At 60.1% G+C, this 57671-nt stretch carries 47 protein-coding genes (2 of these 47 running past the window's edge); 28 read left to right on the forward strand and 19 right to left on the reverse strand.

The window, feature by feature from the left end; all coding sequences use genetic code 11:
• From pstA to AB4O16_RS15940, 4 genes are all read right to left on the reverse strand, one after another.
• Positions 1 to 309, reverse strand: the 5' end (the start) of a protein-coding gene (pstA, locus tag AB4O16_RS15925; protein ID WP_160388641.1) for a phosphate ABC transporter permease PstA. Its footprint begins 1362 nt before the window's first position; 309 of the gene's 1671 nt are visible here — the first part of the coding sequence; the start codon lies at positions 307 to 309; the stop codon falls past the left edge of the window.
• Between the two features lie 15 nt (positions 310 to 324).
• On the reverse strand, positions 325 to 2358 hold the full coding sequence (locus AB4O16_RS15930) for an ABC transporter permease subunit (RefSeq protein ID WP_178120700.1): 2034 nt from the start codon (positions 2356 to 2358) through the stop codon (positions 325 to 327).
• Between the two features lie 467 nt (positions 2359 to 2825).
• Positions 2826 to 3827 carry a phosphate ABC transporter substrate-binding protein PstS gene (locus tag AB4O16_RS15935; protein ID WP_056726832.1) on the reverse strand — a complete coding sequence of 334 codons (1002 nt, stop codon included), beginning with the start codon at positions 3825 to 3827 and terminating at the stop codon, positions 2826 to 2828.
• Between the two features lie 199 nt (positions 3828 to 4026).
• Positions 4027 to 5325: an MFS transporter gene (locus AB4O16_RS15940; protein WP_460155296.1), complete on the reverse strand. Its 1299-nt coding sequence runs from the start codon at positions 5323 to 5325 to the stop codon at positions 4027 to 4029.
• 363 nt (positions 5326 to 5688) lie between these two features.
• Between AB4O16_RS15940 and AB4O16_RS15945 the strand changes: the two genes are divergently transcribed.
• Together AB4O16_RS15945 and AB4O16_RS15950 are read left to right on the forward strand one after the other, a co-directional pair.
• Positions 5689 to 6093 carry an acyl-CoA thioesterase gene (locus tag AB4O16_RS15945; RefSeq protein ID WP_007942704.1) on the forward strand — a complete coding sequence of 135 codons (405 nt, stop codon included), beginning with the start codon at positions 5689 to 5691 and terminating at the stop codon, positions 6091 to 6093.
• Between the two features lie 69 nt (positions 6094 to 6162).
• Positions 6163 to 7062, forward strand: a complete 900-nt coding sequence (locus tag AB4O16_RS15950) for a D-hexose-6-phosphate mutarotase (RefSeq protein WP_460155297.1) — start codon at positions 6163 to 6165, stop codon at positions 7060 to 7062.
• Positions 7063 to 7200: 138 nt separating this feature from the next.
• On the opposite strand, the gene AB4O16_RS15955 is transcribed toward AB4O16_RS15950, so the two are convergent.
• The 4 genes from AB4O16_RS15955 to purE form a co-directional block, all read right to left on the reverse strand.
• Positions 7201 to 7737, reverse strand: coding sequence for a DUF3299 domain-containing protein (locus tag AB4O16_RS15955; protein WP_160388637.1), 537 nt, complete (start codon positions 7735 to 7737; stop codon positions 7201 to 7203).
• Between the two features lie 87 nt (positions 7738 to 7824).
• A complete protein-coding gene (locus AB4O16_RS15960) occupies positions 7825 to 8070 on the reverse strand; it encodes a GlsB/YeaQ/YmgE family stress response membrane protein (RefSeq protein WP_090177848.1) in 246 nt (81 codons plus the stop codon).
• A gap of 107 nt (positions 8071 to 8177) precedes the next feature.
• A complete protein-coding gene (locus tag AB4O16_RS15965) occupies positions 8178 to 9260 on the reverse strand; it encodes a 5-(carboxyamino)imidazole ribonucleotide synthase (RefSeq protein ID WP_160388636.1) in 1083 nt (360 codons plus the stop codon).
• 11 nt (positions 9261 to 9271) lie between these two features.
• Entirely contained in the window at positions 9272 to 9763 is a 492-nt protein-coding gene (gene purE / locus AB4O16_RS15970) for a 5-(carboxyamino)imidazole ribonucleotide mutase (RefSeq protein WP_160388635.1), read from the reverse strand.
• Between the two features lie 406 nt (positions 9764 to 10169).
• Here purE and AB4O16_RS15975 point away from each other — a divergent pair, with 406 nt between their 5' ends.
• On the forward strand, positions 10170 to 10760 hold the full coding sequence (locus AB4O16_RS15975; protein WP_160388634.1) for a reprolysin-like metallopeptidase: 591 nt from the start codon (positions 10170 to 10172) through the stop codon (positions 10758 to 10760).
• Positions 10761 to 10840: 80 nt separating this feature from the next.
• On the opposite strand, the gene AB4O16_RS15980 is transcribed toward AB4O16_RS15975, so the two are convergent.
• The gene (locus AB4O16_RS15980; RefSeq protein ID WP_150716587.1) at positions 10841 to 11752 is read right to left on the reverse strand and encodes a LysR substrate-binding domain-containing protein; all 912 of its coding nucleotides are present in this window, start codon (positions 11750 to 11752) and stop codon (positions 10841 to 10843) included.
• Positions 11753 to 11932: 180 nt separating this feature from the next.
• Here AB4O16_RS15980 and aspA point away from each other — a divergent pair, with 180 nt between their 5' ends.
• The 8 genes from aspA (at position 11933) to AB4O16_RS16020 (ending at position 29250) form a co-directional block, all read left to right on the forward strand.
• On the forward strand, positions 11933 to 13357 hold the full coding sequence (aspA, locus tag AB4O16_RS15985) for an aspartate ammonia-lyase (protein ID WP_008045549.1): 1425 nt from the start codon (positions 11933 to 11935) through the stop codon (positions 13355 to 13357).
• A 476-nt stretch (positions 13358 to 13833) separates the two neighbouring features.
• Positions 13834 to 15285 carry an alanine/glycine:cation symporter family protein gene (locus AB4O16_RS15990; RefSeq protein WP_160388633.1) on the forward strand — a complete coding sequence of 484 codons (1452 nt, stop codon included), beginning with the start codon at positions 13834 to 13836 and terminating at the stop codon, positions 15283 to 15285.
• 100 nt (positions 15286 to 15385) lie between these two features.
• Positions 15386 to 16390, forward strand: coding sequence for an asparaginase (locus AB4O16_RS15995; RefSeq protein ID WP_460155298.1), 1005 nt, complete (start codon positions 15386 to 15388; stop codon positions 16388 to 16390).
• 162 nt (positions 16391 to 16552) lie between these two features.
• Positions 16553 to 17551: an AraC family transcriptional regulator gene (locus AB4O16_RS16000; protein ID WP_160388631.1), complete on the forward strand. Its 999-nt coding sequence runs from the start codon at positions 16553 to 16555 to the stop codon at positions 17549 to 17551.
• Positions 17552 to 17791: 240 nt separating this feature from the next.
• On the forward strand, positions 17792 to 18820 hold the full coding sequence (locus AB4O16_RS16005) for a histone deacetylase family protein (protein WP_160388630.1): 1029 nt from the start codon (positions 17792 to 17794) through the stop codon (positions 18818 to 18820).
• Positions 18821 to 18835: 15 nt separating this feature from the next.
• On the forward strand, positions 18836 to 19936 hold the full coding sequence (locus AB4O16_RS16010) for a polyamine ABC transporter substrate-binding protein (RefSeq protein WP_160388629.1): 1101 nt from the start codon (positions 18836 to 18838) through the stop codon (positions 19934 to 19936).
• A gap of 157 nt (positions 19937 to 20093) precedes the next feature.
• On the forward strand, positions 20094 to 24698 hold the full coding sequence (locus AB4O16_RS16015) for a dermonecrotic toxin domain-containing protein (RefSeq protein ID WP_460155299.1): 4605 nt from the start codon (positions 20094 to 20096) through the stop codon (positions 24696 to 24698).
• A gap of 22 nt (positions 24699 to 24720) precedes the next feature.
• Positions 24721 to 29250 carry a hypothetical protein gene (locus tag AB4O16_RS16020; protein WP_160388627.1) on the forward strand — a complete coding sequence of 1510 codons (4530 nt, stop codon included), beginning with the start codon at positions 24721 to 24723 and terminating at the stop codon, positions 29248 to 29250.
• Positions 29251 to 29283: 33 nt separating this feature from the next.
• On the opposite strand, the gene pdxR is transcribed toward AB4O16_RS16020, so the two are convergent.
• Positions 29284 to 30837 carry a MocR-like pyridoxine biosynthesis transcription factor PdxR gene (gene pdxR / locus AB4O16_RS16025; RefSeq protein ID WP_160388626.1) on the reverse strand — a complete coding sequence of 518 codons (1554 nt, stop codon included), beginning with the start codon at positions 30835 to 30837 and terminating at the stop codon, positions 29284 to 29286.
• Positions 30838 to 30929: 92 nt separating this feature from the next.
• Here pdxR and AB4O16_RS16030 point away from each other — a divergent pair, with 92 nt between their 5' ends.
• From AB4O16_RS16030 to AB4O16_RS16040, 3 genes are read left to right on the forward strand one after another with little or no spacing between them, the layout of a single operon-like run.
• On the forward strand, positions 30930 to 31553 hold the full coding sequence (locus AB4O16_RS16030) for an FMN-binding negative transcriptional regulator (protein WP_460155300.1): 624 nt from the start codon (positions 30930 to 30932) through the stop codon (positions 31551 to 31553).
• A gap of 10 nt (positions 31554 to 31563) precedes the next feature.
• Positions 31564 to 32010 (forward strand): N-acetyltransferase family protein, encoded by a 447-nt coding sequence (locus AB4O16_RS16035; protein ID WP_460155301.1) that lies wholly within the window; start codon positions 31564 to 31566, stop codon positions 32008 to 32010.
• 16 nt (positions 32011 to 32026) lie between these two features.
• Positions 32027 to 32707 (forward strand): GNAT family N-acetyltransferase, encoded by a 681-nt coding sequence (locus AB4O16_RS16040; protein ID WP_460155302.1) that lies wholly within the window; start codon positions 32027 to 32029, stop codon positions 32705 to 32707.
• A gap of 326 nt (positions 32708 to 33033) precedes the next feature.
• On the opposite strand, the gene oadA is transcribed toward AB4O16_RS16040, so the two are convergent.
• Both oadA and AB4O16_RS16050 read right to left on the reverse strand, forming a co-directional pair.
• Complete coding sequence (gene oadA / locus AB4O16_RS16045) at positions 33034 to 34842, reverse strand: sodium-extruding oxaloacetate decarboxylase subunit alpha (protein WP_160388622.1); 1809 nt, start codon at positions 34840 to 34842, stop codon at positions 33034 to 33036.
• An 11-nt stretch (positions 34843 to 34853) separates the two neighbouring features.
• Positions 34854 to 36269, reverse strand: coding sequence for an acetyl-CoA carboxylase biotin carboxylase subunit (locus tag AB4O16_RS16050; protein ID WP_046038868.1), 1416 nt, complete (start codon positions 36267 to 36269; stop codon positions 34854 to 34856).
• 190 nt (positions 36270 to 36459) lie between these two features.
• Here AB4O16_RS16050 and AB4O16_RS16055 point away from each other — a divergent pair, with 190 nt between their 5' ends.
• On the forward strand, positions 36460 to 37422 hold the full coding sequence (locus tag AB4O16_RS16055) for a LysR family transcriptional regulator (protein WP_160388621.1): 963 nt from the start codon (positions 36460 to 36462) through the stop codon (positions 37420 to 37422).
• Here AB4O16_RS16055 and AB4O16_RS16060 read toward each other — a convergent pair.
• The 3 genes from AB4O16_RS16060 to AB4O16_RS16070 all read right to left on the reverse strand — a co-directional run bounded on the left by AB4O16_RS16060 (position 37364) and on the right by AB4O16_RS16070 (position 41729).
• Positions 37364 to 37573: a PA3496 family putative envelope integrity protein gene (locus AB4O16_RS16060; protein WP_150716603.1), complete on the reverse strand. Its 210-nt coding sequence runs from the start codon at positions 37571 to 37573 to the stop codon at positions 37364 to 37366. The two genes, AB4O16_RS16055 and AB4O16_RS16060, sit on opposite strands and share 59 nt — an antisense overlap.
• Positions 37574 to 37792: 219 nt before the next feature.
• The gene (hexR, locus tag AB4O16_RS16065) at positions 37793 to 38659 is read right to left on the reverse strand and encodes a transcriptional regulator HexR (protein WP_007954250.1); all 867 of its coding nucleotides are present in this window, start codon (positions 38657 to 38659) and stop codon (positions 37793 to 37795) included.
• A gap of 199 nt (positions 38660 to 38858) precedes the next feature.
• Positions 38859 to 41729, reverse strand: a complete 2871-nt coding sequence (locus AB4O16_RS16070; protein ID WP_160388620.1) for an EAL domain-containing protein — start codon at positions 41727 to 41729, stop codon at positions 38859 to 38861.
• A gap of 256 nt (positions 41730 to 41985) precedes the next feature.
• Between AB4O16_RS16070 and uvrD the strand changes: the two genes are divergently transcribed.
• The 4 genes from uvrD (at position 41986) to AB4O16_RS16090 (ending at position 46361) form a co-directional block, all read left to right on the forward strand.
• Entirely contained in the window at positions 41986 to 44169 is a 2184-nt protein-coding gene (uvrD, locus tag AB4O16_RS16075) for a DNA helicase II (protein ID WP_160388619.1), read from the forward strand.
• A 147-nt stretch (positions 44170 to 44316) separates the two neighbouring features.
• Complete coding sequence (locus AB4O16_RS16080) at positions 44317 to 44757, forward strand: EamA family transporter (protein WP_160388618.1); 441 nt, start codon at positions 44317 to 44319, stop codon at positions 44755 to 44757.
• Positions 44758 to 44936: 179 nt separating this feature from the next.
• Positions 44937 to 45815: a Tim44 domain-containing protein gene (locus AB4O16_RS16085; protein WP_150716607.1), complete on the forward strand. Its 879-nt coding sequence runs from the start codon at positions 44937 to 44939 to the stop codon at positions 45813 to 45815.
• A 138-nt stretch (positions 45816 to 45953) separates the two neighbouring features.
• Entirely contained in the window at positions 45954 to 46361 is a 408-nt protein-coding gene (locus AB4O16_RS16090; RefSeq protein ID WP_077430996.1) for an SMI1/KNR4 family protein, read from the forward strand.
• Positions 46362 to 46383: 22 nt separating this feature from the next.
• Here AB4O16_RS16090 and AB4O16_RS16095 read toward each other — a convergent pair whose 3' ends face one another.
• Positions 46384 to 48147, reverse strand: coding sequence for a cation:proton antiporter (locus AB4O16_RS16095; protein ID WP_160388617.1), 1764 nt, complete (start codon positions 48145 to 48147; stop codon positions 46384 to 46386).
• Positions 48148 to 48432: 285 nt separating this feature from the next.
• On the opposite strand from AB4O16_RS16095, the gene AB4O16_RS16100 reads away from it, so the two are divergent.
• The gene (locus tag AB4O16_RS16100) at positions 48433 to 48915 is read left to right on the forward strand and encodes an acyl-CoA thioesterase (protein WP_160388616.1); all 483 of its coding nucleotides are present in this window, start codon (positions 48433 to 48435) and stop codon (positions 48913 to 48915) included.
• Between the two features lie 113 nt (positions 48916 to 49028).
• Here the strand turns inward: AB4O16_RS16100 and pdxY are convergent, their stop codons facing one another.
• Positions 49029 to 49901, reverse strand: a complete 873-nt coding sequence (gene pdxY, locus AB4O16_RS16105) for a pyridoxal kinase PdxY (protein ID WP_160388615.1) — start codon at positions 49899 to 49901, stop codon at positions 49029 to 49031.
• Positions 49902 to 50020: 119 nt separating this feature from the next.
• On the opposite strand from pdxY, the gene AB4O16_RS16110 reads away from it, so the two are divergent.
• Positions 50021 to 50434 (forward strand): DUF3301 domain-containing protein, encoded by a 414-nt coding sequence (locus AB4O16_RS16110; protein WP_160388614.1) that lies wholly within the window; start codon positions 50021 to 50023, stop codon positions 50432 to 50434.
• A gap of 4 nt (positions 50435 to 50438) precedes the next feature.
• On the opposite strand, the gene AB4O16_RS16115 is transcribed toward AB4O16_RS16110, so the two are convergent.
• Positions 50439 to 51410: a CobW family GTP-binding protein gene (locus AB4O16_RS16115; protein WP_160388613.1), complete on the reverse strand. Its 972-nt coding sequence runs from the start codon at positions 51408 to 51410 to the stop codon at positions 50439 to 50441.
• Between the two features lie 27 nt (positions 51411 to 51437).
• On the opposite strand from AB4O16_RS16115, the gene AB4O16_RS16120 reads away from it, so the two are divergent.
• Positions 51438 to 51794 carry an NADH:ubiquinone oxidoreductase gene (locus AB4O16_RS16120; protein ID WP_460155303.1) on the forward strand — a complete coding sequence of 119 codons (357 nt, stop codon included), beginning with the start codon at positions 51438 to 51440 and terminating at the stop codon, positions 51792 to 51794.
• 15 nt (positions 51795 to 51809) lie between these two features.
• Here the strand turns inward: AB4O16_RS16120 and zigA are convergent, their stop codons facing one another.
• Positions 51810 to 53015: a zinc metallochaperone GTPase ZigA gene (gene zigA / locus AB4O16_RS16125; RefSeq protein WP_160388611.1), complete on the reverse strand. Its 1206-nt coding sequence runs from the start codon at positions 53013 to 53015 to the stop codon at positions 51810 to 51812.
• 241 nt (positions 53016 to 53256) lie between these two features.
• Here zigA and folE2 point away from each other — a divergent pair, with 241 nt between their 5' ends.
• The 6 genes from folE2 to AB4O16_RS16155 all read left to right on the forward strand — a co-directional run.
• Complete coding sequence (gene folE2, locus AB4O16_RS16130) at positions 53257 to 54153, forward strand: GTP cyclohydrolase FolE2 (RefSeq protein ID WP_160388610.1); 897 nt, start codon at positions 53257 to 53259, stop codon at positions 54151 to 54153.
• Positions 54150 to 54818, forward strand: a complete 669-nt coding sequence (locus AB4O16_RS16135; protein ID WP_160388609.1) for a metal ABC transporter ATP-binding protein — start codon at positions 54150 to 54152, stop codon at positions 54816 to 54818. Before folE2 ends, AB4O16_RS16135 begins: the two co-directional genes overlap by 4 nt.
• Complete coding sequence (locus tag AB4O16_RS16140; RefSeq protein ID WP_160388608.1) at positions 54818 to 55684, forward strand: metal ABC transporter permease; 867 nt, start codon at positions 54818 to 54820, stop codon at positions 55682 to 55684. Before AB4O16_RS16135 ends, AB4O16_RS16140 begins: the two co-directional genes overlap by 1 nt.
• 11 nt (positions 55685 to 55695) lie before the next feature.
• Positions 55696 to 56571, forward strand: a complete 876-nt coding sequence (locus AB4O16_RS16145) for a metal ABC transporter substrate-binding protein (RefSeq protein WP_160388607.1) — start codon at positions 55696 to 55698, stop codon at positions 56569 to 56571.
• Positions 56568 to 57128: a gamma carbonic anhydrase family protein gene (locus AB4O16_RS16150; RefSeq protein WP_160388606.1), complete on the forward strand. Its 561-nt coding sequence runs from the start codon at positions 56568 to 56570 to the stop codon at positions 57126 to 57128. The genes AB4O16_RS16145 and AB4O16_RS16150 overlap by 4 nt, the downstream gene beginning before the upstream one ends.
• A gap of 81 nt (positions 57129 to 57209) precedes the next feature.
• A protein-coding gene (locus AB4O16_RS16155; RefSeq protein ID WP_160388674.1) for a His/Gly/Thr/Pro-type tRNA ligase C-terminal domain-containing protein crosses the window boundary here: on the forward strand, positions 57210 to 57671 show its 5' portion. 426 nt of this gene lie beyond the right edge of the window; 462 of the gene's 888 nt are visible here — the first part of the coding sequence; the start codon lies at positions 57210 to 57212; the stop codon falls past the right edge of the window.

Raw genomic sequence — 57671 nt, forward strand, 5'->3', positions numbered from 1 at the left:
GACCTTGATCAGCTCGCGGGTCATGAACTCCGGGCCCTGCTCAGGCACCGGCAAGCCGGCACTCTTCAAGCGGGCACGGGGGACTTCTTCCTTCTGTACCACTTCGCCGATGACCAGGTGATTGGCCTGGCCCGGCACGTCGTAGCTGGCGTGGATCAGATCCGCCGGCCAGAAGTGACCCAGGCCGCGCACGGCAATCACTGCCAGCAGGCCAATGGTCATGATGACCGCGATGGACACCGCGCCACCGCTGATCCAGACGCCGGGGGCGCCGCTCTTGAACCATCCTTTCAGGGAGTTCTGTTTCACAGACTTCTACCTTTCTTAAAGCGACGAGTATTTCTTGCGCAGACGCTGACGGATCAGTTCCGCGAGGGTGTTCATGACGAAGGTAAACAGCAGAAGCACCAACGCCGAAAGGAACAGCACGCGGTAGTGGCTGCCGCCGACTTCCGACTCCGGCATTTCCACCGCGACGTTGGCGGCCAGGGTGCGCAGGCCTTCGAACAGGTTCATTTCCATGACCGGGGTGTTACCGGTGGCCATCAACACGATCATGGTTTCACCGACCGCACGCCCCATGCCGATCATCAGCGCCGAGAAGATGCCCGGGCTCGCGGTGAGGATCACCACGCGGGTCATGGTCTGCCACGGCGTGGCACCGAGGGCCAGGGAACCCAGGGTCAGGCCGCGAGGCACGCTGAACACGGCGTCTTCGGCGATGGAGTAGATGTTCGGGATGACCGCGAAACCCATGGCCAGACCGACCACCAGTGCGTTGCGCTGGTCGTAGGTGATGCCCAGGTCGTGGGAGATCCACATGCGCATGTCGCCGCCGAAGAACCAGTTCTCCATGAACGGACTCATGTACAGCGACAGCCAGCCCACGAACAGGATCACCGGAATCAGCAGCGCACTTTCCCAGCCATCCGGCACTCGCAGGCGGATCGATTCAGGCAGGCGACTGAAGGCGAAACCCGCCACCAGAATGCCGATCGGCAGCAGCATCAACAGGCTGAAGATGCCCGGCAAATGCCCTTCCACATACGGTGCGAGGAACAGACCGGCGAAGAAACCGAGGATTACCGTCGGCATCGCTTCCATCAGCTCGATCACTGGCTTGACCTTGCGGCGCATGCCCGGGGCCATGAAGTACGCGGTGTAGATCGCCGCCGCAACGGCCAGTGGAGCGGCCAGCAGCATGGCGTAGAACGCGGCTTTCAGGGTACCGAAGGTCAGAGGCGACAGGCTCAGTTTGGGTTCGAAGTCGGTGTTGGCGGCGGTCGATTGCCAGACGTATTTAGGCTCGTCGTAGTTCTCGTACCAGACCTTGCTCCACAGGGCGCTCCACGATACTTCCGGGTGCGGGTTGTCGAGCAGCAGCGGGTGCAGCTTGCCGCCAGCTTCGACGATCACGCGGTTGGCACGAGGCGACAGACCGAAAACGCCCTGGCCTTCAGCGACCGGTTCCACCAGCAGGGTGCGGTGAGCGGTGCTGTGGAACACGCCAAGCTTGCCGGAAGCGTCCAGGGCCACGAAGCCCTTGCGGCGTTCTTCGGCGGTGATTTCAACGATCGGCGTGGTGCCCATCTGGAAGGTGCGGATCTGCTTCAGGCGCTGTTCGCCATCGGGGTCTCGGGCCATGAACCACTGGGCCAGGCCACCTTTGGAGTCCCCGATAATCAACGAAATGCCGCCCACCAGCTGGGTGCTGGCGGTGACTTGTGCTTCACCGTCTTCAAGCAGTTTGTAGCGACCGTTGAGGCTCTTGTCGCGCAGGCTGAACACGTCCGCCTGGGCACGCCCGTTGACCACATACAGCCACTGCTGACGCGGGTCGACGAAGATGTTCTTCACCGGCTCGGTCATTTGCGGCAGGTCGATGCGCTTCTGCTCGTTGGTGACTTCGCCGGTCATCATGTTCTCTTCGCTGGTCAGCGACAGAACATTGAGTTGCGAACCGGTGGAGCCGACCAACATCAGGGTCGAATCGGTGGCGTTGAGGCTGACGTGTTCCAGCGCGCCGCCGGATTCGTTCAGCGCGATCGGGGTTTCGCCGTAAGGGTATTCAATGGCTGGTGAGATGGTTTTCTTGCCATCCGGGTAGCTGACCTTATAGGTGTGACGGAACACCAGTGCCTGGCCGTTGGACAGGCCCACGGCCACCAACGGATGACCTGGCTGGTCTTCACCGATGGAAGTGACGGTGGTACCGGCCGGAACAGGCAAATCGACGCGCTTGAGTTCGGCGCCACTGTCGATATCGAAAAACAATGCCTGGCCCTTGTCGGAAACCCGCATCGCCACCTGGTTCTGCTCTTCGAGCGAGATCATCAGCGGCTTGCCGGCGTCCTGCATCCAGGCTGGGGTGATCGCATCTTTCGCAGTCAGGCTGGCACCCTGGAACAAGGGCGCAACCACGTAGGCGAGGAAGAAGAAGATCAGTGTGATGGCTGCCAGCACCGCCAGGCCGCCGATGAGGACGTACCAGCGGGTGAAGCGATCCTTGAGCGCGCGGATGCGACGCTTGCGTTGTAGCTCAGGCGTATTGAAATCAATTCGCTTGGGGGGATTAGTAGTCATTGTGGAATTGGCCAGATCATTCATTCGCACACCCTAGCGATCCTGTATGACAGAAAGATGACAGTGCAGTGACGCAACAAATCCGCCGCCAGCGGTCGCTGGCAGTGGATAGAGAATTTGGGGGTGTAGGAGCCGGCTTGCTGGCGAAAAATGGTACATCCGACACATTTTCTGCGGATGGATGACCATCGCCAGCAAGCCGGCTCCTACACAGGACCGGGGTGAGCCCCGGGCCTAGGGTTTTACTTTTTTGCGACTTCAGCGCCGCCTTCCGCCAGACCCAGGTCAGCCAGTGCTTTTGCAGCTACTTTGGCCGGCAGTGGGATGTAACCGTCTTTCACTACAACTTCCTGACCCTGTTTCGACAGAACCAGTTTCACGAACTCGGCTTCCAGCGGGGCCAGAGGCTTGTTCGGGGCTTTATTCACGTAAACGTAGAGGAAGCGCGACAGCGGATACTTGCCGTTCAGGGCGTTTTCTTCGGTGTCTTCGATGAAGTCCTGGCTGCCTTTCTTGGCCAGGGCCACGGTCTTCACGCTAGCGGTCTTGTAGCCGATGCCCGAGTAACCGATGCCGTTCAGCGAGGAGCTGATCGACTGCACGACCGAAGCCGAACCCGGTTGTTCGTTCACGTTTGGCTTGTAGTCGCCTTTGCACAGGGCTTCTTCCTTGAAGTAGCCGTAGGTGCCGGATACCGAGTTACGACCGAACAGTTGCACCGGCTTGTTGGCCAGGTCACCGGTCACGCCCAGGTCACCCCAGGTTTTCACGTCAGCTTTGGCGCCGCACAGACGAGTGGACGAGAAGATCGCGTCGACCTGTTCCATGGTCAGGTGCTGGATCGGGTTGTCCTTGTGAACGAACACAGCCAGGGCGTCCACTGCAACCGGGATGGCGGTTGGCTTGTAGCCGTACTTCTGCTCGAAGGCAGCCAGTTCGGTGTCCTTCATCTTGCGGCTCATCGGGCCCAGGTTGGAGGTGCCTTCAGTCAGCGCAGGTGGCGCGGTAGCGGAGCCAGCGGCCTGAATCTGGATGTTTACGTTCGGGTATTCTTTCTTGTAGTTCTCGGCCCAGAGGGTCATGAGGTTGGCCAGGGTGTCGGAACCAACGCTGGACAGGTTGCCCGACACACCAGTGGTCTTGGTGTAGCTCGGGATAGCAGGGTCAACAGCGGCAACCGCGTTGGCAGTCGCAACGCCAGCAGCGACAAAAGTCATTGCCGCCATCAAACGCTTCAGTTTCATGCCTTACTCCTAGCAGATAGGGTGTGTTAAGTCGGGGCCAAGTATCAGCAGGCCGTGTGAACACTCTATGGCTGAAATATGACAATTGGATGAAAGGCCAGTATTTGGCTGTTGCGGGATAATTCGCGCTGCCCTCATCGCCAGCAAGCCGGCTCCTACGGACTTCTGTAGGAGCCGGCTTGCTGGCGATGAGGCCCAACTAGCGGCCCTTCTTCCAGAGCCAGGCACCCACCAGAATCCCGACCCCGCACAGCACCGCCACATAATAAGACGGCCCCATCGCGCTCTCCTTGAGCAACAAGCTGACGATCATCGGCGTCAGACCACCGAAAATCGCATAGGCGACGTTGTACGAGAACGACAAACCGCTGAAGCGCACCACCGGCGGGAACGCCTTGACCATCACATACGGCACCGCGCCGATGGTGCCGACCAGCAGACCGGTCAGGGCATACATCGGAAACAGCCAGTCGGGATGATCGGCCAGGCTGTGATAGAAGGTCCAGGAACTGGCCAGCAGCGCAGTACAACCAAAGACGAAGACTCGCCCCGCACCGAAGCGGTCGGCCAGCGCGCCGGCGATGATGCAGCCAAAGCTCAGGAACACGATCGCCAGGCTGTTCGCCTGCAGGGACGTGGTTGGCGAGAAGTGATAGACCGTCTGCAACACGGTCGGGGTCATCAGGATGAGTACCACGATGGCGGCCGACAGCAGCCAGGTCAGCAGCATCGAAATGGCGATGGCACCACGATGGTCACGCAGCACCGCGCGCAACGGCACTTCCTCGGCCAGAGCCTTGCGCTGTTGTAGCTCGGCGAACACGGGGGTTTCGTGCAGCCAGCGGCGCAGGTACACCGAGAACAGGCCGAACACGCCACCGAGCAGGAACGGGATCCGCCAGGCGTAATCCGCCACTTCCACCGGGGTATAGACGCTGTTGATCGCCGTGGCGACCAGCGAACCGAGGAGGATGCCCGCCGTCAGGCCGCTGGTCAGGGTGCCACAGGCGTAGCCGACATGACGCTGCGGCACGTGCTCGGAAACGAAGACCCACGCCCCCGGCACTTCACCGCCAATGGCCGCGCCCTGGATCACGCGCATCAACAGCAACAGGATCGGCGCCCACATGCCGATCTGCGCATAGGTCGGCAGCAGGCCCATGATGAGGGTCGGCACCGCCATCATGAAGATGCTCAGGGTGAACATCTTCTTGCGTCCCAGCAGGTCGCCGAAGTGCGCCATCACGATGCCGCCCAGCGGCCGTGCAAGGTAGCCGGCGGCGAAGATGCCGAAGGTCTGCATCAGGCGCAGCCACTCGGGCATGTCCGCCGGGAAGAACAGCTTGCCCACCACCGTGGCGAAGAACACGAAGATGATGAAGTCGTAGAACTCCAGCGCGCCGCCCAGGGCAGACAGCGATAGAGTCTTGTAGTCGTTGCGGGTCAGCGGACGTGCGGGTTGGTCTGGCTGCGCGATGCTCGAGGGCGCTGTGGTCATGGCAAGGGCTTCTCTTATAGTCGGATCTGCAACCTCAACAACGCTGGCGGAGGTTTGGGCAGGTCCGGCACGATAGCAAATTGTTCGAAAAAGCACATAGAGGTGCGTTTTTGACGGTCAAAATGAGAACCGGACGGTCGTCGCGGAGTCTACCGACCGATATACTCGCAGTCTTGCTCCGGTTTTCAGGGGTTGCTGTGCGAAAACGCCTGTCAGGTTCATAGGCGATTTCGCAGAGTTTCCCTTTAGACGCCTGATGGAAAACGTGACGAACGTAGTATGTTCGGTGCTGAATCGTTTTTCCCGAAGACGGCTACCACCAGCAATACCAACGAAGAGTCACGGGTCAGAGGCACCCCCGGCATGATAGAGCTCGAACAAGAAGATCCGATCCCGCAAGGCGACCTGGCCCTGCAAATCACCGCGCTCCCTCGCGAAACCAACGGCTTTGGCGATATTTTCGGCGGCTGGCTGGTGGCGCAGATGGATTTGGCAGGCACCGCGATGGCCAGCAAGGTCGCCGGCGGGCGCGTTGCCACCGTTGCGATCGACCGCATGGCGTTTCTGGTTCCGGTGGCGGTGGGCGCTCAGCTTTCCTTTTATACCCAGGCGCTGGAAATCGGCCGCAGCTCGATCAAGATGATGGTCGAGGTCTGGAGCGACGATCCACTGTCCAGCGAGTGGCGTAAAGTAACCGAAGCGGTGTTTGTGTTCGTTGCCATCGACGGCAGCGGCCGCACTCGTTCGGTTCCGCCTCGGGCTCGCTGAAAGAGTGTTTAAACCTGGTAGCCGTTTTGCGGTCGATAGTTGTCCACGTTACTGATCGAGAGCTGTCCCATGAGCACGCCCAATGTTGAAGCCGTAAAACTGGATGAACTGAACTGCTGGCGTATCCGCCACGGTCAGGCCGAATTACTGGTGGCCCAGCAAGGCGCGCACATCCTCAGCTATCAATTGGCTGGCCAGCCGCCGCTGATCTGGCTCAACGACGAGGCCGTGTTCAAGACCGGCAAGAGCATCCGTGCCGGCGTGCCGGTGTGCTGGCCGTGGTTCGGCGTGTTCGAGCGCAACCCGCAAAGCGTTCAAGCGATGCGCGCCGGCAAGGAGGCTCCGTCGGCTCACGGCTTCGTGCGGGCAATGGATTGGGAACTGGGGGGGATTGAAGCCGAAGGCGAAAGCCTGAAAGTCGAATTCCTCCTGCCCTACCCCGAAGGCGGCTTCCCCGGCTGGCCGCACCAGGTGGATCTGACCCTGAGCATTCGCCTCGACGACCAACTGCACATTCAACTGAGCAGCCACAACCGAGGCGCCGATACCGTCAGCATCAGCCAGGCGCTGCACAGTTATTTTGCCGTCAGCGATGTGCGTGAAGTGCACGTCGAAGGCCTGGATGGTCTCAACTACATCGAAACCCTGGACAACTGGAAAACCGTCACCCAGGCCGGTGACCTGCGTTTTACCGGCGAGACCGACCGCATCTACCTCGATGCCCCGCCGCAGCTGAGCATCGTCGATCCGGCCTGGGAACGGCGCATCGTACTGACCAGCAGTGGTTCGCGTACGGCGGTGATCTGGAACCCCTGGATCGACCGCGCCGCCGCCTTCAGCGATATGGCGGACGATGGCTGGCAGCGCATGCTGTGCATCGAGACGGCGAACGTGTTGGGCGATGTGGTGAACCTGAAACCAGGCGCGAGCCATACGCTGGGCGTGAGCGTCGGTAGCAAACCGCTCTAAGCAACACCACAAAACCAATGTGGGAGCGAGCTTGCTCGCGATGGCGGTGTAACAGGCAACATAAATGTTGAATGTTATCGCCTCATCGCGAGCAAGCTCGCTCCCACAGGTTTTTGTGCCAGGCCTTCTGGCGGCGCGTTACAAATCCGATTCTTTCACCACCCGCACCTTCTGCGCATCCAGCGCATACGCCGCATCGGCCAGGTCATTGCTGACCTTTTCAACCTTCAGCGTGCCGGTGACCCACAGCGGCGTGTAGATATCATTCAGCTTCAGGCCTTGTGGATAGCGCACCAACACCAATTGGTTGGGCGGTGGCGGCGGCACGTGGATGCAGGCGCCCGGGTACGGCACCAGGAAGAACAACGTGCTGCGGCCCTTCGCGTCGGACTCCAGCGGCACCGGGTAGCCGCCAATGCGGATGTCCTTGTCGTTCATCGACGCCACGGTCTTGGTCGAGTACATCACCGCCGGCAAGCCCTTGGCCTGCTTCATTCCACCCTTGTCGGTGAAAGTGCCATTGGCTTCAGGGGAGTCGTGGTCGATTTCGGGCATGGCCTCGAGGGCCTTCTGGTCCGACTTGGGCATCAATTCGAGCCAGTCGGTTTCCGGCAGTTCGCCGGCATGGGCAAAGCCCGAACCCAGTAAAACGAGAGTCAGCAAAAGACGGCGCATGAAGGTGCTCGGTAAAGGTAAGAACAGGAAACGCCGAGCATTCTAGCCCTCCCGACCGGTTTGGCGGAGAGGGCTTTATCGCCGGGATCAGTTCTTCCTGATCAGTCCGTAGATCACCAGCAACACAACGGCGCCCACCAGCGCCCCGATGAAGCCTGCACCTTGGCCAGCCTGATAGATACCCAGGGCTTGACCGCCATAGGTGGCCGCCAGCGAACCGCCGATACCGAGCAGGATCGTCATGATCCAGCCCATGCTGTCATCGCCCGGTTTCAGGAACCGTGCCAGCAAACCGACGATCAGGCCGATAAAGATGGTTCCGATAATTCCCATGGCATTCCCCTCTCAATGAAGTCGCTATTCGAAAGCCTAGTCAGACTTTCGTAACCTGCCATGAGAGAACGGAGGAACCTGAAGGTTCCGCCGTTGCCAGATAAAAACTATTCGGCGATCAGTGCTTCAACCTTGAGAATCTGGGCCGCCAGCGTCTCGCGGTCTGCACAGCGAAGGTTGGCATGACCCACCTTGCGGCCGATCTTGAACGCCTTGCCATAGTGATGCAGATGGCAATCGGCGATGTTCAGGACCTTCTCGGTCTCTGGCACTTTGCCGATGAAGTTGAGCATCGCGCTTTCACCAACCTTGGCCGTCGAACCCAATGGCAGACCGGCAACGGCCCGCAAGTGGTTTTCGAACTGGCTGCACTCGGCGCCTTCGGTGGTCCAGTGCCCCGAGTTGTGCACGCGCGGCGCAATTTCGTTGGCCTTGAGGCCGCCGTCGACTTCGAAGAACTCGAACGCCATCACGCCAACGTAATCCAGCTGCTTGAGCACACGGCTGGAGTAATCTTCGGCCAGGGCTTGCAGCGGGTGATCGGTGCTGGCGATGGACAGCTTGAGGATGCCGCTGTCGTGGGTGTTGTGCACCAGCGGGTAGAAGCGGGTTTCACCGTCGCGCGCACGCACGGCGATCAGCGAGACTTCACCGGTGAACGGCACGAAGCCTTCCAGCAGGCAGGCCACGCTGCCCAGCTCGGCGAAGGTGCCGACCACATCTTCAGGGGTACGCAGGACTTTCTGGCCCTTGCCGTCGTAACCCAAAGTACGGGTCTTCAGCACGGCCGGCAGACCGATGGAAGCCACGGCGGCGTCCAGGTCGGCCTGGGACTGGATATCCGCGAACGCCGGGGTAGGAATCCCCAGGTCCTTGAACATGCTCTTCTCGAACCAGCGATCGCGGGCGATGCGCAGGGCTTCGGCGCTCGGGTAGACCGGGACGAATTGCGAGAGGAACGCGACTGTTTCCGCCGGCACGCTTTCGAACTCGAAGGTCACCAGGTCGACCTCATCGGCCAGCTGGCGCAGGTGATCCTGATCGCCGTAATCGGCTCGCAGGTGCTCGCCCAACGCGGCTGCGCAAGCGTCAGGCGCCGGGTCCAGGAAAGCGAAGTTCATGCCCAGCGGAGTGCCCGCCAACGCCAACATGCGACCCAACTGGCCGCCACCGATTACACCGATCTTCATCGTCAACAACCTCAGGCGATGCGTGGGTCTGGATTTTCCAGGACGCTGTCTGTCTGCTCAGCACGGAAGGTTTTCAACACCGCGTGGAACTGCGGATGCTTGGCACCAAGGATACTCGCCGACAGCAACGCTGCGTTGATCGCACCGGCCTTGCCGATGGCCAGGGTGGCGACCGGAATGCCCGCAGGCATCTGCACAATAGAGAGTAGCGAGTCGACACCCGAAAGCATTGCCGACTGCACGGGCACGCCCAGCACCGGCAGGTGGGTCTTGGCCGCACACATGCCTGGCAGGTGAGCCGCGCCACCGGCACCGGCGATGATCACCTCGATGCCACGCCCTTCCGCTTCTTCAGCGTACTGGAACAGCAGGTCCGGGGTGCGGTGGGCAGAAACCACTTTCACCTCGTAGGGGATGCCGAGCTTTTCCAGCATATCGGCGGTGTGGCTAAGGGTGGACCAATCGGACTTGGAGCCCATGATCACGCCAACCAGTGCACTCATCGTCGTGCCTCTTCTCTCTGGGCGCCCGCGGGCGCATCAAAAAACAACAAGCCACGCAGGATGCGTGGCTTGTTTGTACGAATTATGGCCGGTCGTAACCGGCCGAAGGCCGCGCAGTATACCTCAAAGAAGCGGATAAACAGCCCCTGTGGCGACCATCTGTCATGCGCTCGAAAAACACGTATTTCCTGACTATCAGGTCAGCCAACTGATTGCCTGAATGTCGTGTATTTCTCAAACTAACAGCTCAATACAACTCGCAATTCAATAGGCGGATCTCGTGATAATTAGTTCATAAAAAACTCTCGCCAGAAACAATTAAACCAACTTAAAAAATTGCGAACTCCACCAGGCAAAGTCAAATATAAAATTGCAAAGAAGCTATAATCGAACAGGGAGTTAAAAAATGAAAAAACCCATTTCCATAATAATAGTCCTCCACCAGGATCTTCAGGGTTATGAAAAAAATGTTTTATACACCGATTACTTTTCCTGGTTGAAAACAGAACTTGAATCCATCTCGGAACGCGACGTCAGGTTTTTTATGTACGATCATCATGAGGTTCCGGATTTGTCGGGATATAACTATAAAAACGAAGATGGTTCAGCTGCACTGCGAGGCTGGGTAACCCTGATTGGCGACTGGTATAAAAGAGTATTAAAAAGCGATGAGCATGAAGTAAATTTGACAAAAATCCTCTTGTTGACCCGAGACAATATTCACACAAAGGCAGGAGGTCTCCTGGGAGGGATAGGTGGATTCGGCCTTATCAAAGGTCATTGCGCAATTGCGGCGATTACTACCTACCAAATCCCGGCACATGAAATAGGCCACATGTTTGGCGCAACACATGAAGACAGCGAAGTAGTCTACGACGGCTGGTGGCACGACACGATCATGCTAACGGACGAATTCTCCAGCACCCGTGGAAACGCTTATCGATACAGCGACAAAAATCGAGATAATATTCGCAAATACCTTAGTGCTTTTCCGTAAGTTCAAATCAGTATCGCATTACGCTGAATGAACGACTGCTGCAACTCATGGCCACAGAAGTGGCCATGAGTTCTCGGTACTCAAACAGTAGTACCCGCTGCGCCACCCTCGAGTTTGCGCCACAACAACCGCACATTCGCTTTGCGCACCAGCGCGCAGCGATACAAACGGATCTCCAGCGGCACATGCCATTGCGGCCCGCCGCAGACCACCAGCTCACCCCGCGCCAATTCGGCGCGCACACTCAGTTGCGGCACCCAGGCGATGCCCAAGCCCTCCAGGGCCATGCTTTTCAGGCTGTCGGCCATGGCGGTTTCGTAGATGGTGGTGAAGCGCAAGGCCCGTTGGCGCAACAGCAAGTTCACCGAACGGCCGAGAAAGGCCCCGGCACTGTATGCCAGTAACGGCACGCTGCCTTCGCCTTCCAGATCGAACAGCGGTTTTCCATCGGCGTCGGCGGCACACACCGGGAGCATTTCGGTGTGGCCCAAGTGCAGCGACGGGAAGATTTCCGGGTCCATCTGCATCGCCGCGTCCGGGTCGTAGAAAGCGAGCATCAGATCGCAGCCACCTTCGCGCAAAGCATGCACGGCGTCCCCCACGTTGGTCGCCACCAGCCGCGTGGCGATGTTCAGGCCTTCGTTGCGCAACTGCGCGATCCAGCGTGGAAAGAAGCCCAGCGCCAGGGAATGCGCGGCAGCGACCTGCATCACTTCGCCCTGCCCGCCTTCCAGGTGATGCAGATGGCGCAACACTTCGCCGAGCTGCTCGACCACGGTACGGGCGGTGACCAGAAACAATTGCCCTGCCGCTGTCAGTTCCACCGGCGTGCGAGAACGATTGACCAGCGTCAGCCCCAGCGCCGCTTCCAGGCTGCGGATTCGTCGACTGAACGCCGGTTGGGTCACGAAGCGCCGTTCGGCCGCCTGGGAGAAACTGCGGGTGGCGGCCAGGGCACTGAAGTCCTCCAGCCATTTGCTTTCCAGATTCATCACGTCCTCCCGGACACGCACCAATTTAGGTCACACGCTCGCCGTCAAGCCGGCGTCACACGAGCATTATGCCGAATGTGCATAGCCTAGTGTTTAACAGCATTGGCCCAAAAATTCGCACAAGCCTAGCATTCACAGCGTTCCGGCACAGACCGGGTCCATATTGAGATGATTTCCATCATGTCCTCCGCTGCATCATTCCGCACAGAAAACGACCTGCTTGGCGCCCTCGAAGTACCGGCTCAAGCGTATTACGGCATCCAGACCCTGCGAGCGGTGAACAACTTCCGCCTTTCGGGCGTTCCGATTTCGCACTACCCGAAACTGGTTGTCGGCCTGGCCATGGTTAAACAGGCCGCTGCTGACGCCAACCGTGAGCTGGGTCACCTGAGCGAAGCCAAGCACGCTGCCATCAGCGAAGCCTGTGCACGTCTGATCCGCGGCGACTTCCACGAAGAGTTCGTGGTGGACATGATTCAAGGCGGCGCTGGCACTTCGACCAACATGAATGCCAACGAAGTCATCGCCAACATCGCACTGGAGGCCATGGGTCACCAGAAAGGCGAATACCAGTACCTGCACCCGAACGACGACGTGAACATGGCGCAGTCGACCAACGACGCCTACCCGACGGCGATCCGTCTGGGCCTGCTGCTCGGTCACGACGCCCTGCTCGCCAGCCTCGACAGCCTGATTCAGGCGTTCGCGGCCAAGGGCCAGGAATTCAACCACGTCCTGAAGATGGGTCGTACCCAGTTGCAAGACGCCGTGCCGATGACCCTGGGTCAGGAATTCCGCGCTTTCGCCACCACCATGGGCGAAGACCTGGCCCGTCTGAAGACGCTGGCCCCGGAACTGCTGACTGAAGTGAACCTGGGCGGCACCGCGATCGGCACCGGCATCAACGCCGACCCGCGCTATCAGGCCCTGGCTGTACAGCGCCTGGCGCTGATCAGCGGTCAACCGCTGGTTCCGGCGGCCGACCTGATCGAAGCCACATCCGACATGGGCGCCTTCGTGCTGTTCTCCGGCATGCTCAAGCGCACCGCGGTCAAGCTGTCGAAGATCTGCAACGACCTGCGCCTGCTGTCCAGCGGTCCACGCACCGGCATCAACGAGATCAACCTGCCGGCACGTCAGCCTGGCAGCTCGATCATGCCTGGCAAGGTCAACCCGGTTATCCCGGAAGCCGTTAACCAGGTGGCCTTCCAGGTCATCGGTAACGACCTGGCGCTGACCATGGCAGCCGAAGGCGGCCAGCTGCAACTGAACGTGATGGAGCCGCTGATCGCCTTCAAGATCTTCGACTCGATCCGCCTGCTGCAACGCGCCATGGACATGCTGCGCGAGCACTGCATCGTCGGCATTACCGCCAACGAAGCACGCTGCCGTGAACTGGTCGAGCACTCGATCGGCCTGGTCACCGCGCTGAACCCGTACATCGGCTACAAAAATGCCACCCGCATTGCCGGCCTCGCTCTTGAAAGTGGCCGCGGCGTGCTGGAACTGGTGCGCGAAGAAGGTCTGCTCGACGAAGCCATGCTCGCCGACATCCTGCGCCCGGAAAACATGATTGCTCCCCGTCTGGTGCCTCTGAAGGCCTGACCCGACGCGCTACCTGTAGCACCGCTCACCAGGTCGAGGGACTAGACACCTCTCACCTTTTGAGGGCTTGGAGATCATTCTCCAGGCCCTTTTTTTTAACTGTTTTTCGACAACACAGAATCTGTAGGAGCCGGCTTGCTGGCGATAAACGATAACTCGGTTTTCCTGCGAAACCGCGGCGCCTGCATCGCCAGCAAGCCGGCTCCTACAAGAGACTGGCGTCGATAGAATCGGCGCTTGCACCACAAGTGTGCAGACGGACGGCACTGTCATGGGTATAGTGCCGCCCCTCTTCGCATGAGCGGTCGTCGGTAGCGAGGCCACAACCCATGCGAAACCCGAACTAATAACAAACCCGCGATATGAAACCGGGACGTACTTCGAACCGCCCATTGTGCCGTGCGCCAAGGGGTGTAACTCGATGTGTCTGTCCGGCCAGCATTGTTGCCTAAACAAAAAACAGCGAGGAATAATCCATGCTCGAAGTCATCAACGACTTCCTCTCAGGGAAAGTACTGATCGTGCTCATTGTCGGGCTCGGTAGCTACTTCACGATCCGCTCGCGTTTCGTTCAATTGCGTCACTTCTTCCACATGTTCGCGGTGTTCCGCGACAGCCTCAAGAGCAGCGCCGGGCAACTCAGCTCGTTCCAGGCCCTGATGCTAAGCCTTGCCGGCCGCGTCGGCGCGGGCAACATTGCCGGGGTCGGCATCGCCGTGACCCTCGGCGGGCCCGGGGCTGTGTTCTGGATGTGGGTGACCGCGCTGGTCGGCATGTCCAGCAGCTTCTTCGAATGCTCCCTCGGTCAGCTCTACAAGCGCTGCGATTCCGAAGGCCAATTCCGTGGCGGTCCGTCCTATTACATCCAGCACGGCCTGCAAAAACGCTGGTTGGGCATGCTGATGGCGTTCCTGTTGCTGGTGACGTTCGGCTTCGCCTTCAACGGCCTGCAAGCCCACGCCGTGACGCACTCGCTGAACAATGCGTTTGGCCTCGACACCACCTACACCGGCATCGGCCTGGCCGTGTTGCTGGGCCTGGTGTTCATCGGCGGGATCAAGCGCATCGCCAAGGTCGCCGACCTGTTGGTACCGGTGAAAACCCTGGTGTACATCGGCGTGACCCTCTACGTGATCGTGCTGCAGTTCGACCATGTGCCGGGCATGCTGATGACCATCGTCAAGAGCGCCTTCGGTCTGGACCAGGCCTTCGGCGGCCTGATCGGCAGCGCCATCGTCATGGGCGTGAAGCGTGGCGTGTTCGCCAACGAAGCCGGCCTGGGCAGTGCGCCGAACGTGGCGGCCGTAGCGTCGGTCGAGCACCCGGTGGCACAAGGTGTGGTGCAGGCGTTCAGCGTGTTCCTCGACACCTTCGTGATCTGCACCTGCACCGCGCTGCTGATCCTGCTCTCCGGCTTCTACACCCCGGGCTTCGAAGGCGACGGCATTGCCCTGACCCAGAACTCGCTGGCCGCCGTGGTCGGTGACTGGGGCCGGATGTTCATCTCCGTGGCCCTGGCGTTGTTCGTGTTCACCTCGATCCTCTACAACTACTACCTGGGCGAGAACAACCTGCGCTTTTTGATCGGTGAAAACCGCAAGGCGTTGATGGGCTATCGCGCGCTGGTACTGGTGCTGATTTTCTGGGGCGCCATCGAAAACCTGGGCACCGTGTTCGCCTTTGCCGACATCACCATGACCATGCTTGCGTTCGTCAACCTGATCGCGCTGTTCCTGCTGTTCAAGGTCGGCATGCGCATCCTGCGTGACTACGATGACCAGCGCGCCGCTGGCATCACCACACCGGTATTCGATTCGAGCAAATTCCCGGATCTGGATCTGGACCTGAAAGCCTGGCCGGCGAACCCGCCAGCACCAGCCGCCAAGGCTGAAGCTGCCCCGGCGGGCGTGACCGCAGCGCAACGCTGATCGGTAAAAACCGGGCGCATCCCCTGCGCCCGGCGTGACACAACTTGCAACCGGCGTCATGCTCGGACACAAGCCGTCATAGTTTTTTGGAGAACCGCCCATGAATGCCCCGACCTACCCTGCCGCCCAGCACGTCATGGTGCTCTACACCGGCGGCACCATCGGCATGCAGGCCAGCGCCAATGGCCTGGCCCCGGCATCCGGTTTCGAAGCGCGGATGCGCGAATACCTGAACAGCCAACCCGAACTGGTGGTGCCGCAGTGGCGCTTCCGCGAGATGTCGCCGCTGATCGACAGCGCCAACATGACCCCGACATATTGGCAGCAACTGCGCGAAGCGGTGGTCGACGCGGTGGATGTTCAGGGCTGCGACAGTGTGCTGATCCTGCACGGCACCGACACCCTGGCCTACAGCGCGGCGGCCATGAGTTTTCAACTGTTGGGGCTGCATGCCCGCGTGTGTTTTACCGGTTCGATGCTGCCGGCCGGCGTGACCGACAGCGATGCCTGGGAAAACCTTGGCGGTGCACTGGTTGCCCTGGGCCAAGGACTGGCACCGGGTGTGCATTTGTACTTCCACGGCGAACTGCTGGACCCCACCCGTTGCGCGAAGGTGCGCAGCTTCGGTCGGCATCCGTTCAAGCGCCTGGTGCGTCAGGGCGGTGGCGTGAAGGCGACTTCGACGCCAACGCAACTGAATTACAACCAACCTAGACAATTGGCGAATGTCGCGGTGCTGCCGCTGTTTCCAGGTATCAGTGCCGCAATCGTTGATGGCCTGCTCGACAGCGGCATTCAGGGTCTGGTGCTGGAGTGTTATGGCAGTGGCACCGGCCCGAGCGATAACCCCGATTTTCTCGCCAGCCTTGGCCGTGCGCGGGACAAGGGTGTGGTGGTGGTGGCAGTCACGCAATGCCATGAAGGCGGGGTTGAACTGGACGTTTACGAAGCCGGCAGTCGCTTGCGCAGTGTGGGCGTGTTGTCCGGAGGCGGCATGACCCGCGAGGCGGCGTTCGGCAAGTTGCATGGGTTGCTGGGTGCGGGGCTTGAAACCTCCGAGGTTCGACGTCTGATCGAGCTCGACCTGTGTGGCGAATTGAGCTGACAACACACACCCCCTGTAGGAGCGGGCTTGCCCGCGAATACGTCTGCACATCCGACATTGATGTGAATGACACACCGCTATCGCGGGCAAGCCCGCTCCTACAGGTCCCTCGTCCGGCATATAACTTGCTGCATTCCAGCTATCCCAAGGCTGGAAGTCCTCATGCTCCACTCCCACCTCACCACGCTCAACGCTGTTTCTCTGGTGCTCAACGCCTTCAAGGCCGACGGCTTGTCCAGCGAAGCACTGCTGGCCGGCAGCGGCATCAGTGCGGCGGATCTGAACCGCGCCGACACGCGCATCACCACCAATCAAGAGATGCAGGTCTGCGCCAACGCCGTCGCGCTCAAGCGCGATATCGGCCTGGAGCTGGGCCGGCGGATGCACGTTTCCTGCTACGGCATGCTCGGTTACGCCCTGCTCACCAGTGCCACCTTCGGTGACGCTTTGCGGCTGGCGATGCGTTATCCGGCGCTGCTGGGAACACTTTTCGAGCTGAGCCTGGAGGACGATGGCGAGCGGGTCTGGTTCGCCGCCGCCGATTACCGCGAGAGCCCGTCCATGGCGGTGTTCAATGCCGAATTCTGCCTGGTGTCGCTGAAAGTCACCTGTGACGATCTGCTCGGCCATCCCCTGCCCTTGCTCGGCGCACGCTTCGAGCATGCCGCGCCCGACTACGAAGCGAGCTACGCGCAACACTTCGACTGCCCGCTGCACTTCGGCGCACCGAACAATGCCTTCGCCTTCGACAGGCGCTGGCTCGATCAACCGTTGCCGCTCGCTGATGCGATTACCCATCAAGCCATGGCCGAGCGTTGCCGCAAGCAGAACCTTGAGTTCACCGGGCGCCAGGCCTGGCTGGGGCGAATCCGGCAGTTGCTCAGCGCGCAATTGAATGCCGCGCCAGGGCTGGAGGGCCTGGCCGAGCAGATGAATTGTTCGGCGCGGACCTTGCGCCGGCATCTCAAGGACATGGGCTGCAGCTACCAGGAGCTGCTCGACGAACTGCGCTTCGAGCAGGCCAAGCAAATGCTCTGCGAAGATCAACTGCCGATCTATCAGATTGCCGAGGCGTTGGGTTTCAGTGAAACAGCAAGTTTTCGGCATGCGTTTGTGCGCTGGAGTGGAGTGGCGCCCAGCCAATTCCGGCCTCACGGATAACCTTGTGGGAGCTGGCTTGCCAGCGATGAGGCCGGTACATCCGATGCACCTGTTTCGGTCGAAATACCGCTTTCGCCAGCAAGCCGGCTCCTACAAAGGGCTGTTCAGCGTTAACAAGGGGCGAATTTCGGTCAGATGTTTTGGCCATATCGATCCCCTTTTGGCCTTTCCTGCCGTTCTCCGATTCGCCGTGCACCGCAACACTGGAGGCAACCGAATCAGCCCTGCGGAGAACAACAAATGCTGACGATCTACTCTGACGATCACCACCTGCACCACGGCCGTTGCGAATTGATAGACGGGCAACTCAAGCCCTGCTTCGAAATGCCTTCGCGTGCCGACCACGTGCTTTCACGGGTGCAAAAACAGAACCTGGGCCCCGTCGAAGCGCCGAAGGATTTCGGTCTCGGGCCGATCGAGCGCATTCACAGCCGCGACTATCTCGACTTCTTCAAAGGCGCCTGGGCCCGCTGGACCGAGTTCAACACCGACGGTGACCTGCTGCCTTACACCTGGCCGGCCCGCACCCTGCGCCGCATCAAACCCACCAGCCTGCATGGCCAGCTCGGCTATTACAGTTTCGACGGCGGCGCGCCGATCACCGCCGGCACCTGGCAGGCGGCGTACAGCGCAGCACAAGTTGCGTTGACCGCCCAAGCTGAAATCCAGCGCGGCGCTCGCAGTGCCTTCGCCCTGTGCCGACCACCGGGACACCACGCCGCCGGCGACTTGATGGGCGGTTATTGCTACCTCAACAACGCCGCCATCGCTGCCCAGGCATTCCTCGATCAGGGCCACAGGAAGGTCGCGATCCTCGACGTCGACTACCACCACGGCAACGGCACCCAATCGATTTTCTACGAGCGCAGCGACGTGCTGTTCACCTCGATCCACGGTCATCCGGAAGCCGAGTTCCCGTTCTTCCTCGGCTACGACGATGAGCTGGGCGAAGGCGCCGGTGAAGGCTTCAACTTCAACTATCCGTTGGCCGCAGGTTCTGGCTGGGAGACTTGGAGTGCAGCGCTGGAACAGGCCTGCAAAGAGATTGAAAGCTACGGCGCCGACATCGTCGTCGTGTCCCTGGGCGTCGACACCTTCAAGGACGATCCGATCTCGCAATTCAAACTCGACAGCCCGGATTACCTGGCCATGGGCAAGCGCATCGCGGGTCTCGGCGTACCGACGCTGTTCGTCATGGAAGGCGGCTATGCTGTCGAAGAAATCGGCATCAACGCCGTGAACGTTCTCGAAGGTTTCGAAAGCGCTTGATGAGGAAGTAGACACATGAAAAGTCTTAAGCGTTTTATCGTGCCTGCGCTGTGCGCCTCGGTGCTCAGCGTTGCCGCCCACGCCGAAGAACGAACGTTGCGCGTTTACAACTGGTTCGACTACATCACCCCAAAGGCCCTGGAAGACTTCAAGGCGCAGAACACCCAGACCAAACTGGTCTACGACATCTTCGACACCAACGAAGCGCTGGAGGCCAAGTTGTTGACCGGCAACTCCGGCTACGACGTCGTGGTGCCATCCAACGTGTTCCTCGCCAAGCAGATCGAAGCTGGCGTATTCCAGCCCCTGGACCGCAGCAAGTTGCCGAACTGGAACCACCTCGATCCCAAGCTGATGAAGCTGATCGAGGCCAACGACCCGGGCAACAAATTCGCCGTGCCCTACATGTACGGCACCATCCTGATCGGCTTCAACCCGGACAAGGTCAAGGCCGCCCTCGGTGCCGATGCGCCGGTAGACAGCTGGGATTTGATCTTCAAGGAAGAGAACATCAGCAAGCTCAAGCAGTGCGGCGTCGCCCTGCTCGACTCGCCCTCGGAAATCCTGCCGCTGGCCTTGCAACATCTCGGCCTGGACCCCAACAGCAAGAAGCCTGCGGACTACGACAAGGCTGAAGCGTTGTTGATGAAGATCCGCCCGTACGTGACCTATTTCCATTCCTCGAAGTACATGGCCGACATCGCCAACGGTGACATCTGCGTCGCGGTCGGTTATTCCGGCAGCTTCTCGCAAGCCGCCAACCGCGCCAAGGAAGCCAAGAACGGTGTGGTTGTCGACATGCGTTTACCGAAGGAAGGTGCGCCGATCTGGTTCGACATGCTGGCGATTCCGAAGGGGGCGAAAAACACCGAAGACGCCTACACCTTCATCAACTACCTGCTGCAACCGCAGGTGATTGCACCGGTCAGTGACTTCGTCGGTTACCCGAACCCGAACAAGGACGCCACGGAACTGGTCGACCCGGCGATCCGCAACAACCCGAACCTGTACCCGACCGACACGGCGATGAGCACGCTCTACACCCTGCAACCGCTGCCGCGCGATGCCGAACGTGCACGGACACGGGCCTGGACCAAGATCAAGTCCGGTACCTGACACCCGTCCCGTTCCCGCCGTCACCAGGACCTGCGTTTACGCAGGTCTTTTTTTGCCCGCAATATTTATTTACCGCCAACGTCGTCCTGCCCGTCACTACCTTGCAACGAATCGCGTACCGAATCTTCAACGGTGTCGCCTCACAAAGGAAGTGACCATGACCGAAGTATCCAGCCCCCCCGAATTGCCCGAACTCCCCGCCGATCAAGACGCCCTGCTCACCCAATTGGTAGCGGGGCCATCGATCAGGGAAGTCGCCACCCATGCGCTGCAACCGGCGCTGAAAACGCTATATCCGCAGCTGTCTATCGACCCCCGCCTGGCGATGGTGGTCACACCGATCTGGACACTACGCGAGCAGCGCGTCGTCGCCGGACCACGACACTTTGAATCACTGACCGATGCCTTGGTACGTCACGGCATTGCGCAAACACCGATGATTTACCTGGAGGGCGAGCATTACCTCACCCTGCAACCACTGGAGCCGACACCGGCGCAGTTGCCCGTCAGCATCGAAGCCATCGGGCGTTTGCTCAATGAGTTGGCGCCGCTGTTGTTCGATGCATTTCAAGAGCAGCAGGTCGACTACTGGAACCGGCTCACCACCCCCTCGACCCCACGCTGGAAGGCGTTGTCCCACTCGCTGCGTGAACTGTGGGACATCGAAACCAACCCGAACTGGGAGAACGAGCAATGCGAGATGGCCCGCAACCTGTTCACCTACCCGGACAAAAGCAAACGCAAGACGCACGACCGCTTTCGGTCCCGCGCTTGCCTGATCGACCTGGACTACAAGAATGAGGGGGTCTCGGCCCACCTCAACACCCTGGACATGGCCGTCCTGATCGGGACCCTGGGCAGCCGCACGTTGATCGTCAGCCACACCATTACCCATGGCTTCCAGACCTACGAGTCGTTGCAGGAATTGGGCGAATCCTTGCAGGCGTATACCAATGGCCAAATACCCGGGAACACCTTGCAATGGCGCCTGATTGAGCCCGAGGACAATTTTTTCGACCATCTGGCGTGCACCCTGATCGCCCTGCAAGCGGACTCGATTGCCGCGCTGGCAAACATTCGCGAAGAGGCAAATCCCGACCTCGCCCCACACATCAGTCGCACCACGAACGAGCTCGATCCATCTGACAATCAGGCGCCCTCGCGCTTCAACCTGGTCGAGCAGGCACTGCCAGACTGGATGGCCAGCGCTTCATCAGGCGATCTCAGCGCCTACAGCCGTCATCTGATGGATCTGGCGGGTGTACAGAATCAAAACGCCGGGCAGTCATTCCAGGACGGTATCAAACCGATCCGCGAATTCGCTCTGGAGCAACTGCGCAAGGACATGCTCTCCGAGCATCCCGAAGCCAAAGATCTACAGTTCGCGGACATCGAGATCGTGATCGACAGCGTCGTAGTCTGGGGCAGCTTTGCGCCACCCGTGGGGCCGGAGCGCACCACCTTGAGCCTGGTCGATCTGGCGCTGCAAAACCTGATCGCCCTGCCGCAGGGCAATAAATCCGTACGCAGCACCAGCGCTACAGCGCTGCCAGCATGGTTGACGGTCAGCTACCTGGAAGCGTTGATCGTCAGGGTCAATATCGGCCAAACCTATCCGAAGCTGATCAAAAGCAAACTGCTGGACGATCCTCTTGAAAGCCTGCGCCGTCAGAACCTGTTCACCAGCCGCTTACGCGTCGAGCTGCCACTGCTGGCCTTGCAGCAAAAAATCCGCACTCAGGGCGCAATTGACGAATTGGGCTATCGCTATGTCGCTGCCGTGGTGCAGATCCTCGACGCCAAACGCTGGGTCGACGGACAGGAAATCGTCATTCGCCCGCTGGCATTCACTCCCACCTGGCGTACGGGAGCCTCCACGGATGAAGTGAGCAACATGTTCGTGATCGGGCCCCGGCAAATGGACAAAGGACCGTGCCTGCTCTATCGGCCACTGCTCGACCAGCCCTTGAGCCAATACCCGACGCCGGCCAACCTGATCTATGCCATTCGGCACTCTCCAAGGCTGCGCGAATCCGTGCTCGCCTGGCTGCCCGACGGGGTTCGCGCCAATTACGCCAACTACGTATTCACCGGGGACCTGCCTTCGGTCTGGAGTGTTTCGCAACTGCTGGCCGACCCACTGACCTCCCTGCAAATGAGCGGCCCGCTGACCTTGGGCACTCGGGTCCTCGCTACGGATTACCTCGCCAACCTGTTCAAGGCCAACGTCAATGCGCTAGTCGAATTGGCGCAACGGCAATCGGTGTCCAACGCGGAAAATCGCTGGGCGACTTTCAAGCAGGCTGCCTGGAAGATCCTCAGTGCGGCATTGCCCTTTCTGGGCCGAACTGTCGGGACGGCAGCCTGGATCTGGCAGGTACTTGATGATCTGCAGCAGACCCTCGACGCGAGCGAGGAAGGCAACTCCGAACAACGCAAAACCGCCATGACCGATCTGTTGCTGACCCTGGCCATGGTGCTCGCCCATCACGCCAGCACACGCCGTCCAACGTCCCGCGCAATTCGGGAGCAGAGCCCGACAACGCCAACGGTAGAGGTTGCGAAAAAGCCGGTCGCGACACCGTTGACCCTGGTTCAACTGCCTGACATCGTCGGCGAGCCCTCGACCACACAGCACCGCATTTCAGTCGCAACCGATACCGTCCTGAACCTGAGCAAAACCCTGGATCGCTTCGCGATCACCAAACCCGAAAGTCTCACATCTCCCGAAAGCGCAGCCGGCATCCACCAACACCTCTATCGGTACGAAAAAAGCTACTACGCGCCAGTCGGCGAGCGCTGGTTCGAAGTAACCGTCGAAGAAACCGGTGAAGTGTCGATCATCGATTCAAGACCCGAGTCCAAAGGTCATGGCCCTGCACTGATCCGCAATCAGCGCGGTGGATGGTTCGTCGACACCCGCTTGCGCTTGCGTGGCGGTGGTTTGTCGGCCCGGCGCAAAGCGCTGAAGCAGCAAAACCGTCAGCGCATCACCGAACTCAAGAAGCAACTGAAGGACTTCAACGACCAAAGCGAAAGCGCAGGCAAAGAGCTGAAGGACGCCTACAACCAGTTGAAAACTGCCTCCGACCAAACGTTGCCCGGGTTGCAGCAGGTGTTTCTGGAAAAACTCGACCAGCGCACCAGCGACTATGCCGCCCCAATCGAGCAACTGAACTCGTTGAACCTGCTCGACACGGTTTCCAGTTACCGCAGTGACATGGCCGACATGCTGGGCAACCAGCTGTACTACAACCAGACATGGCTCGATCAAAAAAATCCGGCTTTCAGACAAACCATGCAGGAGACCTTGACCCTGCTTGAGGCTGAAGAAACGGCTGGTGCAGCCGGTGACCGTGCGACCTATCAAAAAATGGTCGACCTGGCCGAGGGTGTGATCGGCAAAATCGAGTTTGCGCAATCACGTTTCCAGTTGCTGAGTCGACTGGGTAGAGGTGCTGCCGAAATAGCCAGCACCTACAAGGCAAAACTGCCGGCATTTACCCCTAACGACCTCAAAGCACTGCAGGTCATGCTGGCTCGCGACGTATGTCTCAAAGAAGGTGATAGCGTCCCGCTGACCGAAGCCGGAAACGAACTGACACGCCTGCTCGACACGACCGACCTGGTAATCCAGACCTCCCAGGAGCTGATGCTGGAAGGCAGCACGTGGATCGCAAAGGAACGTATCGAGGCGCTCAATGGCATTCTCGAACAATTTGCCACGATCGATCAGTCCTTCGAAGACTTCACGGTCAGCCACAACGACGCGGTGCTGGAGCAACCGTTCAAGCATCTGCGCTCGCGAGTCGGCGAGTTCCAGCAAGATACCGAGGCCTACCTTGCTCAGTTGCTGCGCGAGCAACTGCCCCAAGAGCCTCGCCCCGGGCCTTCGAGGCCAGCGCCAGCGTCGCGCAAACGGGTAGTCAAGACGCGATTCAATGGCACGGTCGTTGGCGAAGTTCGTCCTTCGGCGCCAGGCGAGCCGGTACTGCTGGAGGTGCGTGCGCCCATGACCGGCAAAGTCATCGCCACCTTTCACGAAAAAACACCCGGCGTGTGGCTTGAACGGGTACCGGTCAGACGTCGCCGACCGCAAGCTCCACCACCGGCACTCACCGAGCAAATCGCCCACGGCCGGACGATGCTCGATGACCTGGAAAACTTCATCCGGCAAACCGAAGCAAACGCGAAAAAGCCAGGCCGTATCCCGGTGGAAATCGAAGAGTTGTTCCAGCACAAAGCCGATCAACTTAGCCAAGCGGCCCGCTCCCTGGAACAAGCCGTATTGCGCTCGAACACAACCGACGGCCCGTCGGGTACCGCGTCAACCTTGACCAAGGAACTGAACGAGGCACGCGAGCGACTGTACGCCGAAGGTAACCGGATACGCATCGAAATGACCAAAGCCCAACCACCAACTGCGGCCCGCGTCCAATGGCTGTTGAGCAAGGACGAAATCGACATTGTGAACAATGCCAAGCGACGGCGCCTGAAGGGCCCGCGCAAGGACTACCTGCAAGAGTATGAAATTCGCGAGCGCCGTACCCAGAAAACACTGTGGTACGCCCACTTCCATTACACCAGCCTGGATGCGCCCGCCGACGCATTCACCGCCGCCCATTTGAAACTGCATGAACAACGGCTGTTGGCAGGTGCATTCGACCCGCGCGCGGCCACGACCAACTCGCAAGTGATCGCTATTTATCGCAGCGAAATCAGCCCGCAACTGGCGCGCGAGTTGTTCTTCACTCAAGCCTGAACCGTCAAAAAGGAAAATGACGATGATTGAACACCCCGAGACTACCGAGCCACCGGTACTGCTGAAAAAAAGCCTGGTCATCCATCAGACAAGTCAGGGACCGACTGTCGATGAAGTCGCCACGCAGATGCTGCGCCAGGGCCTCAAGGCGCTGTATCCCGAGCGAGATATCGACCCCGAACACACGATGCTCGCCACACCTCGATGGCAATGGCTCGACGGTTCACTCGTGGCAATGCCTACTCGGTTTGAATCGCTGACCCAGGTGCTGGTGCGTCAGTTCTTCACCGCTGCCAATGCCAACTACCTGGAGGGTGAACACTTCCTGACGTTGAATCCGCAGGCCACGCCGGTTGTGCATCTGGACCTCGACATCGAGGCCATCGCCAGGTTGCTCAACGACTACACCCCCTTGCTTTTCGTTGCCTTCAGGGAACGTCAACTCGCCTTCTGGAACGGAAGCGGACACCAGGCACCGCGCTGGCAAGAACTGTCGCAAGCCTTGCGCAAAGCCCTCGATGTTCACCACGTCGACGGCTGGGATGACGATCAGTGCCATGTGGCCCGGGCGGTCTCACTTCACCCGGACAAACCGGAGCGGCAAAAACATGCACCGACGATGGCGGATATCCAGGCCAGCCTGATTGATATCGACACCGTCGACGAAAAAGGAAAAAAACAACACCTGGTCCTCGGTGGTGCCGCCGTACTCACAGGGCGCTACAAACAACGCGATCTGGTGATGATGTACACCGTGGAAAGTGGCTATGAATCGTTCAATTCGATGGAGTCATTGGGTAAGTCGTTGCCGGAGCGCATCCAGCAGCAACTGGCCGGGCGAGAACTGCAGTGGCAGTTGTTCGAGCCCGAGGGTGATTTTTTCGACCATATGGCCTGGGCCCTGATTACCACCCAACTGGACGCTATCGCAGCGATCACCCGCGAAAACCTCGCTGCTGATGCGGATGACAGTACCGGGCTGTCCGCTCTCCCTGAACACACCACCGTTCAAGAGAAAAACACCCGCAATGATCTGGAGAACTCAATACCCGACTGGCTGCTCGACGCGTCGGCCGCTGATCTGGATCAGTACAGTCGATCCGTCAACGCATTGGGCAAACTGTACAAGCAGGCCAACAAAGACCTTTTCCAGATCCCTTCGATTGATGCCTTCGCCCAGCAGCGCATGCGCAAAGCGATATTTGCCGACAAGACATCTGCCGCCGGGCTGCCCCTCGATAACCTTGAGATCACGATCACCAACAGTTTTGAATCCGGTGGCTTGACGCTGCCCAACCCCCTCGACATCCACACCGAAACCCTGGGCGAGTACGCCCTGCAAAACGCCGCGCCGTATCAGGCAACCATTCGCTTCAATCCGCCGCAACCTGTGCCCGAATGGCTGAACGTGACGTATCTGACGAAGATCGCGAGCGAGGTCGATATTGGCCAGAAGTATCCCAGACTGATCAAGGACAAGCTGATCGATGATCCGGTGCAGGCTAGCCTGCAAGAGCACTTTTACATCAGCCAGTTGCGCGCGCTGCTGCCGCTGATTGCCCTGGAATCCAAGGTCCGCCACATCGGCGGCGTGGATGAGCTGGGTTGCCGCTATGTAAACGAATGGCTCAACCCGACACCCGGCCACCCGCAACCGATCGTCATCCGCCCCTTGTGCTTCGTCCACGCCGCCAACACTGACGGCGACACCGTCGACAACATGTTCATCATCGCTCCGCGCCACCCGGACGCCGGGCCTTGCCTGCTCTACCGTCCGCTGCTCGAACAGCCGTTGCTGCAAATCCCCTCAGCGCAAAACCTGCTGTATGCCCTGCATCAACCGGGCGAGTTGAGGGACTCGGTGCTGGCGTGGCTGCCTGACTCCAATACCAGCTTCAAATACGCCCAGTACACGTTCCCCGTCGGCCTTCCGAGCCCATGGCTGGGGGCACAGTTACTCTCCGAACCCTGGACAGACGTGGCCTGGGCCGGGCCGGTCGAATTGTCATCAACCGAACTGACCGGCGATGTATTCGCCACCCTGTTCCAGACCCATGCCAGGACCATGGCCGAGCTCGCCGATCGCCAATCCCAGTCCAATGCAGAACGACGCTGGGCATTGCTGCGCGACAGCGGTTGGGCACTCTTCAACGTCGCCGCGAATTTTCTCAGTGGGCCGGCCGGCGCCGCGGTCTGGGTCTGGCAAAGCATCAATGAAATCGAGCAAGCCGTGGATGCCCACCAGCACGGCGACAAGCTCACTGAGTGGAACGCGGTCGGGGATTTGCTGCTGACCCTGGGCATCCTCCTCGCCCACCACGCTGCCGTACGCCGCAAGACTGGCCGGCGTCAGGCTGCACCAATAAACGACAGCGTGCCGACTCTACCAGGCGGCGCTCCGGTCAAACCGGTAACGCCCACTGTGACACTGCTGCCCACACCATTGACCGGCGAATTGCCGTCCAGTCATTACTCCTCGCTCGAGGCCAACGGCTCCGTACCCCATCGATCAGGCACTGCGCTGGCCGAGTATCTGCAGAACCTGACAGTACCGGCACTCGATCTGAAGGCCCCAACCCTGGAGACCCTCCTGCGCGATGCCGCGCCTCTTTATCGCCTGGAAGACAAGACCTACGCCCGCGTCGGCGAACGCTGGTTCCGGGTGTTGGAAAACGACGATCAACAGGTCCAGATCGTTTACCCGGATACACCCGCGAAAACCGGCCCGCTGCTGGTCCACAACAAACAAGGCCAATGGTTTGTGGACACGCGATTGCGCTTGCGTGGCGGCGCGGGTGGCCAGAGCCTGCAAAGCCAACTCAAGGCGCAGCGCAAGGAAAAGAAGCAGCAGCAAAAACAGCTGGCCACGGTTCTTCAAAACTTCAAACGTCAGGAAGCGGCCGGTGCAGCCAAGCTGAAGGAGGCCCATGAAGCCATGAAGGGCGCCACCGGGCCGGCAATCGAACAAGCGACTCAGCGTTACCTCACCCAGGTGGAAACGCTGATCGCTGAGTACGACCAGGCGTTGAACAATCTGCAGCAATGGCGTCTCAAGGGCGGAAGCGCAGGCTATTTCGATGATCTGCGGGCAATGACCACGCAGATGCTGAGAAATCTCGTTCTATGGTTCTTGGTCAAGCGCAACACCTACGCAAAGCTCACTCGGCAACTCGGCGGTAATACCGTCATTGAATCAAACGCCGCACTGCAGACGCACATACAGGGTGTCAGAGAGGTATTGGCGTTGAGCCAGGACATGGTCGCTCGCCTGGAACTGTCCCAGACATCCCTCAAACGGCTTGAGGCCCTTGGAAGCGCCGGCATGACCAGCGCAGAAATCCTGCGTCAAAAGCTTCCCCCCTTCACCGAGTGGGACTTGAAATCCAACGAGATAGGCATGTCTCATGAAATGTGCCTGCGTGGCACCGACACCGCACGCGCCAATGCCGCGCGTGACACAGTGGGTACGTTGATCATCGAGGCTGCGACCGCCACCCAACGTCAAGCCGCCATGATCAGAACCCCGAACAGCAATGAAGCTGTCGCACTGCGCATCGAAAACCTGAGCAGGCTGATCGATGTCTATGCCGACACCGATCAGCGCCTCGAAGATCTTCCCGGCGAATATCCAGGCGACGTAGAGCCAGCAGAACTCCAGCGGGTGCGCAACTTGATCGGTGAGTTCCGGCAATTGGCTCAGGAACAACTGAGTCTGCTGTTGCCCGAGAACGCGAGCATCGCCCTGCCTGAGACGCCAAAACCCGCGGTTGCCGGCCCTTCACGCCCAACAGGTAAAGTCACCAAGAGTCGCCCTCGAGATCCGGTGCCTGCCAAGGCGTCGACCTCCGAGGAGCCGGCTCTCGACCAAATGCGCCCTGCCGCGCCGCACACCGCCCCCGTGCAAACGCTGGACGACATCGACACGATTGCCAATGCCTTGACATTGAATGAAGACGTCGAAGGCTTCATTACGCGTACGCGCAAAGACGCCTTCAAACCCAATCGCATCCCTGCTGACATGCAAGATTTGTTCGATCTACAAGCCCGTCGGCTCGAACAAGTAGCGATCAATGTCGATCAGGCCACGGCGCGCAGTGGGACGCGGCTTCCAGTGGCTACCCTGAGTTTGGAACTCAACGAGGCCGCCACCCGGTTACGCGCCCAAGGTGTCACGACCAGAGCCAGTCTGCTCAAGGAGCGCCAGCCCCGACAAGCCTATTTGCAATGGTTACTGGACAACGGCCAGGTCCGGATCGACAGGAACGAACAAGGTCGGATCAGGACCAAACAGCGCCGGGATTATTTTCAGGAGTACCGGATTCTCGACATTGGCAACAAAGATCAGCCGCTGTGGCTGGCGCACTTTCACTACGATTCGCTGGACGCCGCGCCGGAGCGGTTCACCGCTGCGCACCTGAAAATCGCTGACTCTCATCTGCAGACTTTCACTGCCGAACGTCGCCAGGCACTGACTACCCTGGCGCCGATCGACTATGTGCTGCGGCGCATCAACGATTCGGCTCTGTTTCTGAATCTCGAACCGAAGCGCTAATACCTGTGCGGGCGGACTGACAACCCGCCCGCTTCAGCGGCCCCGCCACACCGCACGCAACCGTTGCAGCGCTGCCTCGATGGCTTGTTCGGGCACCGCTGCAAACCCCAGCACCAACCCCGATCGTTGATCCATCGGCGTCGTGGAATCGGGCAGCCAATAGCTGCTCAAGCCGTTGATCTCGACGTCGACACTGCTCGCCAGGTCGATCAGCTCGCGTTCACGCGCCACGCTGTCGACCGGCACGGTCAGGTGCAACCCGGCAGCAACGGTGGGTAATGGACCGACACCCGGAATATCCGTCGGCCAACCATTGAGCAGGGTATTGCGCCGGCTCAATGCCGCACGCCGCATGCGACGAATGTGCCGCTGAAAGTGCCCCGCTGCCATGAACTCGGCCATCACTGCCTGAGTGCTGACCTCGGAGTGCCGTACATCCACCGCGCGACGTTGGGCAAACGCCTGCACCAGCCCCGGCGGCAACACCAGGTAACCCAGGCGCAACGCCGGAAACGCGACTTTGCCGAACGTGCCGACGTAGAGCACCCGGCCTTGCCGATCGAGCGCGGCCAAAGGCGCCAGCGGCGCACCGCTGTAACGGTACTCACCGTCGTAATCGTCCTCGACGATCCAGCCCTGAGTGCGCTCGGCCCAGGCCAGTAGCTCCAGGCGTCGCGCCAGACTCATGACCACTCCGGTGGGATACTGGTGTGACGGCGTCACGTAGGTCAGCCGACAATCAGCGAGCCCCGCCAGCTCACTGCAATCGATGCCCTCGCTGTCCACCGCGACCCCATGCAACCGTGCACCCGCCACGGCGAACGCATGACCGGCCGCCCGATACCCCGGATTCTCAATCGCCACCCCGTCACCGGGCTCCACCAGCAACTGTGCACAAAGGCTGATTCCCTGCTGTGCGCCACTGGTGATCACTATTTGTTCAGCCGAGCACTGCATGCCCCTCGAACTGCGTAAATACGCGGCAACCATCCCGCGCAAGCGCGCATCACCGGCCGGGTCGCCGTAACACAGCTGCTGTAAATCCGGTTTACGCCAGAAAGCCGCATTCAGCTTGGCCCAGACCTCGAACGGAAACAGATCGAACGCCGGCACACCGACCCGAAATGCCCGGGGCGGACCGCTTGGCGGGCTGGGTAAATGATTGTTTTTGACCCTCGCCAACGGATCGTTGTGGATAACTTTACTGGATGGATCAACAGGCAAATCCAGCCAATTTGTGGATAAGGCTGTGGGTAACCCTGTTGAAAACCCTGTGGATACTTTTGTGGATAGTTTTTTTGCCGGCAACGCTGCCTCAGGCAGTTGCGCGACATACGTGCCATCCCCGACGCGCCCCTCGATGAAGCCCTCGGCGTACAGCTGATCATAGGCGCGCACCACGCTGTTACGGGAAATCGCCAGCGCTGCGGCCAGGTCACGACTGGCCGGCAGGCGCGTACCGCTGGCCAATCGTCCATCAAGCACGCGCAGGCGCAAAGCCTGATAGAGCTGACGGCTCAGCCCCTGGCGACGGTCGAGTTCGATACCGGCCGGGTTGAACGACAAGGAAAGCGGCGCATCCGTCATGGTAATGGACCTATGAAATTGGTCGTCAATGGCTCTTACAACAGACCAATAGCCTGCCTAGGATGCAGACATTCGCCAAGGAAAATATCTCCATGTACACGCCACGCGCTTTTGCCATCGACGAGTTGGCCCAACTGCATGAACTGATCCTCGCCACCCGCCTCGCCATATTGGTGACCCACGGCGAAAGTGGCCTGCAAGCCAGCCATGTACCGGTGCTGCTGCATTGCGAGCAAGGCACCAACGGCACGTTGTACGGGCATCTGGCCAAAGCCAATCCCCAGTGGAAAGACCTGCGCGACGGTACCGAAGCCCTGCTGATTTTTGCCGGTGCCGACGCCTACGTCAGCCCAGGCTTCTACCCGAGCAAGGCCGAGCACGGCAAAGTCGTGCCCACCTGGAACTACGTCGCCGTACACGCCTATGGCCGAGCGGAAACCTTCAGCGATGGCGGGCGGCTGCTCGACATCGTCAGCACCCTCACCGACCGTCATGAAGCGGGCCGCGCCCAACCGTGGTCAGTGGCCGATGCCCCCGCCGACTACATCGACGGCATGCTCAAGGCCATCGTCGGCTTCGCCATTCCCATCGACCGTCTGGAAGGCAAGCGCAAGCTCAGCCAGAACCGCAGCCCCGCCGACATCGCCGGCGTGCGCGAAGGCCTGGCCGCCAGCCCCGACGTCAACGACCAAACCCTCGCCCAATTGATGCGCTAAGGAAATCAACATGAGTCAGATCGACATTCGCCAGGTCACCGCCGCTGATCACGCGGCCTGGTTGCCGCTGTGGCAAGCCTACCTGCGCTTCTACAACACCGAACTGGCGGATGCCGTCAGTCAAAGCACCTGGCAGCGCATGCTCGATCCGAACGAGCCAACCCTCGCCGCCCTTGCCTGGGCCGACGGCAAAGCGGTGGGCATGGTGCATTTCATCTACCATCGTTCGAACTGGGCCATCGAAAACTCCTGCTACCTGCAGGACTTGCTGGTGGTCCCGGAAACCCGTGGCACCGGCGTCGGCCGTCAGTTGATCGAATTCGTCTACGCCACGGCCAAGGCCGATGGATGCAACAAGGTCCACTGGCTGACCCACGAAACCAACGCCACCGCGATCCAGCTCTACGAGCGCATCGCCGAACGCCCGGGTTTCATCCAGTTTCGCAAAGCCATCTAGGTTCAAGGAGAACAGCATGTCGATTTCACTCGCCGACTGGAAAGGCGCCCCGGCTCCCACCACTCAACTGATCGAAGGGCGTTATATCCGCCTGGAAAGACTCGACCCGGCGCGCCACGGCGACGACCTGTTCAACGCCCTGCAAGGTCCCGGCGCCGACCCGAAACTATGGGACTACCTGCCTTACGGCCCCTTCCCGGAGCGCAGCGTCTTCAACGACTGGCTGAACAACCATGCGGCCAGCAGCGACCCGTATTTCTTCAGCGTGATCGACCGCGCCAGCGGCGAGGTCCAGGGCATTCTCAGCCTGATGTCCATCGTCCCGGCCCAGGGCCGCATCGAAATCGGTCACGTCACCTTCGGCGCTCCAATGCAGCGCTCGCCGAAAAGCACTGAAGCGGTGTACCTGCTGGCCAAAGAATCCTTTGCCCTGGGTTACCGTCGCCTGGAATGGAAATGCAACAACGCCAACGGCCGTTCCAAATACGCGGCCGAACGATTGGGTTTCAGTTTTGAGGGTGTGTTCCGCCAACACATGGTGGTCAAGGGGCAAAATCGGGACACCGCGTGGTACTCGATTCTGGACTCGGAATGGCCGGCAATTGGCGCCGGGTTCGAACAGTGGCTGAACGATGAGAATCAAACGGATTCGGGGCAAGCAAAAAGCCTGGTCGAATGCAGACCCCAAAAATCCTGAACTCGGAAAACCCGTAGGAGCCGGCTTGCCGGCGATGGACTCAAGTGCGCCGCGTTTATCCTGCTTACACGCGTCATCGTTAACGACCATCGCTGGCGAGCCAGCTCCTACAAAAAACCGCGTCCTGGCCGAAACACGCAATACCTGTAGGAGCCGGCTTGCTGGCGATGGACTCAAGTGCGCCGCGTTTATCCGGTTTACACGCGTCATCGTTAACGACCATCGCAGCCCCCACAAAAAGCCGCGCCCACCAACCCCGTGAAACCCCAAAAAAAGGGGAGCACATGCTCCCCCGAGGTATAAAGCGTTGTATCGAGGCCGTTAACTCAGCCTTCGATCTCGATCAGGATCTCGCCCGGATTCACCCGGTCACCCTTGGCCACGTGAATGGCGGTGACTTTACCGGCGATGGCGGCCTGGACTTCGGTTTCCATCTTCATCGCTTCGGTGATCAACACAGCCTGGCCCGCCTTGACGGTGTCGCCTTCCTTGACCAGCACGTCGACGATGTTGCCCGGCATGGTGGTGCTGACGTGACCCGGTGCAGTGGCTTGCTTGCGCTTGCTGCTGCCGCCGCCGACGAATTCGTTGAGCGGTTCGAACACCACTTCTTCCGGCATGCCGTCGATGGACAGGTAGAAGTGACGCTTGCCTTCGGCCTTGACGCCGACACCGGTGATGTCGACGCGGTAGGTTTCGCCGTGGACGTCGATGACGAACTCGGTCGGTACACCTTCGCCACCGGCCGAAGCGACACCGCCAGCTTCAGGAATCGGCAACAGCACTTCAGGCGTCAGGGTGCCGGCCGCACGCTCTTCGAGGAACTTGCGCCCAATGTCCGGGAACATGGCGAAGGTCAGCACGTCTTCTTCAGACTTGGCCAGAGCACCGATATCGGCGCGCAGCTTGGCCATTTCCGGCTTGAGCAGATCGGCCGGGCGGACGTCGATCACTTCTTCGCTGCCGATGGCCTGGCGACGCAGTTGTTCGCTCACGGTGCCCGGCGCCTTGCCGTAGCCGCCCTGCAGGTACAGCTTCACTTCGTTGGTGATGGTCTTGTAGCGCTCGCCGGCCAACACGTTGAAGAACGCCTGGGTGCCGACGATCTGCGAAGTCGGGGTCACCAGCGGCGGGAAGCCAAGGTCTTCACGAACGCGCGGGATTTCGGCCAGCACTTCGCTCATGCGGTTCAGGGCACCCTGCTCCTTGAGCTGGTTGGCGAGGTTGGAAATCATCCCGCCCGGCACCTGGTTGACTTGCACACGGGTGTCGACGGCGGTGAATTCGCTTTCGAACTGGTGGTACTTCTTGCGCACGGCGTAGAAGTACAGGCCGATCTCTTGCAGCAGTTCCAGGTTCAGACCGGTGTCGAACTCGGTGCCCTTGAGCGCAGCAACCATCGACTCGGTGCCTGGGTGGCTGGTGCCCGATGCGAAGCTGGAGATCGCGGTGTCGATGTGGTCGGCGCCGTTCTCGATCGCCTTGAGCTGGCACATCGTCGCCAGGCCGGCGGTGTCATGCGAGTGGATGAACACTGGCAGCGACTGTTCGGCTTTCAATGCCCGAACCAGCTCACCGGTGGCGTACGGGGTCAGCAGGCCGGCCATGTCCTTGATCGCCACCGAGTCGCAACCCATCGCTTCCATCTGCTTGGCTTGCGCCACGAAGGCGTCGATGGTGTGGACCGGGCTGGTGGTGTAGGCGATGGTGCCCTGGGCGTGTTTGCCGGCAGCTTTCACGGCTTCAATGGCCACGCGCAGGTTACGCACGTCGTTCATGGCGTCGAAGATGCGGAACACGTCGATGCCGTTGACCGCAGCCTTGGCGACGAAGGCCTTGACCACATCGTCGCTGTAGTGGCGGTAGCCCAGCAGGTTCTGGCCGCGCAACAGCATTTGCAGGCGGGTGTTAGGCAGCGCGGCGCGCAACTGGCGCAGGCGCTCCCACGGGTCTTCCTTGAGGAAACGTACGCAGGCGTCGAACGTCGCGCCGCCCCAGCACTCCAGCGACCAGTAGCCGACTTTGTCGAGCTTGTCGCAGATCGGCAGCATGTCTTCGGTGCGCATGCGGGTGGCGAGCAGCGATTGGTGGGCGTCGCGCAGGATTGTGTCGGTAACGTGGATTTTCTTAGTCATTGGAATATTCCTCACAGGCCTGCGTGGGCGGCGATGGCGGCGGCGATGGCCAGGGCCAGCTCTTCGGGTTTGCGCTTGATCGAGTAGTTGGTCAGTTCAGGGTGGCTTTCAACGAAGCTGGTGTTGAACTGGCCGCTACGGAATTCCGGGTTACGCAGGATTTCCTGGTAGTACGCGGCGGTGGTCTTGACCCCTTGCAGACGCATGTCGTCGAGGGCGCGCAAGCCACGGTCCATCGCTTCTTCCCAGGTCAGGGCCCACACCACCAGTTTCAGGCACATCGAGTCGTAGTACGGCGGGATGGTGTAGCCGGTATAGATCGCCGTGTCGGTACGCACGCCGGGGCCGCCGGGTGCGTAGTAGCGGGTGATCTTGCCGAAGCTCGGCAGGAAGTTGTTTTTCGGGTCTTCGGCGTTGATCCGGAACTGCAGGGCGAAACCACGGTGCTGGATGTCTTCCTGTTTCACCGAAAGCGGCAGGCCGGAGGCAATGCGGATCTGCTCACGAACGATGTCGATGCCGGTGATTTCTTCGGTGATGGTGTGTTCCACCTGCACCCGGGTGTTCATCTCCATGAAGTACACCTCGCCCTCGGCGAGCAGGAACTCCACGGTGCCGGCGTTCTCGTAGCCCACGGCCTTGGCCGCACGCACCGACAGGTCGCCGATGTAGGCGCGCTGTTCCGGGGTCAGTTGCGGGCTCGGGGCGATTTCGATCAGCTTCTGGTTGCGGCGCTGGATCGAGCAATCACGCTCGAACAGGTGCACCACGTTGCCGAAGCTGTCGCCAAGAATCTGCGCTTCGATGTGCTTCGGATTGACGATGCATTTTTCCAGGAACACTTCCGCCGAACCAAAAGCCTTGGTGGCTTCGGAAATGACACGCGGGAAAGCCTGTTCGAGTTCTTCGCGGCTGTTGCAGCGACGAATGCCGCGGCCGCCACCACCGGACGTGGCCTTGAGCATCACCGGGTAACCGATGCGATCGCCTTCGGTCAGGGCTTCTTCGATGCCCGACACGTTGCCTTCGGTGCCTGGAGTGACCGGCACGCCAGCCTTGATCATGCTGCGGCGGGCTTCGGTCTTGTCGCCCATGCGGCGAATGACTTCAGCCGATGGGCCAATGAATTTGATCCCGCGTTCGGCGCAGATCTCCGCCAGTTCGGCGTTTTCCGAAAGGAAGCCATAACCGGGGTGCAACGCATCGCAACCGGTCTCCACGGCCAGGTTCACCAGCTTGCGTGGGTTCAGGTAACCGGCCAGCGGCTCGGCACCGATGCTGTGGGCTTCGTCCGCACGCTTCACATGCAAGGCATGGCGGTCGGCATCGGAGTAGATCGCGACCGAGCGAATGCCCATTTCGGCACAGGCACGTACGATTCGTACGGCAATCTCACCACGGTTGGCGATCAGGATCTTTGTTATCACTTGGAGGTTCCCTTGAGCCGGTGGTACCCACGACCTGCTAGACCAGGTCGACGCGTGACCAAATGTTTCAATTTAGTCGCAGGTCCACACTAGCGCCCACAAGGGATTAACAAAAATGAATAAAAATTGGGTCATGCATAAGTAAAGACTTATAGTTGATTCACCAGCCAGCGACGAGAGCGACAAGATAATGCGTAAGTCATTGATGCGTATGACTTTGCGGCAATTGCAGATCTTCAACGAGGTCTGTGATTTGCGCTCCTACAGCCGTGCGGCCGAGGAAATGTCGCTCACACAACCTGCCGTCAGCCTGCAGATTCGTCAACTTGAGGAGCTGGTTGGCCAGCCTTTGTTCGATTATGTCGGCAAAAAACTCTACATGACCGAAGCCGCTGAAGCGTTACAGCGAGCCAGCCGGGATATTTTCGGCCGCCTGGAAAACCTCGACATGCAGCTGTCGGACATGCAGGGCTCGTTGCAGGGGCAACTGAAACTGGCGGTGGAATCCAGCGCGAAATATTTCGTGCCGCATCTGTTTGCCGCATTCAAGCGTCAGCACCCGGAGGTGAACCTGCAACTGACGGTGGTCAATCGCGGCCAGGTAATCCGACGCCTGTCGGACAACCGCGACGACCTGGTGATCATGTCCATGGTGCCTCAGGACATGGGCCTGGAATTCCTGCCGTTCCTGAACAACCCGATTGTCGCCGTGGCACCCCCGGATCACCCGCTGTGCCATATGGGGCCGCTGCGCCTGCAGGATCTCGAACCCTACACGCTGCTGCTGCGTGAGCCAGGCTCCGGGACGCGACTTGCATGCGAAGAGTACTTCAAGGAGAAGCGCGTGCACTTCAACCAGACTCAGGAAGTCTCGTCTGCCGAAGCTCAGCGTGAATGTGTACTGGCAGGTCTGGGCGTTGCGCTGTTGACGCGCCACGCCCTGAACCTTGAGCTGGCAACCGGTGGGCTGATCGAACTGCCCATCGAAGAGCTGCCACTGTTTCGCAGTTGGTGCCTGGTACAGGCCAAGGCGAAACGCCTGTCACCGGTGGCTCACGCCTTCCTGGCGTTTATTCGTAGCGAGCGGATTCAGATCAGCGCGCTGGTTGAGCGTTTCGACGGGAAGTCGAGGCAGATGCCTGCCAGAAGTTGAGCTCCAACTCCGGAAAATCGCCAATTTCAGCCAGGAGCTGACGGCGTTCGCAGCGATCTTCGATGGCGCGACGGAATTCCATGCGGCGCTGATCTTCTTGCTGACGACGGGTTTTGACAGCGCTGTTGCGTTCTTCGTAGGGCATGGCCATTTCGAGTCTCCCAAGGCGAGTACGGGAGTTTCAAGATAGGCGCGAGGGATGACGGTTTGGCGGCTCGGGTGTTACAGACTGATGAAAATTGCGGTGTATTCGAGGCCGCCATCGCGAGCAAGCTCGCTCCCACATTTGATCGTGCACGCCGCAGAACCTGTGGGAGCGAGCTTGCTCGCGATAAGGTCGGAACGACCTTCCAGCCATTTCAAGCCAGGCTCAATCGTCCAGCGCTTTTACCGACTTGGGCGACAACCGCAAGCTGCGCAGGCTGCGCTTGACGCTCTTGAGGTGGTTGACCAGGCTCGGGCCACGCGCCATGGCCACGCCCATCGCCAGCACATCGATCACCACCAGGTGGGCGATACGCGAAGTCAGCGGCGTATAAATTTCGGTGTCTTCATGCACATCGATCGCCAGATTGACCGTAGACAGCTCAGCCAATGGTGTCTGGCTCGGGCACAAGGTGATCAGCGAGGCGCCGCTTTCGCGCACCAGGTTGGCGGTGATCAGCAGGTCCTTGGAGCGCCCGGACTGAGAAATGCAGATCGCCACGTCGGTTGGCTTGAGCGTCACGGCCGACATCGCCTGCATGTGCGGGTCGGAATACGCCGCTGCCGTCAGCAGCAAGCGGAAGAACTTGTGTTGCGCATCCGCCGCGACCGCACCCGAGGCGCCAAAGCCATAGAACTCGACGCGCTGGGCCTGGGACATCAGCGTCACCGCCCGCTGCAGCTCCAGAGGATCGAGCTTCTCGCGAACCTCCATCAGGGTATGCAGGGTGGTGTCGAAGATTTTCAGGCTGTAGTCGGCGACCGAATCGTCTTCATGGATCGCAAACTGGCCGAAACTGGCACCTGCCGCCAGGCTCTGGGCCAGCTTCAGCTTGAGGTCCTGGAAACCGGAACAACCGATGGCACGGCAAAAACGCACGATGGTCGGTTCACTGATGCCCACGCTGTGGGCCAGGTCGGCCATGGAACTGTGCATCACGGCCGCAGGATCAAGCAGCACGTGGTCGGCGACCTTGAGCTCCGACTTGCGTAACAGGTGGCGAGACTGGGCGATGTGTTGCAGCAGATTCAAGGGGCTGGACTCTTTGTTATTGGCAGGTGCCGGGGATGTAGCACGCTTGTAGTTATACTACATGAATTGGCTTTTTGCCTGCTCAATGCGTTACCGAATCCCTCGTTTTCACGTGCCCGCGCTTCATGTAGCACTCTGGCGCCTGTCCAAATGCAGCGGGTGCACGTTTTAAAGGACAAAAGTGCCCTGCGTATCCTCGTCAGCTTGCAGCTTGCGCGTGCAGCAAACCGGCCAGCGTCTCGGCCTCGACCGGGCGGCTGATCAAATAACCCTGCACTTCATCGCAGCGCTCGGCTTTCAGGAACTCCAGCTGTTCTTCCCGCTCCACCCCCTCCGCCACGACCTTCAACGACAAGCCGTGAGCCATGGCAATGATGGCCCGGGTGATCGCCGCATCCTCGGTGCCCTCTCCCAATCCGCGGATAAACGCCTGATCGATTTTCACGTAGTCCACCGGAATACGCTTGAGGTAGCTCAGTGACGAGTAACCGGTGCCAAAATCGTCAATGGCCAGCTTCACCCCCAGATCGCGCAACTGCTGGAACGTCGCGATGATGTGTTCGACGCTGTCCAGCAACTGGCTTTCGGTGAGCTCCAACTCCAACAGTTGCGGCGCCAGCCCGGTCTCTTCCAGCACCTGCCGCACCAGGCTGACCAGCTTGCCCTGGCGCAATTGATGCACCGACAGATTGACCGACACCCGAATCGCTTCGAGCCCCTGCCGCTGCCACTCACAGGCTTGCCAGCAGGCCTGGCGCAGCACGAACTCACCGATCGGGCCGATCAATCCGGTTTCTTCAGCCAGGCCGATGAAATCCCCCGGCGGCACGCGCCCCATGGTCGGATGATCCCAGCGCACCAACGCCTCGGCGGCATTGAGCTTGCCCGTGGCAAGGCACAGCTTGGGCTGGTAAAACACCTTCAGCTGCTGCTCTTCGACGGCCTTGCGCAAATGGTTTTCCAGCTGCAACCGCTCCAGCGTGCTGGCTTGCAGACTGTCGGTGTAGAACTGGAAATTATTACCCCCCAGGTGTTTGGCGTGCTGCATGGCCATGTTCGACTGGTTGACCAATGCCGAAATTTCCCGGGCGCTGTCCGGTAACAAGCTGATGCCCATCGACGCGCTGACCACCAGTTCATGCCCATCGATGGTCACCGGCAAGCGCAGCTTGCTCGCCAGGCGAGTCGCTACCCGGGCCAGGCTCGACAGGTTGCCGTAAGAGTTGAACAGCACGGCAAACTCGTCACCGGAAAGGCGCGCGATGGTGTCGGCCTCCGGCAATGCATTGACCAGTCGCCGCGCCATTTTCTGCAACAACTGGTCGGCGACTTCATGCCCCAGGCTGTCGTTGAGTTGCTTGAACCGATCGAGATTGATGTGCAGCAAGGCCAGGCTGCGATAACCGCCCTGCCGCACTCGCTGATGAGCTTCACTGAGTCGTTCGCGGAACATCGCGCGGTTGGCCAGCCCGGTCAGTTCGTCGTAATGGGTCAGATAACGCATGCGCTCTTCTGATTCCCGACGGGCCGAGAGATCAGCGAAGAAGCCCACAATATGACTGACATTTCCCCGGGGATCGCGCACGGCATTCAGTTGCAGCCATTGCGGATACATCTCGCCGTTCTTGCGGGTTTCCACCAGTTCGCCCTGCCAGCTGCCTTCCTGCTCCAGCGCCTGATGTATTGCGGCGTAATGCCGACGCGCATCGCGACTGCAAGGCAACTCGACGACATTGCGCCCGATCATGTCCTCGATGTCATAGCCGGTCACCCGGCTGAAGGCTTGATTCACTGCGATCAGGGCATAGTTCGGATCGAAAATCACGATCCCTTCGCTGGCCGCCTCGAACACAGTCGCCGCCAGTTGCCGCTGCTCTTCCAGGCCCTTGCTGACGCTGATGTCGCGGCGAGTGCCAACCATGCGAATCACCCGGCCATTTTCGGCACGCTCGACCGCCCGCCCACGGTCCTCGATCCATACCCAGTGGCCGTCGCCGTGCCGCACGCGGTATTCGATCTGATAATCCTCGGTGCGGCCCTTCAAATGCTCGACCAGCGCCCTTTTCAGCGCAGGAAGATCATCGGGATGAAGGCGCGGCTTGAGGTGGCGCAGTAGTGCCGTGACCTGTTCCGGCTCCAGGCCGAACAGTTCCTGAATCTGCGTGTGATGGACTTCGTCGGTTTGCAGATTCCAGTCCCACAACCCCAACTCGCTGGCCTTCAATGCCAGCGCCAGGCGTGCTTCGCTCTTGCTCAGCGCCTGGTTGGCGGCGTCCAGTTCCAGGCTGCGCTGAGCGACACGGTTTTCCAGGTCGACCTGTATCTCTCGCAATTCATTGTCGGCGCGGCGGCGCTGTTCGATCTCCTTGGCCAGTTTCTGATTGAGCTGGTCACTGCAGTTTTGTGCCTGCTGCAGATGCTCGATCAGTGCCTGGTTCTGAAAGCGCCGCATCAAGCCCCTATCGATCAACCGATTGACCTGCCACGCAACCACGCTCAATGCGCCGAGCAGGATCAGCCCGAACCAGCCCCAGCCATGTTGCTGTTCATCAGCCCCCAAAAACATGTAGGCGATGGCCGGCAACAGGCAAGGCAAGGTAAAAGACAGAAAGGCCGGCAAACTCACCGCATAAGCCACGCTGGCCGAGAGCGCTGCGGCACCGATGAGGCCGAAGACCCAGGCTTGCTGAATGAAGTTGTCGGCGGGCACCAGGGCGATGCCGGCACCGGCCAGGGTCAGGCCGGTGAGGCCGGAGCCCAGCAAGAACATCCGTCGCCAAATGGGCTGGGCCTGACGATTGGGAATGGCCGAATCGAAGGCTGCGACCTGAATCACCCGCAATGCCACCAAAGACAACAACCACACCAGCCAGACACTGACCAGGAAATAGCGCTGCGGGCTCCAGAGCAAACCGGCACAGACCAGGCCATTGATCAGCATGAACAACGTGGGCAGCAGCGAGCCCTGGTACAACAGGCGCGTGCGTTCGACCGCCATTTCCATGGCGTACTGTTTACGGATCACCCGGGGCTCCACAGTGGGGCCCGACAGGTCGAAGCTGAGGGTCATAGGCGATGTTCTTGTTCTTATAATGATGAGCATGTGCCCGAAACTGCTCGGAGCATACACAAGCAATTGCCCGGACCAAACTGCTGCTGATCAATAAATCGCCAAATTTTTCAGTCGCCGATGACCCTGGAAACGCTAAAGGCAAGCCCTGCCAACGCCCGCAGCCGATGACCGACCGGTCGTCCCTCACATAACTTTCATCGGTTAAAGCGAAGCGGAGTTTGCCCGGTGTGTCGCAGCCCCCTAGAATGCCCCGATGCGCGATGATCTCTCCCTTCTGCTGAACTCCCTCAACGATGCCCAACGCCAGGCTGTAGCAGCCCCCGTGGGTCGTCAGTTGGTCCTGGCCGGTGCTGGCTCCGGTAAAACCCGAGTGCTGGTGCACCGTATCGCCTGGTTGATCCAGGTCGAAAACGCCTCGCCCCACTCCATCCTGTCGGTGACCTTCACCAACAAGGCGGCTGCCGAGATGCGCCAGCGCATCGAGCAGCTGATGGGCATCAATCCGGCCGGTATGTGGGTCGGCACCTTCCACGGCCTGGCGCACCGCTTGTTGCGGGCACACTGGCAGGAAGCGGGCTTGAGCCAGACCTTCCAGATTCTCGACAGCGACGACCAGCAACGGCTGGTCAAGCGGGTGATCCGCGAGCTCGGCCTCGACGAACAACGCTGGCCGGCCCGTCAGGCCCAATGGTTCATCAACGGCCAGAAAGACGAAGGCCTGCGTCCGCAACACATCCAGGCCAGCGGCGACCTGTTCCTGGCGACCATGCGCGGCATCTATGAAGCCTACGAGGCCGCGTGCCTGCGCGCAGGTGTCATCGACTTCTCCGAACTGCTGCTGCGCGCCCTCGACCTCTGGCGCGATCACCCCGGTCTGCTGGCGCATTACCAGAAGCGCTTCCGGCACATCCTGGTGGACGAGTTCCAGGACACCAACGCCGTGCAGTACGCCTGGTTGCGCCTGCTGGCCAAGGGTGGCGACAGCCTGATGGTGGTGGGCGACGACGACCAGTCGATCTACGGCTGGCGTGGCGCGAAAATCGAGAACATCTACCAGTATTCCGAAGACTTCCCGGACGCCGAAACCATTCGCCTGGAGCAAAACTATCGCTCCACCGCCGGCATCCTGAAGGCTGCCAACGCCTTGATCGCCAACAACACCGGGCGCCTGGGCAAAGAGCTGTGGACCGACGGCGGCGAAGGCGAAGCAATCAACCTGTACGCCGCCTTCAACGAACACGACGAAGCACGCTACGTTGTCGAAACCATCGAAAGCGCGCTGAAAACCGGTCTGTCTCGCAGCGATATCGCGATTCTGTACCGCTCCAACGCCCAATCGCGCGTTCTCGAAGAAGCCTTGCTGCGCGAGCGCATTCCGTACCGCATCTATGGCGGTCAGCGCTTCTTCGAACGCGCCGAAATCAAGAACGCCATGGCGTACCTGCGCCTGCTCGAAGGTCGGGGCAACGATGCTGCGCTGGAACGGGTGATCAACGTGCCGGCCCGTGGCATTGGCGAGAAAACCGTCGAAGCGATCCGCGACCATGCACGCCACAGCGATGTGTCGATGTGGGAAGCGATGCGCCAGCTGGTGGCCAACAAAGGCCTCACCGGTCGTGCGGCCGGTGCCCTCGGCGCGTTTATCGAGCTGATCGAGAACCTCGCCGCCAAGTGCATGGACATGCCGCTGCACCTGATGACCCAGACTGTCATCGAGCAGTCGGGGCTGATTGCCTATCACGAAGCGGAAAAAGGCGAGAAAGGCCAGGCCCGGGTAGAAAACCTTGAGGAACTGGTGAGCGCCGCGCGCAACTTCGAAAACACCGAAGAAGACGAAGACCTGACGCCACTGGCAGCGTTCCTCGGTCACGCGTCGCTGGAGGCGGGCGATACCCAGGCCGACGAGCACGAAGACAGCATTCAACTGATGACCCTGCACAGCGCCAAGGGCCTGGAATTCCCTTACGTGTTCCTGGTGGGCATGGAAGAAGGCCTGTTCCCGCACAAGATGAGCCTGGAAGAACCCGGCCGCCTCGAGGAAGAGCGTCGCCTGGCCTACGTCGGCATTACCCGGGCCATGCAGAACCTGGTGATGACCTACGCCGAAACCCGACGCCTGTATGGCAGCGAGACCTACAACAAGGTGTCACGCTTCGTACGCGAAGTGCCGAAAGGGCTGATTCAGGAAGTGCGCTTGTCCAACAGCGTCAGCCGTCCGTTTGGCGGCAACCAGTCGATGAGCGGCAGCAACCTGTTCAGCGGCAGCGAGATTCCGGAAACCGGCTTCAGCTTGGGCCAGACTGTGCGCCACTCGATCTTCGGTGACGGCGTGATCCTCAACTTCGAAGGTGCCGGGGCTCAGGCCCGGGTGCAGGTGAACTTCAGCGAAGGCAGCAAGTGGTTGATGCTGGGGTATGCGAAGCTGGAAGCAGTCTAGCTTTTCTGTAGGAGCGAGCCTGCTCGCGATGGTCGTCAACGATAACGCGGGAAGCCTGGCGCCCCGCAGCGTTCCCGGGCTCATCGTCGGATCGCCGCCCGGACCAAGCCCGCTCCCACATGTTGAACTGACCGAAGGTGCAATGAGATGGGCTCAGGCTTTTTTTCCTCCTGGACATTCTGGGCCCTGTTATCGGCGGCGTTCGCGGCCATGACCGCCATTTTCGCGAAAATCGGCATCGAAAACGTCAATTCCGACTTCGCCACCCTGCTGCGCACGATAGTGGTACTGGTCAGCCTGGCCTTGATTTTGTACGCCACGGGCCAATATCAGTCATTGGGATCGATCTCTGCGAAGAGCTACCTGTTCCTGTTGCTGTCGGGCCTGGCTACCGGTGCGTCGTGGATCTGCTATTTCCGCGCACTCAAGGTCGGGCCGGCGTCACTGGTTGCCCCGGTGGACAAACTCAGCGTGGTGCTGGTGGCCGTTCTTGGCGTTGTCCTGCTGGGTGAAAAACTCGACCTGCGCCAATGGGGCGGAATCGGTCTGATCACGGCCGGAGTCGTCATGCTGGCATTACGTCGCTAGGCAACCGTCCTACAAACCCTATCCACTCATCTGACAGATCAAAGTCAAAAGGCCCTATTGCGCTGACGAAAGCTGAATGAAACCCGTCAGGCAAAAGCCCGAAACACTCTGCCGCTAGCCAGTAACACTTCAGCTGTGCAACATGGCGCGCGTGCCTTCCACAAATGGGAATTCCCTTTATGAAACGTTTTCTTAGCATCGCCATGGCGTTGTGCATCGGCCTGACGATGAGTCTCGACGTCAATGCCGCCAAGCGCTTCGGTGGTGGCAAAAGCGCAGGCGCTGCGCCGACGCACCAGACCAGCCAGATGGCTCCTTCTTCTCCAGGCATGGGCGGCGCTGCGGCGACCGCTGGTGCTGCCGGTGCCGCTGGCGCCGCTGCCAAGGCCGGTGGCGCTTCGCGCTGGCTCGGCCCTCTGGCCGGTATCGCGGCCGGTGGCCTGCTGGCCTCCATGTTCATGGGTGACGGCTTCCAGGGCATGCAGATCTTCGACATCCTGATCATGGCTGTCATTGCGTTCCTGGTCTTCCGCTTTATCGCCGCCCGTCGTCGCAAGCAGCAGGAGCAGTACGCTCCGGCCGGCCACGCGCCGATGCAGCGCGAAGCGTTCGAACAAAAGCCTGCCGGCGGTTCGATCTTCGGTGGTTCGGCTGCGCCTGTTGCCGCTCGCCCGGTGATCAACGCACCCGCCTGGTTCAACGAACAAAACTTCGTCGAAGCGGCGCGCAATCACTTCCAGTCCCTGCAACAGCACTGGGATGCCAACGAAATGGACAAGATCGCCGAGTTCGTGACCCCGCAGATGCTGGAGTTCCTCAAGCGTGAGCGTGCCGATCTGGGCGACGGCTTCCAGTCCACCTACATTGATAACCTCAATGTTCAGCTGGACGGTGTGGACGATCGCGCCGACAAGACCATCGCCACCCTGACCTTCACCGGCTTGTCGAAAACCTCGCGTTTCGACCAGGGCGAAGTCTTCAGCGAAAGCTGGAACATGGAACGCGCACAGGGCGAAAACCAGCCTTGGCTGGTGGCAGGTATCCGCCAGAACGGCTGATCCCGCGCAGAGCTTCATCTGTTGTAAACAAAACCCCGGCCTCGGCCGGGGTTTTCTATTTCGCGGTTGCATCTATAGCAAGCTACTGTATAAACCGCCCCATATAAACCGCGCCAAACAAGCAAGAGGATCCCGGACGTGGAAGAAATCATCGAACAACTGCGTGAAGCCAACGAGCCGGTACCGGTCCCCTTGGAATTGCCTGACGAAGACCTGCTGGTCGAAATCGAAGAACAACTGTTCATCGACATTCCGTTCGTCTTCAGGGAGTTTCTGCTGACCGTCAGCGATGTGGTCTACGGCAGCCTGGAGCCGGTCACCGTGACCGACCCGCAATCCCACACCTACCTGCCCGACGTTGCCGCCAACGCCTGGGACGCCGGTGTCGATCGCAGCATGATTCCGATCTGCCAGGACGGTGACGACTACTATCTGGTAGAAGAAGACGGCACCGTGGTGCTTTGGCAGGCCGAAGAAGAGCTGATCGCCGAAGAAACCTGGGAGTCGGTGTGGCACTGGGCGCGGGACGTCTGGCTGGAAAGCTGATCCAGCCAGTGCCGCAAGGTGGTCAATGCCCGGACGACTCCTTGTGATTATCGAGGGTTTCCAGCAACGCCACCTGCATCCGCGTATGCACACGAATGAACCAGCGCCATAGCAGCGCCGCCACGGCGGCCGCGACCACGGCGATCAGCACCAGCAACTTGTTGGTCGGCAGAATACTGGCCGACAAGGCTGCCAACAGCAGGAAGATCACCAGCAGCGACAGGATCGGGATCACTTCGGCGACCACCCTACGCACTCGCTGCGTGTGCCGCCCGGCCATCTCTGGCTTCACGCCCATTTCCGCCAGCAACATCGACAGTGCTTTGAGCTTGCGGTACGCCGCAATCAAAAAAGGCAGCGACAACAACAGGGCTCCGCCCCAGATCAATGCCTTCTGCCAGCTGGGGTCACTGATCCAGCCTTGCAAGTAGGCCGATATGCGCTCGGCAAAGAACGCACCCGAGAAGAAGATCGCGATCACCAGCGCCAGATTGACGCCGACCTGTAGCAAAATCCTTCTGATCATCGACGCCAGCAACGCCCCCTCACCCTGAGGCTGGATGCTGCGCAACCATTCGCCGTACATCCCCAGCACTCGCCCCAGACGTTCGGGCATGATCTCGCCAAGCTTGATCGACAGGGGATCCGCCGCCCGAATCAGATAGGGCGTCAGTAACGTGGTAATCACCGATACCGCCACGGCAACCGGGTAGAGGAAATTACTGGTGACCTGCAACGTCATGCCCAGCGCCGCGATGATGAAAGAAAATTCGCCAATCTGTGAAAGCCCCATCCCGACTCGCAGCGAGGTGCGTCCGTCATTGCCGGCGATAAAGGCACCAAGGCCGCAGGACAACATCTTGCCGAGCACCACGGCTACGGTGATTACGGCGATTGGCCACGCGTACTGAAGCAGGATCGCCGGATCGAGCATCAGCCCGATGGCCACGAAGAAAATCGCACTGAAAAGATCACGAACCGGTTCAATCAAGCGCTCTATTTTCAGCAGCTGCCTGGACTCGGCCATGATCGCGCCGATCAGGAACGCGCCGAGGACCATGCTGTATTCAAGCTTGACCACCAGCAGGCAGAAGCCGAAGCACAAGCCCAGCACCGTGATCAGCAACATTTCGTTGCTTTCGAACCTGGCCACGTAAGCCAATAGCCGCGGCACCATCAGAATGCCGACGACCAATGCGACGATCATGAACAGCGACAGTTTGCCGACCGTGGAAAATACTTCGCCGGAGCTGACCGTACCGCTGACGGCGATGCTGGACAGCAGCGCGATGATGCCGATGCCCAGGATGTCTTCAACGATCAGCACACCGAATATCAACTGCGCAAACCGCTCGTTCTTCAACTTCAGGTCATTGAGCGCCTTGACGATGATGGTGGTTGAGGAAATCGCCAGGATCGCACCGAGGAACAGTGAATCCATGGTGTTCCAGTCAAACCAGCGACCGATCTCGTAGCCGATCCAGATCATCAGCACGATTTCCAGGAATGCCGCGATGAATGCCGTGGCACCCACCTTGAACAGCTTGCGCAGACTGAACTCAAGGCCCAGGCAGAACATCAGGAAAATCACCCCGAGTTCAGCCAGGGTCTTGATGGTTTGCTCGTCATGGATCAGGCCGAACGGCGGGGTGTGCGGGCCAATGATGAAACCGGCGACAATGTAGCCCAGCACCACCGGTTGTTTCAGGCGATGGAAAACCACGGTCACCACCCCTGCGATCAACATGATCACTGCCAGATCCTGAATGAAACTGATGGCATGCATGGCGAGTGGCTCCCTGATTGAAGTTGCCCGATTCACAGACGCAGGAATACGTCTGATCGAGCCGAACAAAAGTCTGCTTGCGCGTAGGAAATGTCCCTGTGTCCGGGCTTTTGCAGGGTAACACCGCGACTTCGGGCAGAAAGGCGGTGCAATATATGGAAACAGATCGATCCGGCGTGACGGCGACCCGGTACCCGGCGTCCCGATAACTGTTGGTTTGAAAAAACCACCGAGGCACCCGCAGAGGTGCATTCCTCTAACCTGGCCTTGACCCGTGAGAATGCTATGGAACCCGGAAACGCCCAGCTGTCGATGACGGTATTGATGACCCCTGACATGGCCAACTTCTCTGGCAATGTTCACGGTGGCACCCTGCTCAAGTACCTGGACGAAGTGGCCTACGCCTGCGCCAGCCGTTATGCCGGTCGCTATGTGGTTACTCTGTCGGTGGACCAGGTCATTTTCCGTGAGCCGATCCATGTCGGCGAACTGGTCACCTTTCTCGCCTCGGTGAACTACACCGGCAACACCTCCATGGAGGTGGGCATCAAAGTGGTGACCGAGAACATCCGCGAGCGCTCGGTGCGTCACACCAACAGTTGCTTCTTCACCATGGTGGCGGTGGATGACCAGCGCAAGCCCGCCCAGGTGCCACCGCTGCAACCGGACAACAGCGAGAGCAAGCGCCGCTTCATCCAGGCTCAGCAGCGCCGGCAGATTCGTCAGGAGTCGGAAAAGCGCTATCAGGAGATCAAGGGCGACGCCTGACGTGTTCGATCAATAAATCGCCATCGCGGGCAAGCCCGCTCCCACACTGGATCTATGCAACACCGAAGATCAAATGTGGGAGCGGGCTTGCCCGCGATGGGAACAACGCTCAATCAAAGGCTGATCGAGGTCGCCTCGAACCGCACCCGCGGATGGGCAATCCGGTCCTGAGCCCGAACCAGTTCCAATTCGTAGCTGGCACACGCCTGGGTTTCCAGCAGCACTTCATGCACCGCCGAAGCCGTGAACTCGAATGCGGCCACCAGACTGTCACCCAACAGCACGCGCGCCAGGAACAGCCCCGACGTCAGATCGCCCACGCCCACCGGTTGACGTGGAAACGCCAGCAACGGGCGCTGCAAATGCCAGCTGCCTTCGGCCGTCACCAGCAGCATCTCGAAGACCCCTGCCGGTTTACCCGGATAGTCCAGATGCTTGACCAGCACCGCTTTCGGGCCGCGCGCCAGCAAGGCACGCGCCATGGCCAGGCAATCGAACAGTGATTGCGGCTTGCGCCCGGAGAAGCTGTCCAGCTCCAGCTGGTTCGGACACATGAAGTCCGCCACGGCGGCGGCCTCCTCCAGCAGAAAATCACTGACTTCCGCCGGCACACTGCAGCCTTTTTCCGGATGCCCCATGACCGGGTCACACAGGTACAGCGCCTTGGGATTCATCGACTTGATCCGCGCCACCCCCGTCAAGATCGCCCGTCCCTGGGCGGCGCTGCCGAGGTAACCGGAGAGCACCGCATCACAGTTACCCAGCTCGCCAATCGCCGCGATGCCTTCGACCAGCTCCGGTATCTGGTGCGGCGCCAGCACTTCACCGGCCCACTGGCCGTACTGGGTGTGATTGGAGAACTGCACGGTGTTGAGCGGCCAGACATTCACCCCGACCCGTTGCATCGGGAAAACAGCGGCACTGTTGCCGGCGTGACCGAATACCACGTGGGACTGGATAGCGAGCAAATGCGGTGTACGTTTCATGCGGTGGATTTCCGTAAAACGATTGAAATTCTAGCCGCGCAGTATGCGACTAAACGCAGCCTGTACGACAGACCAGCGACACAGTTAAGCTGACACTATCTTGTTGGAGCACCCTGTTGATGCTGACCCTTGGAAATATATTCGTGCTGATGCTGTTCGCCACTGCCGGCGCATGGCTGTGGCACAACCACGGCTTGCGCGAGCGCGCGCTGGAGCGGGTCAAGCAGCATTGCAGCAAGCTCGGGATCGAATTGCTCGACGGCAACGTGGCCTTGAAAAGAATCGCGTTCATCAGGGATGCCGGTGGTCGCCGACGCCTGGCCCGCGTGTACAACTTCGAATTCACCGTGACCGGTGAAACCCGCCACAACGGCACCATCACTCAGTTCGGCGCCCACAGCGCACAGATTGAACTGGCGCCCTACCCGGTCCCGTTCGACGAAACCGAACCGGTGGTCGATGTGGTGAAACCCCGTGCAGAAGTGATCGAACTGAGCCAGTGGCGTCAGGAACACACCAAGTGGCGGCCCTGATGGGTTAACCCGATCCGGATCGGCATGCAGCCAGTTCACTCTGCAACAGGTCTGCATTCTGCGGTTCACTGAAAATCAGCTCGATGCGTGAGTCCTGCCGCCATTCACTGGCCCGCCACTCCAGCACCGAGTTATCCAGCGCATTCGCCGAAACCCACCCTTGGGCACTGTGGATAACCAGCTTCGCCCGCCGCCAGTCCAGGCTTTCAAGCCAGCAGCCAACCCGGGCGGCATCAAACACCTGGCTTGGGTGCCAACGCCATCCGATGCTCCAGCCTCCGTCCTGCTCCTGACTCAAGCAAATGGGCAACGCGGGATCGCTCCAGACCGCCGGCAGCGGCGCCAATCCCTTGGGCACGACAAAGTTATCCACACCCGCCAGCGCTTTGGCATTCAGGCCCGGTAATGCGCTCAAGGGTAAAACCGCCTGTTGCGTCCAGTACAAAGGGGTTGGCGGCAATTGCCCGGCGATTCGCTGGCGACTTTCATCTTCGAGACCTTCAGATTTGTTCAGCAGCAACAATCCTGCATGGCTCAGTGCTTGCTGTTGGGCCTGCGGCAACGGCTTGCCAGCGGCGAGCGCCTGGGCATCCAACACCAGCACACACGGCTGAACAGCCAACACGCCTTGCCACGGCGCTTCGCTCAACTGCCGGAGCAACTGTGCCGGATGCCCCAGCCCCGAGGGTTCGATGAACAGGCGATCCGGTTGCGCCTTGCGCAACAAGCGCCCAAGACCAATCTGAAACGGCGCACCGTTGACGCAACACAAGCAGCCCCCGGCCACTTCACCCAGTGCGATACCATCGGCGTCCCGGGTCAGTAGCGCAGCGTCGAGACCGATCTGGCCAAACTCGTTGATCAACACCGCCCACCGCTCACCGGCCGGGCGCTGGGCCAGCAGGTGCTTGATCAGGCTGGTCTTGCCGGCGCCCAACGGGCCGGCAATCACATGAGTGGGGATATTCTGCAGCATGGTCGATGATTTCTGAGGAGGTAATGAATGCGGTTGATTGGCTTGTCGTTGCTTCTGGCACTCGTTTCGGGCGAGGCGCTGGCCCAGGCTTGTGTGGTTCACAGCCAGGCCGAGCGGCTGGATATCCAGGTTTGCCAGCAGAACCGCACTATCCCGCCAAAACTCTTCGCCGATGGTTTCTGCCAACCGAACCTGGCGGGGCAGAAAGTCGAAGTGCGGTATGTCGATCAATGCCCCGGCGGCTCATTCGGCATTTGCAGCAACGCCCAAGTCGCCAATATGCCCTACCGCCAAGATATTCACTATTACGGCGTTGCCACCGACGCGGCGTATTTGCAGCCGTACTGCGAAGGCCAGAGCCAGGGCACCTGGCTCAAGCCTTGAAGCGCCAGTAGCGGATCAGGCGGCTTCTTCATACCAAGGACCGAATGGATCAGGCAGCAAACGCCAGCCCTCTACACCCAGCGCCATTTCCTCATCAGTCAGCAGGCAGGCGTCCAGTTCGGCCGTGAGTTGCGTGAAGTCGATGTCCTGGCCGATGAACACCAGTTCCTGGCGACAGTCCCCGCTGTCGGCGGCCCAGTTCTTCATGATCCCGGCGGTACTTTCTTCGTCCTGCGGCCATTGGTTTTTCGGTACGAAACGCCACCAGCGTCCGGCAAAACCATAGCGCATCAAGCCACCGGCCTGAGACCAGCTGCCGGCATCCATGTGCTTGCTCGCCAGCCAGAAAAAGCCCTTGGAGCGCAGCAGCTTGCCGTTGTCCCAGGGGCCATCGATGAAGTTGAAGAACCGCTGCGGATGGAACGGCCGGCGGGCCCGGTAAGCGCTGGACGCAATGCCGTACTCTTCGGTTTCGGGCACGTGTTCACCGCGCAGTTCCTGCAACCATCCCGGTGCCTGGGCGGCTTTTTCGAAATCAAAACGACCGGTGTTGAGGATCTTGTCCAAGGGGATTTCGCCCATCGCCATCGGGATGATTTCCGCCCTGGCGTTGAGCCGTTCCAGTATGGCGATCAACTCCTCGCGTTGGTGGCTGCTGATCAAGTCGATCTTGCTGAGCAAAATCACATCGGCGAACTCGACCTGCTCGATCAACAGGTCGGTAATGGAACGCTCGTCGTCATCCCCCAGTGTTTCTCCTCGCGAGGCCAGGCTTTCGGCCGCCTGGTAATCAAGCAGGAAGTTCATGCCATCGACCACCGTGACCATGGTGTCGAGCCGGGCGATGTCGTTGAGGCTCTGGCCGTTTTCATCGCGGAAGGTGAAGGTTTCCGCCACTGGCAGCGGTTCGGAAATGCCCGTGGACTCGATCAGCAGATAGTCGAAGCGCCCCTCTCTGGCGAGTTGACTGACTTCCTCGAGCAAATCTTCACGTAACGTACAGCAAATACACCCGTTACTCATTTCAACCAACCGTTCTTCAGCCCGGTTAAGACTGACATCGCGCTGAACTTCGGTGCCATCGACGTTGATTTCGCTCATATCGTTGACGATGACCGCCACGCGCAAGCCATCGCGATTACGTAGTATGTAATTAAGAAGTGTACTTTTTCCGGCGCCAAGAAAGCCGGAGAGAACGGTCACGGGAAGTCGATTGGACATCTGCATATTCCTCACAGGGATGCCCGGTCACGGTGTCGGGCTTATTTTAATGTTATAATATAACAAAGCTAATAAACCATCCCTTTGCCCGACACAGCAAGGCCACGATGCTGGACGCGTTCCCCCTTCGCGAGAAATCCCATGGGTCCGTGAAAGATGAAGACCTGTTCATGAAAAAGGCATCGTCGATTTGATTGTTATACTATAACATCCTAAATCAACTCCCACGATGGACCTGCTCATGAATGCGCTGACTCTGCCGGATATCGCCGCGCAGGCCTCACGCCAAGCCCTGCCACTGGAGTGGGTGGGCATGTGCGGCATTGCTCTTCCCGTTTTATTTGATGGCCAACGGCTGAATGCAAAGGCCGATGCCGGCGTAAGCCTCGATGATGGCAATGCGCGCGGCATTCACATGTCACGCCTGTATCTGGCGCTTGAATTGTTGGAGCAGGAAAACCTTTCCCCAGCGTTATTGCGGCGGATTCTGCAGCGTTTTCTTGAGAGCCATGAAGGGCTGTCCAGCAGTGCTCACTTAACCATTCACACCGATGTGCTGCTTAAAAGACCGGCGTTGATCAGTCCATTGGCAGGCTGGAAAAGCTATCCGGTGAGCATTGAAGCGCGCTTGAAAAACGCGATGTTCCACGTGGAACTAAAAATTGAGGTGCCTTACTCCTCAACCTGTCCATGTTCCGCGGCCCTTTCTCGCCAGTTGATTCAGCAGCAATTCGTCGACGATTTCGCCAACAAGTCACTGCAACACGCTGACGTTTTAGCCTGGCTCGGCTCGACCAAGGGCATCGTCGCCACACCTCACAGCCAACGCAGCAGCGCGAAGTTGCGCGTACGGCTGGCTGATTTTCTGGATGAGCTGCCTCTGATCGCAGTCATCAATGACGCCGAAGCCGCACTCGGCACAGCCGTTCAAACAGCGGTAAAACGCGCCGACGAGCAAGCCTTCGCCTTGGCCAATGGTCAGAACCTGATGTTCTGCGAAGACGCCGCACGCCGTTTGAATCTGGCCCTGCAGCGCTCCACGGGCATCAGCGCCTTCCACATTCGTGTCATTCACGCCGAAAGCCTGCACGCCCACGACGCCGTCGCCGAGAGCCGACTCAACTGGGAGGTCGCATGATCGCTTGCCATGCTTTGCGCTGGGGCGCACCGGGACAGCCACTCACGCCAGCGCTGGACTGCGAACTGCCGAGGGGTAGCCTGACGGCCATCATCGGGGCGAACGGCGCCGGCAAAAGCAGCCTGTTGAAAGTCATCGCCGGCTTGCAAAAACCCTTGGCCGGGAAGGTGCGTCTAGGTGCTCCGCACCGGGGCGGAGTGTCGTTCCTGCCTCAGCAACAACATCTGGACCGGCAGTTTCCAATCAGTCTTCAGGCACTGGTCGCTGCCGGTTTCTGGGGCAGTAAACAAACTCCGGAAGTCCGCAGGCAGCGACTGCAAGCCGTCCTCGAAAACTGGCGCCTGAACGGCCTGGAAGATCGACCCTTGATGGCCCTCTCCGGCGGTGAATTGCAACGCGCCCTGCTCGCCCGCTTGAGCCTGACCGAAGCGCCTTTGCTGTTGCTCGACGAACCCCACGCGGCTCTCGATGAACTCGGCCAGGCGTTGCTTTGGAAGCACATGGACCAATGGCATCTCGAAGGCCGAACACTGGTGGTGGTTTGTCATGACCTCGCCGCTGTCCGCGAACACATTCCACACACGCTGCTGATCAAAAGCAGCGGTTGTGTATTCGGCCCAAGCGCCGAACTGATCCGCCAACAACCCCGATCGCAGGTGGCCTGATGATCGCTGCCGCGCATCTCTGGCAACCGTTCCAAGAGTTCGTTTTCATGCGTCGGGCGCTGTTCGGTGGCCTGGTCCTGGCGTGCAGTACGGCGCCCCTTGGGGTGTTTCTGATCCTCAGACGCATGAGCCTGATCGGCGATGCAGTGGCCCACGGCATCCTCCCAGGTGCGGCTCTGGGCTTCTGGTTTGCTGGCTTGAGTCTCCCGGCACTGACCATCGGCGGCCTCGGTGCCGGCCTGAGCATGGCGGGCCTCGCGGCCTGGATTACCCGACGCACCGGCCTGCGAGAGGACGCCAGCCTCGCGGCGATCTACCCGATTTCCCTGGCCTGTGGCGTACTGATTCTCGGCATCGCCGGCAAGCGCCTGGACCTGTTGCACCTGCTGTTTGGCTCGGCGCTGGCAGTCGACGGCCCCACCTTGACCGGCATGCTTTGGGTCTCGGGCCTGAGCCTGATTGCCATGGCACTGATCTACAGGCCCCTGCTGCTCGACACCCTCGATCCGTTATTTCTACAAACCGTCAGCCGACTCGGGCCACTGGCCCACGGCGTGTTCCTGACACTGGTGGTGTTGAACCTGGTCATCGGTTTCCAGGCGATCGGCGCGTTGATGGTCGTCGGTCTGATGATGCTGCCTGCCGCCGCGGCGCGTTTCTGGAGTCGTCGCCTGCCGGTACTGATCGCCGTCGCCGCCCTGCTCGGCAGCCTCTCGGTATGGCTCGGGTTGCTGATCTCGTTCCATTACTCGCTGCCCAGTGGCCCGGCAATTGTCCTGGTGGCAGGCGGCGGATATCTGTTGTCCGTGGTGTTCGGGCCGGTGCACGGCTTGCTGCGCCGCCCGCCTTTGCTCACATCCCAATGAGGTGTTACCCGATGCGCGCTTTACTCGTGTTGTTCAGTTTGTTGGTATCAATGTCGCTGTCTGCCGCCGAAAAACTTCAGGTGGTCACCAGCTTCAGCATCCTTGCCGACATGACCCGCCAGGTCGGCAAGGATCACATCCAGATCACCAATATGGTCGGCCCGGACGCGGATGCCCATACCTACGAGCCGACACCGGACGACGCCAAGGCGCTGCTCAGAGCCAGGCTCATCATCAAGAACGGCTTGGGTTTCGAACCCTGGCTGGATCGCCTGGTGACCAGTACCGAGACCAAAGCGCCAGTCATCAGCGCAAGCCGCGGCGTCATTCCGCGCAGCCTGGATGAAGACGGCGAGACCGTTCCCGACCCGCATGCCTGGCATAACCTGGCGAACACCGAGTTGTACATCGCCAACATCACCAGGGCGCTGATCGCGGCGGACCCGGCGAACAGCGCCGACTATGAGCGCAACAGCCAGGCGTACCTGAAACAGGTCCATGCCCTGCTCGCCGAAGCCAAGGCCAAGCTCGGTTCATTGCCACCGGGCAATCGCAAGATCGTAACCTCCCATGACGCCTTCGGTTATCTCGGCCAGGCCTATGGCATCGAGTTCATGGCGCCTCAAGGCCTGTCCACCGAACGCGAACCTTCCGCCGCCGAAGTGGCTGCATTGATCACCCAGATTCGTCAGGCCAGGGTCAAGGCGGTGTTCATGGAAAACATCAAGGACGCCCGACTGCTCAAGCAGATTGCAGACGAAAGCGGCGCGCAGATCGGCGGCACGCTGTACTCCGATGCCCTGGCGGCCAGCGGTCCGGCCAGCACCTTCACCGGGTTGTTCGAGTACAACCTCAACACCCTGTACAACGCGTTGAGGCAGCCATGATCCGCAAGAATCCTTCCGGAGATCTACCGCGGATTGCCGAGTCGGCCTACGTCGACAAGACGGCAATCATCTGCGGCAAAGTGGTGATCGGCGAGAACGTGTTCGTCGGGCCATACGCCGTGATTCGCGCTGATGAAGTCGATGCCTCCGGCGACATGCAGCCGATCACCATTGGTGCCAACTCGAACATCCAGGACGGTGTGGTGGTCCACTCCAAATCCGGTGCGGCGGTGACCATCGGCGAATTCAGTTCCATCGCCCACCGCTCGATCGTGCATGGCCCCTGCACCGTGGGCAATCGGGTGTTCATCGGTTTCAACAGCGTGCTGTTCAACTGCGTGGTCGGTGACGGTTGCGTGGTGCGGCACAACTCTGTGGTCGACGGTCGTGACCTGCCTGAGGCCTTCTACGTGCCCTCCACCACGCGGATCGGCCCCAACACCGACCTCTCGCAATACCCGCCGGTGAGCGTCAGTGCATCGGAGTTTTCCGAAGACGTGGCGCGCACCAACGTCGACCTGGTGCGCGGCTACAAAGCCCTGCAAAACGAGTTCTGACGCTGGCTCGACAAACGCCTTAATGTTCGCCCCTGCGGTTTATGCGATAACGCTCGTTAGATGCACCTGAGTACGCCGACCATGATCCAGATCACCCTGCCCGATGGTTCATTGCGTGAGTACGACCAGCCGCTGTCCGTGCACGAGTTGGCCGCCAGCATCGGCCCCGAATTGGCCAGCGCTGCGGTAGCGGGCCGGGTCAATGGGGTCCTGGTGGACTGCGAATACATGATCGAGGCAAATGCCCGGGTCAGCATTGTCACCCCCCGGGAGCCGGACGGCCTGGAGATCCTGCGCCGCTCCTGCGCATTGATGCTGGCCATGGCGGTCAAGCAACTTCACCCCCATGCGCAAATGCGCGCAGGCAGGGAGTTGGGTGACGGTTTTTTTTACGAGTTTGCAGTCGAGCGACCGTTGACCCCGGCGGACCTGCCCCTCATCCAAGCGCGCATGCAGTCACTGGCAGCGACCAATCACTCGATCCGTCGTCGACCCCATCGCGAAGAGATTCCGCTGTACCGCCTGGGGGACAGCGAATACCAG

The sequence above is a fragment of the Pseudomonas sp. S2_H10 genome, from assembly GCF_054668285.1.

What these genes read in the sequence shown, in the direction of transcription:
- AB4O16_RS16120 (WP_460155303.1), top strand. Translation starts at nt 51,438, where the DNA reads ATGCGGTTGATTGGCTTGTCGTTGCTTCTGGCACTCGTTTCGGGCGAG.
- AB4O16_RS16035 (WP_460155301.1), top strand. Translation starts at nt 31,564, where the DNA reads ATGAGTCAGATCGACATTCGCCAGGTCACCGCCGCTGATCACGCGGCC.
- zigA (WP_160388611.1), bottom strand. Translation starts at nt 53,015, where the DNA reads ATGTCCAATCGACTTCCCGTGACCGTTCTCTCCGGCTTTCTTGGCGCC.
- AB4O16_RS16135 (WP_160388609.1), top strand. Translation starts at nt 54,150, where the DNA reads ATGATCGCTTGCCATGCTTTGCGCTGGGGCGCACCGGGACAGCCACTC.
- pdxR (WP_160388626.1), bottom strand. Translation starts at nt 30,837, where the DNA reads ATGACGGATGCGCCGCTTTCCTTGTCGTTCAACCCGGCCGGTATCGAA.
- AB4O16_RS15965 (WP_160388636.1), bottom strand. Translation starts at nt 9,260, where the DNA reads ATGAAGATCGGTGTAATCGGTGGCGGCCAGTTGGGTCGCATGTTGGCG.
- AB4O16_RS15935 (WP_056726832.1), bottom strand. Translation starts at nt 3,827, where the DNA reads ATGAAACTGAAGCGTTTGATGGCGGCAATGACTTTTGTCGCTGCTGGC.
- AB4O16_RS16150 (WP_160388606.1), top strand. Translation starts at nt 56,568, where the DNA reads ATGATCCGCAAGAATCCTTCCGGAGATCTACCGCGGATTGCCGAGTCG.
- AB4O16_RS16140 (WP_160388608.1), top strand. Translation starts at nt 54,818, where the DNA reads ATGATCGCTGCCGCGCATCTCTGGCAACCGTTCCAAGAGTTCGTTTTC.
- AB4O16_RS16115 (WP_160388613.1), bottom strand. Translation starts at nt 51,410, where the DNA reads ATGCTGCAGAATATCCCCACTCATGTGATTGCCGGCCCGTTGGGCGCC.
- AB4O16_RS16060 (WP_150716603.1), bottom strand. Translation starts at nt 37,573, where the DNA reads ATGGCCATGCCCTACGAAGAACGCAACAGCGCTGTCAAAACCCGTCGT.
- AB4O16_RS16145 (WP_160388607.1), top strand. Translation starts at nt 55,696, where the DNA reads ATGCGCGCTTTACTCGTGTTGTTCAGTTTGTTGGTATCAATGTCGCTG.
- AB4O16_RS16000 (WP_160388631.1), top strand. Translation starts at nt 16,553, where the DNA reads ATGCTCCACTCCCACCTCACCACGCTCAACGCTGTTTCTCTGGTGCTC.
- AB4O16_RS16020 (WP_160388627.1), top strand. Translation starts at nt 24,721, where the DNA reads ATGATTGAACACCCCGAGACTACCGAGCCACCGGTACTGCTGAAAAAA.
- AB4O16_RS16010 (WP_160388629.1), top strand. Translation starts at nt 18,836, where the DNA reads ATGAAAAGTCTTAAGCGTTTTATCGTGCCTGCGCTGTGCGCCTCGGTG.
- AB4O16_RS16030 (WP_460155300.1), top strand. Translation starts at nt 30,930, where the DNA reads ATGTACACGCCACGCGCTTTTGCCATCGACGAGTTGGCCCAACTGCAT.
- AB4O16_RS16080 (WP_160388618.1), top strand. Translation starts at nt 44,317, where the DNA reads ATGGGCTCAGGCTTTTTTTCCTCCTGGACATTCTGGGCCCTGTTATCG.
- AB4O16_RS15955 (WP_160388637.1), bottom strand. Translation starts at nt 7,737, where the DNA reads ATGCGCCGTCTTTTGCTGACTCTCGTTTTACTGGGTTCGGGCTTTGCC.
- uvrD (WP_160388619.1), top strand. Translation starts at nt 41,986, where the DNA reads ATGCGCGATGATCTCTCCCTTCTGCTGAACTCCCTCAACGATGCCCAA.
- AB4O16_RS16055 (WP_160388621.1), top strand. Translation starts at nt 36,460, where the DNA reads ATGCGTAAGTCATTGATGCGTATGACTTTGCGGCAATTGCAGATCTTC.
- AB4O16_RS16095 (WP_160388617.1), bottom strand. Translation starts at nt 48,147, where the DNA reads ATGCATGCCATCAGTTTCATTCAGGATCTGGCAGTGATCATGTTGATC.
- purE (WP_160388635.1), bottom strand. Translation starts at nt 9,763, where the DNA reads ATGAGTGCACTGGTTGGCGTGATCATGGGCTCCAAGTCCGATTGGTCC.
- AB4O16_RS15940 (WP_460155296.1), bottom strand. Translation starts at nt 5,325, where the DNA reads ATGACCACAGCGCCCTCGAGCATCGCGCAGCCAGACCAACCCGCACGT.
- AB4O16_RS15930 (WP_178120700.1), bottom strand. Translation starts at nt 2,358, where the DNA reads ATGCAGGACGCCGGCAAGCCGCTGATGATCTCGCTCGAAGAGCAGAAC.
- AB4O16_RS16015 (WP_460155299.1), top strand. Translation starts at nt 20,094, where the DNA reads ATGACCGAAGTATCCAGCCCCCCCGAATTGCCCGAACTCCCCGCCGAT.
- aspA (WP_008045549.1), top strand. Translation starts at nt 11,933, where the DNA reads ATGTCCTCCGCTGCATCATTCCGCACAGAAAACGACCTGCTTGGCGCC.
- AB4O16_RS15960 (WP_090177848.1), bottom strand. Translation starts at nt 8,070, where the DNA reads ATGGGAATTATCGGAACCATCTTTATCGGCCTGATCGTCGGTTTGCTG.
- AB4O16_RS16040 (WP_460155302.1), top strand. Translation starts at nt 32,027, where the DNA reads ATGTCGATTTCACTCGCCGACTGGAAAGGCGCCCCGGCTCCCACCACT.
- AB4O16_RS15945 (WP_007942704.1), top strand. Translation starts at nt 5,689, where the DNA reads ATGATAGAGCTCGAACAAGAAGATCCGATCCCGCAAGGCGACCTGGCC.
- AB4O16_RS15950 (WP_460155297.1), top strand. Translation starts at nt 6,163, where the DNA reads ATGAGCACGCCCAATGTTGAAGCCGTAAAACTGGATGAACTGAACTGC.
- AB4O16_RS15995 (WP_460155298.1), top strand. Translation starts at nt 15,386, where the DNA reads ATGAATGCCCCGACCTACCCTGCCGCCCAGCACGTCATGGTGCTCTAC.
- oadA (WP_160388622.1), bottom strand. Translation starts at nt 34,842, where the DNA reads ATGACTAAGAAAATCCACGTTACCGACACAATCCTGCGCGACGCCCAC.
- AB4O16_RS16110 (WP_160388614.1), top strand. Translation starts at nt 50,021, where the DNA reads ATGCTGACCCTTGGAAATATATTCGTGCTGATGCTGTTCGCCACTGCC.
- AB4O16_RS15975 (WP_160388634.1), top strand. Translation starts at nt 10,170, where the DNA reads ATGAAAAAACCCATTTCCATAATAATAGTCCTCCACCAGGATCTTCAG.
- AB4O16_RS15990 (WP_160388633.1), top strand. Translation starts at nt 13,834, where the DNA reads ATGCTCGAAGTCATCAACGACTTCCTCTCAGGGAAAGTACTGATCGTG.
- AB4O16_RS16005 (WP_160388630.1), top strand. Translation starts at nt 17,792, where the DNA reads ATGCTGACGATCTACTCTGACGATCACCACCTGCACCACGGCCGTTGC.
- AB4O16_RS16085 (WP_150716607.1), top strand. Translation starts at nt 44,937, where the DNA reads ATGAAACGTTTTCTTAGCATCGCCATGGCGTTGTGCATCGGCCTGACG.
- AB4O16_RS15980 (WP_150716587.1), bottom strand. Translation starts at nt 11,752, where the DNA reads ATGAATCTGGAAAGCAAATGGCTGGAGGACTTCAGTGCCCTGGCCGCC.
- AB4O16_RS16070 (WP_160388620.1), bottom strand. Translation starts at nt 41,729, where the DNA reads ATGACCCTCAGCTTCGACCTGTCGGGCCCCACTGTGGAGCCCCGGGTG.
- pdxY (WP_160388615.1), bottom strand. Translation starts at nt 49,901, where the DNA reads ATGAAACGTACACCGCATTTGCTCGCTATCCAGTCCCACGTGGTATTC.
- folE2 (WP_160388610.1), top strand. Translation starts at nt 53,257, where the DNA reads ATGAATGCGCTGACTCTGCCGGATATCGCCGCGCAGGCCTCACGCCAA.
- AB4O16_RS16100 (WP_160388616.1), top strand. Translation starts at nt 48,433, where the DNA reads ATGGAACCCGGAAACGCCCAGCTGTCGATGACGGTATTGATGACCCCT.